General features: G+C 60.7%; 51 protein-coding genes and 2 pseudogenes (1 of these 53 running past the window's edge). 34 read left to right on the top strand and 19 right to left on the bottom strand.

The annotated features are described in order from the left end of the window. The 3 genes in view from B5V00_RS12105 to B5V00_RS12095 are tightly spaced (at most 20 nt apart) and all read left to right on the top strand, a layout consistent with a single transcriptional unit that may run on beyond the window. Positions 1-755 carry the 3' portion of an amino acid ABC transporter permease gene (locus tag B5V00_RS12105; protein WP_085011065.1) on the top strand. Its footprint begins 439 nt before the window's first position, so the window shows 755 of its 1,194 coding nt (coding positions 440-1,194); its start codon lies off the left edge, out of view; its stop codon occupies positions 753-755. A 4-nt stretch (positions 756-759) separates the two neighbouring features. Further along, positions 760-1,851, top strand: coding sequence for an amino acid ABC transporter permease (locus B5V00_RS12100; protein WP_085011064.1), 1,092 nt, complete (start codon positions 760-762; stop codon positions 1,849-1,851). 20 nt (positions 1,852-1,871) lie between these two features. Then, the gene (locus B5V00_RS12095) at positions 1,872-2,642 is read left to right on the top strand and encodes an amino acid ABC transporter ATP-binding protein (protein ID WP_085011063.1); all 771 of its coding nucleotides are present in this window, start codon (positions 1,872-1,874) and stop codon (positions 2,640-2,642) included. Positions 2,643-2,760: 118 nt separating this feature from the next. On the opposite strand, the gene B5V00_RS12090 is transcribed toward B5V00_RS12095, so the two are convergent. Next, positions 2,761-4,752, bottom strand: coding sequence for a molybdopterin-containing oxidoreductase family protein (locus tag B5V00_RS12090; protein ID WP_085011062.1), 1,992 nt, complete (start codon positions 4,750-4,752; stop codon positions 2,761-2,763). 2 nt (positions 4,753-4,754) lie between these two features. Then, complete coding sequence (locus tag B5V00_RS12085) at positions 4,755-5,102, bottom strand: translation initiation factor Sui1 (RefSeq protein ID WP_139800759.1); 348 nt, start codon at positions 5,100-5,102, stop codon at positions 4,755-4,757. Positions 5,103-5,231: 129 nt separating this feature from the next. Between B5V00_RS12085 and B5V00_RS12080 the strand changes: the two genes are divergently transcribed. The 4 genes from B5V00_RS12080 to B5V00_RS12065 all read left to right on the top strand — a co-directional run bounded on the left by B5V00_RS12080 (position 5,232) and on the right by B5V00_RS12065 (position 9,986). After that, positions 5,232-6,542, top strand: a complete 1,311-nt coding sequence (locus tag B5V00_RS12080; protein ID WP_085011060.1) for a TolC family protein — start codon at positions 5,232-5,234, stop codon at positions 6,540-6,542. Further along, positions 6,539-7,126, top strand: a complete 588-nt coding sequence (locus B5V00_RS12075) for a TetR/AcrR family transcriptional regulator (RefSeq protein ID WP_085011059.1) — start codon at positions 6,539-6,541, stop codon at positions 7,124-7,126. Before B5V00_RS12080 ends, B5V00_RS12075 begins: the two co-directional genes overlap by 4 nt. Further along, positions 7,123-8,277, top strand: a complete 1,155-nt coding sequence (locus B5V00_RS12070; RefSeq protein ID WP_085011058.1) for an HlyD family secretion protein — start codon at positions 7,123-7,125, stop codon at positions 8,275-8,277. Before B5V00_RS12075 ends, B5V00_RS12070 begins: the two co-directional genes overlap by 4 nt. A 131-nt stretch (positions 8,278-8,408) precedes the next feature. Further along, positions 8,409-9,986 carry a DHA2 family efflux MFS transporter permease subunit gene (locus B5V00_RS12065; protein WP_085011057.1) on the top strand — a complete coding sequence of 526 codons (1,578 nt, stop codon included), beginning with the start codon at positions 8,409-8,411 and terminating at the stop codon, positions 9,984-9,986. 7 nt (positions 9,987-9,993) lie between these two features. Here B5V00_RS12065 and B5V00_RS12060 read toward each other — a convergent pair whose 3' ends face one another. Both B5V00_RS12060 and B5V00_RS17605 read right to left on the bottom strand, forming a co-directional pair. Further along, complete coding sequence (locus tag B5V00_RS12060) at positions 9,994-10,632, bottom strand: LysE family translocator (RefSeq protein WP_085011056.1); 639 nt, start codon at positions 10,630-10,632, stop codon at positions 9,994-9,996. 277 nt (positions 10,633-10,909) lie between these two features. Continuing rightward, positions 10,910-11,157, bottom strand: a pseudogene (locus B5V00_RS17605) (EamA family transporter); the annotation flags it as partial. A gap of 215 nt (positions 11,158-11,372) precedes the next feature. Here B5V00_RS17605 and B5V00_RS12055 point away from each other — a divergent pair. Further along, positions 11,373-12,218: a methylated-DNA--[protein]-cysteine S-methyltransferase gene (locus B5V00_RS12055; RefSeq protein ID WP_085011055.1), complete on the top strand. Its 846-nt coding sequence runs from the start codon at positions 11,373-11,375 to the stop codon at positions 12,216-12,218. Between the two features lie 7 nt (positions 12,219-12,225). On the opposite strand, the gene B5V00_RS12050 is transcribed toward B5V00_RS12055, so the two are convergent. After that, positions 12,226-13,206: a nucleoside recognition domain-containing protein gene (locus B5V00_RS12050; protein ID WP_085011054.1), complete on the bottom strand. Its 981-nt coding sequence runs from the start codon at positions 13,204-13,206 to the stop codon at positions 12,226-12,228. Between the two features lie 363 nt (positions 13,207-13,569). Between B5V00_RS12050 and B5V00_RS12045 the strand changes: the two genes are divergently transcribed. From B5V00_RS12045 to B5V00_RS17215, 5 genes are all read left to right on the top strand, one after another. Next, entirely contained in the window at positions 13,570-14,841 is a 1,272-nt protein-coding gene (locus tag B5V00_RS12045) for a DEAD/DEAH box helicase (protein ID WP_085011053.1), read from the top strand. A 360-nt stretch (positions 14,842-15,201) separates the two neighbouring features. Continuing rightward, positions 15,202-15,606 (top strand): hypothetical protein, encoded by a 405-nt coding sequence (locus B5V00_RS12040; protein ID WP_085011052.1) that lies wholly within the window; start codon positions 15,202-15,204, stop codon positions 15,604-15,606. 28 nt (positions 15,607-15,634) lie between these two features. After that, on the top strand, positions 15,635-16,111 hold the full coding sequence (locus tag B5V00_RS12035) for a YaiI/YqxD family protein (protein ID WP_085011051.1): 477 nt from the start codon (positions 15,635-15,637) through the stop codon (positions 16,109-16,111). Positions 16,112-16,403: 292 nt separating this feature from the next. Further along, positions 16,404-16,604, top strand: a complete 201-nt coding sequence (locus B5V00_RS12030; RefSeq protein WP_085011050.1) for a cold-shock protein — start codon at positions 16,404-16,406, stop codon at positions 16,602-16,604. 127 nt (positions 16,605-16,731) lie between these two features. Further along, entirely contained in the window at positions 16,732-16,872 is a 141-nt protein-coding gene (locus B5V00_RS17215) for a hypothetical protein (protein ID WP_172399736.1), read from the top strand. A 174-nt stretch (positions 16,873-17,046) separates the two neighbouring features. Here B5V00_RS17215 and B5V00_RS12025 read toward each other — a convergent pair whose 3' ends face one another. The 3 genes from B5V00_RS12025 to mnmL all read right to left on the bottom strand — a co-directional run bounded on the left by B5V00_RS12025 (position 17,047) and on the right by mnmL (position 18,984). Then, positions 17,047-17,502, bottom strand: coding sequence for a phosphate-starvation-inducible PsiE family protein (locus tag B5V00_RS12025; RefSeq protein ID WP_085011049.1), 456 nt, complete (start codon positions 17,500-17,502; stop codon positions 17,047-17,049). A 61-nt stretch (positions 17,503-17,563) separates the two neighbouring features. Beyond that, positions 17,564-18,058 carry an asparaginase gene (locus B5V00_RS12020; protein WP_085011106.1) on the bottom strand — a complete coding sequence of 165 codons (495 nt, stop codon included), beginning with the start codon at positions 18,056-18,058 and terminating at the stop codon, positions 17,564-17,566. Then, positions 18,058-18,984, bottom strand: coding sequence for a tRNA modification radical SAM protein MnmL/YtqA (mnmL, locus tag B5V00_RS12015; protein ID WP_085011048.1), 927 nt, complete (start codon positions 18,982-18,984; stop codon positions 18,058-18,060). The genes B5V00_RS12020 and mnmL overlap by 1 nt, the downstream gene beginning before the upstream one ends. Before the next feature lie 191 nt (positions 18,985-19,175). Here mnmL and B5V00_RS12010 point away from each other — a divergent pair, with 191 nt between their 5' ends. The 9 genes from B5V00_RS12010 to B5V00_RS11970 all read left to right on the top strand — a co-directional run bounded on the left by B5V00_RS12010 (position 19,176) and on the right by B5V00_RS11970 (position 31,145). Further along, the gene (locus tag B5V00_RS12010; RefSeq protein WP_281249702.1) at positions 19,176-21,686 is read left to right on the top strand and encodes a mannose-1-phosphate guanyltransferase; all 2,511 of its coding nucleotides are present in this window, start codon (positions 19,176-19,178) and stop codon (positions 21,684-21,686) included. Positions 21,687-21,690: 4 nt separating this feature from the next. Continuing rightward, the gene (gene glgA / locus B5V00_RS12005) at positions 21,691-23,142 is read left to right on the top strand and encodes a glycogen synthase GlgA (RefSeq protein WP_085011046.1); all 1,452 of its coding nucleotides are present in this window, start codon (positions 21,691-21,693) and stop codon (positions 23,140-23,142) included. After that, entirely contained in the window at positions 23,135-23,341 is a 207-nt protein-coding gene (locus B5V00_RS12000; RefSeq protein WP_085011045.1) for a hypothetical protein, read from the top strand. The genes glgA and B5V00_RS12000 overlap by 8 nt, the downstream gene beginning before the upstream one ends. Positions 23,342-23,934: 593 nt before the next feature. Continuing rightward, positions 23,935-24,261: a c-type cytochrome gene (locus B5V00_RS11995; protein ID WP_085011044.1), complete on the top strand. Its 327-nt coding sequence runs from the start codon at positions 23,935-23,937 to the stop codon at positions 24,259-24,261. Between the two features lie 40 nt (positions 24,262-24,301). Then, a complete protein-coding gene (locus B5V00_RS11990) occupies positions 24,302-25,903 on the top strand; it encodes a DUF3373 family protein (RefSeq protein WP_085011043.1) in 1,602 nt (533 codons plus the stop codon). Positions 25,904-26,004: 101 nt separating this feature from the next. After that, entirely contained in the window at positions 26,005-28,203 is a 2,199-nt protein-coding gene (locus tag B5V00_RS11985) for a molybdopterin-containing oxidoreductase family protein (protein ID WP_245803960.1), read from the top strand. Positions 28,204-28,229: 26 nt separating this feature from the next. Next, positions 28,230-28,787 carry a 4Fe-4S dicluster domain-containing protein gene (locus B5V00_RS11980; protein WP_085011042.1) on the top strand — a complete coding sequence of 186 codons (558 nt, stop codon included), beginning with the start codon at positions 28,230-28,232 and terminating at the stop codon, positions 28,785-28,787. A 9-nt stretch (positions 28,788-28,796) separates the two neighbouring features. After that, a complete protein-coding gene (gene nrfD, locus B5V00_RS11975; RefSeq protein WP_085011041.1) occupies positions 28,797-29,948 on the top strand; it encodes an NrfD/PsrC family molybdoenzyme membrane anchor subunit in 1,152 nt (383 codons plus the stop codon). A 138-nt stretch (positions 29,949-30,086) separates the two neighbouring features. Further along, the gene (locus tag B5V00_RS11970; protein ID WP_172399735.1) at positions 30,087-31,145 is read left to right on the top strand and encodes a TlpA family protein disulfide reductase; all 1,059 of its coding nucleotides are present in this window, start codon (positions 30,087-30,089) and stop codon (positions 31,143-31,145) included. Between the two features lie 24 nt (positions 31,146-31,169). On the opposite strand, the gene B5V00_RS11965 is transcribed toward B5V00_RS11970, so the two are convergent. Next, positions 31,170-31,766, bottom strand: coding sequence for a TorD/DmsD family molecular chaperone (locus B5V00_RS11965; RefSeq protein WP_085011039.1), 597 nt, complete (start codon positions 31,764-31,766; stop codon positions 31,170-31,172). Between the two features lie 163 nt (positions 31,767-31,929). On the opposite strand from B5V00_RS11965, the gene tatA reads away from it, so the two are divergent. Next, positions 31,930-32,133 (top strand): twin-arginine translocase TatA/TatE family subunit, encoded by a 204-nt coding sequence (tatA, locus tag B5V00_RS11960; RefSeq protein ID WP_085011038.1) that lies wholly within the window; start codon positions 31,930-31,932, stop codon positions 32,131-32,133. 168 nt (positions 32,134-32,301) lie between these two features. Here the strand turns inward: tatA and B5V00_RS11955 are convergent, their stop codons facing one another. Beyond that, the gene (locus B5V00_RS11955) at positions 32,302-32,955 is read right to left on the bottom strand and encodes a YiaD family glycine zipper/OmpA-like lipoprotein (RefSeq protein ID WP_085011037.1); all 654 of its coding nucleotides are present in this window, start codon (positions 32,953-32,955) and stop codon (positions 32,302-32,304) included. A 398-nt stretch (positions 32,956-33,353) separates the two neighbouring features. On the opposite strand from B5V00_RS11955, the gene gatC reads away from it, so the two are divergent. The 6 genes from gatC to B5V00_RS11925 all read left to right on the top strand — a co-directional run bounded on the left by gatC (position 33,354) and on the right by B5V00_RS11925 (position 43,109). After that, entirely contained in the window at positions 33,354-33,641 is a 288-nt protein-coding gene (gatC, locus tag B5V00_RS11950) for an Asp-tRNA(Asn)/Glu-tRNA(Gln) amidotransferase subunit GatC (RefSeq protein WP_085011036.1), read from the top strand. 42 nt (positions 33,642-33,683) lie between these two features. Then, the gene (gene gatA / locus B5V00_RS11945) at positions 33,684-35,141 is read left to right on the top strand and encodes an Asp-tRNA(Asn)/Glu-tRNA(Gln) amidotransferase subunit GatA (protein WP_085011035.1); all 1,458 of its coding nucleotides are present in this window, start codon (positions 33,684-33,686) and stop codon (positions 35,139-35,141) included. Positions 35,142-35,358: 217 nt separating this feature from the next. Continuing rightward, positions 35,359-36,795: an Asp-tRNA(Asn)/Glu-tRNA(Gln) amidotransferase subunit GatB gene (gene gatB, locus B5V00_RS11940; protein WP_085011034.1), complete on the top strand. Its 1,437-nt coding sequence runs from the start codon at positions 35,359-35,361 to the stop codon at positions 36,793-36,795. A gap of 143 nt (positions 36,796-36,938) precedes the next feature. Next, entirely contained in the window at positions 36,939-38,027 is a 1,089-nt protein-coding gene (mtnA, locus tag B5V00_RS11935; RefSeq protein ID WP_085011033.1) for an S-methyl-5-thioribose-1-phosphate isomerase, read from the top strand. After that, a complete protein-coding gene (gene glnE, locus B5V00_RS11930; protein WP_085011032.1) occupies positions 38,028-41,192 on the top strand; it encodes a bifunctional [glutamate--ammonia ligase]-adenylyl-L-tyrosine phosphorylase/[glutamate--ammonia-ligase] adenylyltransferase in 3,165 nt (1,054 codons plus the stop codon). Positions 41,193-41,216: 24 nt separating this feature from the next. Next, positions 41,217-43,109 (top strand): response regulator, encoded by a 1,893-nt coding sequence (locus B5V00_RS11925; RefSeq protein ID WP_085011031.1) that lies wholly within the window; start codon positions 41,217-41,219, stop codon positions 43,107-43,109. Between the two features lie 49 nt (positions 43,110-43,158). Here B5V00_RS11925 and B5V00_RS11920 read toward each other — a convergent pair whose 3' ends face one another. From B5V00_RS11920 to B5V00_RS11890, 7 genes are all read right to left on the bottom strand, one after another. After that, entirely contained in the window at positions 43,159-43,878 is a 720-nt protein-coding gene (locus tag B5V00_RS11920; protein WP_172399734.1) for a PilZ domain-containing protein, read from the bottom strand. Then, entirely contained in the window at positions 43,868-44,677 is an 810-nt protein-coding gene (locus tag B5V00_RS11915; RefSeq protein ID WP_085011029.1) for a PP2C family protein-serine/threonine phosphatase, read from the bottom strand. Before B5V00_RS11915 ends, B5V00_RS11920 begins: the two co-directional genes overlap by 11 nt. A gap of 47 nt (positions 44,678-44,724) precedes the next feature. Then, entirely contained in the window at positions 44,725-45,486 is a 762-nt protein-coding gene (gene ttcA, locus B5V00_RS11910; RefSeq protein ID WP_085011028.1) for a tRNA 2-thiocytidine(32) synthetase TtcA, read from the bottom strand. Positions 45,487-45,564: 78 nt separating this feature from the next. Next, positions 45,565-48,741, bottom strand: a complete 3,177-nt coding sequence (locus B5V00_RS11905; protein ID WP_085011027.1) for an efflux RND transporter permease subunit — start codon at positions 48,739-48,741, stop codon at positions 45,565-45,567. Between the two features lies 1 nt (position 48,742). Beyond that, positions 48,743-49,903: an efflux RND transporter periplasmic adaptor subunit gene (locus B5V00_RS11900; RefSeq protein ID WP_085011026.1), complete on the bottom strand. Its 1,161-nt coding sequence runs from the start codon at positions 49,901-49,903 to the stop codon at positions 48,743-48,745. Further along, positions 49,896-51,320, bottom strand: a complete 1,425-nt coding sequence (locus B5V00_RS11895) for an efflux transporter outer membrane subunit (protein WP_085011025.1) — start codon at positions 51,318-51,320, stop codon at positions 49,896-49,898. Before B5V00_RS11895 ends, B5V00_RS11900 begins: the two co-directional genes overlap by 8 nt. Beyond that, positions 51,317-51,952 (bottom strand): TetR/AcrR family transcriptional regulator, encoded by a 636-nt coding sequence (locus B5V00_RS11890; protein ID WP_172399733.1) that lies wholly within the window; start codon positions 51,950-51,952, stop codon positions 51,317-51,319. Before B5V00_RS11890 ends, B5V00_RS11895 begins: the two co-directional genes overlap by 4 nt. Before the next feature lie 142 nt (positions 51,953-52,094). On the opposite strand from B5V00_RS11890, the gene B5V00_RS11885 reads away from it, so the two are divergent. The 3 genes and pseudogenes from B5V00_RS11885 to B5V00_RS17600 all read left to right on the top strand — a co-directional run. Further along, entirely contained in the window at positions 52,095-53,453 is a 1,359-nt protein-coding gene (locus tag B5V00_RS11885) for an MFS transporter (RefSeq protein WP_085011023.1), read from the top strand. Continuing rightward, entirely contained in the window at positions 53,443-53,922 is a 480-nt protein-coding gene (locus B5V00_RS11880; RefSeq protein WP_216355483.1) for a GIY-YIG nuclease family protein, read from the top strand. Before B5V00_RS11885 ends, B5V00_RS11880 begins: the two co-directional genes overlap by 11 nt. Before the next feature lie 66 nt (positions 53,923-53,988). Then, positions 53,989-54,170, top strand: a pseudogene (locus B5V00_RS17600) (type II toxin-antitoxin system RelE family toxin); the annotation flags it as partial. A gap of 84 nt (positions 54,171-54,254) precedes the next feature. On the opposite strand, the gene B5V00_RS11870 reads toward B5V00_RS17600, so the two are convergent. Both B5V00_RS11870 and B5V00_RS11865 read right to left on the bottom strand, forming a co-directional pair. Next, on the bottom strand, positions 54,255-54,809 hold the full coding sequence (locus B5V00_RS11870) for a hypothetical protein (protein ID WP_085011021.1): 555 nt from the start codon (positions 54,807-54,809) through the stop codon (positions 54,255-54,257). A 466-nt stretch (positions 54,810-55,275) separates the two neighbouring features. Then, on the bottom strand, positions 55,276-56,133 hold the full coding sequence (locus tag B5V00_RS11865; protein WP_085011020.1) for an REP-associated tyrosine transposase: 858 nt from the start codon (positions 56,131-56,133) through the stop codon (positions 55,276-55,278). A 177-nt stretch (positions 56,134-56,310) separates the two neighbouring features. Here B5V00_RS11865 and B5V00_RS11860 point away from each other — a divergent pair, with 177 nt between their 5' ends. Both B5V00_RS11860 and B5V00_RS11855 read left to right on the top strand, forming a co-directional pair. Beyond that, the gene (locus B5V00_RS11860; protein WP_172399732.1) at positions 56,311-57,045 is read left to right on the top strand and encodes an MFS transporter; all 735 of its coding nucleotides are present in this window, start codon (positions 56,311-56,313) and stop codon (positions 57,043-57,045) included. Further along, the gene (locus B5V00_RS11855; protein ID WP_216355482.1) at positions 57,035-57,451 is read left to right on the top strand and encodes a GIY-YIG nuclease family protein; all 417 of its coding nucleotides are present in this window, start codon (positions 57,035-57,037) and stop codon (positions 57,449-57,451) included. Before B5V00_RS11860 ends, B5V00_RS11855 begins: the two co-directional genes overlap by 11 nt. Positions 57,452-57,671 lie beyond the last annotated feature (220 nt).

Here is a 57,671-nt window from a genome sequence, read left to right as displayed (position 1 = left end):
TCTGGTACTCCATCTTCTACGAGGCATTTCCGGCGCCGCGCCAGGCACTCAACCCGCTGCCGGGAGTGTTTCTCTGCAACCGCGGCCTGATCTTTGCCGTCCCGGAAGCACACCCCGCCCATACCCCGATGCTGTGGGCTCTGGTGGCGGCCGTTATACTCTGGTGGCTGCTGGCCCGCTGGGCACGCAAACGACAGGATCTCACCGGCCAGATCTTTCCGGTGGTACGCAGTGGCCTCGGTCTCTGCCTGCTGCTGCCGGCACTGGTGTGGCTGGCCTACGGTGCGCCGACGGCAATGGATATTCCGGTCCTGCGCGGCTTCAATTTCCGCGGCGGGATGGCGGTCACCCCCGAATTCAGTGCCCTGCTGATCGGCCTGGTCCTGTACACCTCGGCCTTCGTCGCTGAAATCGTCCGCGCCGGTATTCAGTCGGTCAGCCGCGGCCAGATCGAGGCGGCGATGTCGATCGGCCTGCGCCCCGGCCAGGTTCTGCACCTGGTGGTGCTGCCGCAGGCGCTGCGGGTGATCATTCCGCCCCTGACCAGCCAGATGCTCAACCTGACCAAGAACAGTTCCCTGGCCATCGCCATCGGCTTCGCCGACTTCGTCTCCGTCGCCAACACCACCATCAACCAGACCGGGCAGGCAATCGAAGGGGTCGCCCTGATCATGGCTGTCTATCTCTTTTTCAGCCTGTCGACCTCATTTTTCATGAACTGGTACAACAAAAAAATGGCTATCGTGGAGAGGTGAGACGATGACTGACAACAACACCTCGACAAGCCGTGAATATCTCAAGCCGCCGGTCACCGAAGTGGGTGTCCTCGGCTGGCTGCGGGAAAACCTGTTCAACAACTGGTTCAACTCGCTGCTGACCATCCTGACCATCTACAGCCTCTACCTGGTGGTCCCGCCGTTGATCAAGTGGGCCTTCGTTGACAGCCTCTGGCTGAGCGATGCCGCAGCCTGCCGTGATATCGACGGCGCCTGCTGGTCGATTATCCCGGCCAACGCCCGCTTCATCTTCTTCGGCTTCTTCCCCGAAGACCAGCAGTGGCGCCCGCTGACAGCGATGATTCTGCTGCTGGCGCTGGTCCTCTATTCCCAGAACCGCCGCAGCTGGAACCGGCTGCTGTTCCCGATCTGGACCGCCGGCCTGTTTGTCATGGGCTGGCTGATGCACGGCGGGCTCGGCCTGCCGGTGGTTGAAACCGCCAAGTGGAGCGGTCTGCCGCTGACCCTGATGCTCTCCCTGTTCGGCATGGTCGGCGCCTACCCGCTCGGCGTTCTGCTCGCGCTGGGAAGACAATCGAGACTGCCGGCGATCAAGTCGCTGTGCGTGGTCTATATCGAGCTGATCCGCGGTGTGCCGCTGATCTCGATGCTGTTCATGTCCTCGATCATGTTTCCCCTGTTCCTTCCCGAGGGAATCTCCATCGACAAGGTGCTGCGCGCCCAGGTGGCGATCATCATCTTCACCGCCGCCTATATCGCCGAGGTGGTCCGCGGCGGCCTGCAGGCGATCACCAAGGGACAGTATGAGGCAGCCGACTCCCTCGGCCTCAACTACAGCCAGGCGATGCGCCTGATCATCCTGCCGCAGGCATTGAAGATCGTCATTCCGCCAAGTGTAGGCATCCTGATCTCCGCCTTCAAGGACACCTCGCTGGTCGTCATCATCGCCCTCTACGATGTGCTGAAAACCACCAAGGTCACCCTCTCCAATCCGAAATGGATGGGTTTTTCCAGCGAGGCCTATCTCTTCCTGGCGGTCCTCTATTTCATCTTCTGCTACGCCATGTCGAGCTACAGCCGTAAACTTGAAAAGGCCCTGCACACCGGCCGCTGACCCGAGCAACGAGATTTGCCATGACTGATACAACCGCACAAAAGACCGCCTCGACCATCGACCAGCCGATTATCGAACTGATCGGCATGCACAAATGGTACGGAGACTTTCATGTTCTTTCTGACATCAACCTGAAGGTTGCCCGCCGTGAACGGATCGTCATCTGCGGCCCGTCCGGGTCGGGAAAATCAACCATGATCCGCTGCATCAACCGCCTGGAGGAACATCAGCGCGGCCGGATCATCGTCGACGGCATCGAATTGACCAATGACATCAAGAATATTGAAAAGGTCCGCGCCGAGGTCGGCATGGTCTTCCAGCACTTCAACCTCTTCCCCCACCTGACCATCCTTGAAAACCTGACCCTGGGGCCGATCTGGGTGCGCAAGGAACCGAAGAAGGAGGCTGAGGAGACGGCGATGATGTTCCTGGAAAAAGTCAAGATCGCCGAACAGGCCAAGAAATACCCGGGGCAGCTCTCGGGCGGTCAGCAGCAGCGGGTCGCCATCGCCCGCAGTCTGTGCATGAAACCGAACGTGATGCTGTTCGACGAGCCGACCAGCGCCCTTGACCCGGAGATGGTCAAGGAGGTGCTCGACGTCATGATCGACCTCGCCGACGAGGGCATGACGATGCTGGTGGTCACCCATGAAATGGGTTTTGCCAAGAGCGTCGCCGACCGGGTGATGTTCATGGATGAGGGCCAGATTGTCGAGGAGAACACCCCGCACGAATTCTTCGACAACCCGCAGAACGAGCGCACCAAGCTGTTCCTGAGCCAGATCCTGTAACCCCGTCCGACCCGGGCGGGCCTAGCGGCAACTGAATCCCGATCAAAAACAACGCCCCCGGTCTTTTTCTCCGGGGGCGTTACTGTTTATGCGAAGCGGGGCAGGCGACAACCGCTCCTCAACAACGGCGGATGTCGACCCGATTATCGTAAAAGGTGCTGCCGCCGCCAAGATCGGTGAGTCGCTGGGACGTGAGGGCGTTGACAGTCCGTCCGCCGGGAGCGAACTCACGCCACCAGACCCCTTCGGCCACCGCCAGCCCCGACGGCACCTTCTCGTCAATCCGCAACACGAACTCAACCTCGCCCAGAGCATTGAACACGTGAACCGATCCGCCGTCTTCCAGCCCGCGCCGTTCGGCCTCTGCGGGATGCACCCGGATGGACATCTGCGGTTCGCGCAACTCATCCCGCTCGAAGAAGGTGGAATTGAGAGTCTTCAGCGCCGGAGCGGTGACCAGTTGCAGCGGCAGTTCATCACGATACGGTTCCAGGTAGCACGGCAGGGGATCCCGCAGTCGCGGATTGAGAATCTCTATTTTTCCCGACGGCGTATGAAAGCGGCCCGCTCGCGGCGGAGTAAGGACCACCGGCCGGCCTTCCTGAAACGCCTGTCGGTCGACCCCGGCCCACCAGTCGTTCGGTTCGGCCAGCAGCTCGGCGATCATCTCCTCGTCATCCCGGAAGAAGATATCCTCCCTGTAGTCCATGGCCGCAGCCAGCAGCCGAATTACCTCGCGATTCGACTTGCTCTTTCCGACCGGAGGAATCACGGAGCAGGTGCGCTGCACGCAGTAGCTGCCGTAGGAGCGAAACAGATCGCCGTATTCGAGGGAACTGGTCGCCGGCAGCAGGATGTCGGCATAACGGGCACTGTCGGTCATGAAACGCTCGTGGACCACGGTGAAGAGATCCTCGCGCGCGAGGCCCTGAAGGACCCGGTTCTGATCCGGGGCCACCACCGCCGGGTTGGAATGGCTGATGTAGAGGCTCCTGACCGGCGGATCATCCAGCCGCATCAGGGCATCGCCGAGCTGGCTCATGTTGATGCTGCGCGGAGAACCGCACAACAGATCGGGACGGGTTATTTTCGCCATCGGCAAGGCGGCCCCGGTGCTGGTACCGACGAAACAACCGCCGCCCCGTTCCCAGGCCCCGGTCAGGGTCGGGAGAGCGACAATACTGCGCACCGTCATGGCACTGTTGCTGTAGTGCGCCAGCCCGCCGCCGAGGCTGATGAAGGGAGCCTTTGCCACGGCAAAGGCATGGGCCATCTGTTCGAGCTGTTCGACGGTCAAACCGGTGAGAGCACTCACCCGCTCCGGCGGGTAGTCGGGAAGGACCTGCTCCTTCAACTCGATAAAACCCTGTACCTTTTCAGCAAGAAAGGCATCATCGCAGCGCCCGTTGCGCACCAGCAGATGCATCAGCCCCAGTGCCAGGGCGCCGTCGCTGCCCGGCCTGACGCAGAAAACCTCATCGGCCACCCCGCTGCCGGCGTTACGGTAGAGGTCGATCATCCAGACCCTGGCGCCCCGTTTTTTCGCCTGTTTCACCAGCTGCAGGAAATGCAGGTTGGTGGCCGCGGCGTTGCTGCTCCAGAGCATCACCAGATCACTGTCCAGAACCCGTTCCGGTGCCGGAGCGGGAGTCTCCCCCATCACCGCCCGCCAGCCTTCATCCTTGGCCGGGGTGCAGATGCCTCGCTCCAGCCTTGAGGCCCCCATGCGGTTGAAGAAAGGGATCAGGGCGTTGCGCTGCAGAACCCCCATGGTGCCGGCATAGGAATAGGGAAGAATCGCTTCGGGACCTGAATCGGCAATGATGCGCTGCCATTCTGTTGCGATCCGTTCAATCGCCGCCGCCCAGCTGATGGGCTTAAAGCTGCCCTTCCCCTTGGGGCCACAACGCTCCAACGGTTGCGACAGACGTCGTGGTGAATGAACAGTGCGCTCGTAATGCTGCATCTTGGCGCAGAGGATGCCGCGGGTAAAGGGATGTTCGGGATCGCCCTTGACGCTGACAACGCGGCCGTCTTCGACCTCGACCAGCAGGCCGCAGGCGTCGGGACAGTCGTAGGGACAGACGGAGCGATGGATGGTTCCGGCCATGGTCAGCCTCCCGCCTTTCCGGCCTGGTAGCCACGTTTCTTCAGTTCCTCCACCAGCAGATCGCGCTGGTCGGTCTGGAGTTCGATGATCCCCTCCCTGACTGTGCCGCCGCAGCCGCAACGCTGCTTCAACTCTTTAGCCAGCGCCTTCAACTCTTTTTCCGCCAGCGGCAGTCCGGCAATCAGACTGACGCCCTTCCCCTTGCGCCCTTTGGTCTGCCGCGCCACCCGCACCCGGCCGTCGCCGACCGGCTCTCCGCTCGCGCGGCAAATGCATTTCTGCAACGTTTTGCCGCATTTCGGACAGCGGCTGCCGATGTCATCAGAATAAACCAGACGGTGATTGTTCATGCCATCCTCCTCTGGGCGCATTCTATCTCGTCGGCCTTTTTGCCGGGAAAAAAAATTCCCCCTTGACGCCGTGGCTTCCGCGACTTATTTTATCGAACGTTCGTTTTAATTCATTGTCCGAGGTCAACCATGCGCCCATCAATTCTTGTCCTCCTGTTTCTCTGTTTTGTGACGGCAACGGCCCAGGCCCGTCCCCTTGACCTGACGACCGCCCGACAGCTGGCCCTGCAGAACCAGAGTGCCATCAAGCAGCGACAGGAAACCCTGCGCAGCCGGCAGTACCAGGCCCGCGCCGCAAGCGCCGACCGTCTGCCCCGGCTCGACTTCAAGGCCACCGGCAACTATTTGCGCGATCAGCCCATTGAACGGTTCGACGGTCTGGAGTTTCCAGTCAACGACCGCAGCATCTATCACTACGAGCTTGACCTGATCCAGCCGCTGTTCACCGGTTACGCCCTCAGCGCCCGACAGAACCTGGCCCGGCTTGAGGTCGACCTGGCTGATTTCGACCTGCGGCAGGCCCGCAGTGACCTGCTGCTGGAAACCAGCCTGCGCTATCTCGATCTGCTGGAGGCCGGTGACCGGCTGCGGCTGGCCGACGAGGAACATGACCAACTGCAGGAACATCTGCAGGATGCCCGCGCGCTGTTCGAGCAGGGGCTGATTCCGCGCAATGACCTGCTCAAGGCCGAAGTCGCCCTCGCCCAGGCGGAGTTGCGGCGTAAAAAGATGGCCGGAGAGCAGCGGTTGGCCAACAGTCGGCTGGCACTGCTGATCGGCCTCCCCCGCCGGGAATCTCTCCAGTTGAGCGCGCCGGATCTCCCGCCGCCTCCCTCCCTGGAGCTTGCAGAGCTTGAAGCCGGAGCGCTGCGGAAACGGCCGGAAATCAATGCGGCGCGACGCGCGATCGCCATGGCCGGGGAACGCCTCAGGCTGGAACAGAGTCGTTTCTATCCCCGCGTCAGCCTGGTCGGCAGCTATCAGCGCGACGGCACCGACATCGCGACCAACGACAACCCCTACCGCAACCGGGACAATGCCAGTATCGGCCTGCAACTGGACTGGAACCTGTTCGCTGCGGGCGCCGACCGCGCCCGCGCCATTGCCGCCCGTCACCAGATCAGCGCCGGCGAGCAGGCGCTCAGGACTCTGCAGGACCAGGTCCGGCTGGAAGTCGAAGCGGCTCTCGAGCAACTCGATGTCGCGCGACAGAACCAGACCACGGCCGAGGCGGCTCTCAGACAGGCGCGGGAGAATCACCGTCTCTCGACCCTGCAATTCCGTGAAAACCTGATCTCCACCAGCGACCTGCTCGACGCCCGCACTCTTCTGACCCGGGCCGAAACCGACCTGCAGTCGGCCCATTACGACTATCTGCGCGCCCTCGCCCTGTTGCGACATGCGCGGGGAGATGACGCCGTTTCGGGAGGAACATCATGAGCAGACGCGCCAACCTGAGCCGCGATGCCATTCTCGACCGCGCCATCCCCCTGTTTGCCGAATCCGGCTACAACGGGGTCAGCATGCGGGATATCGCCCGCAGTTGCGGGCAGAGCAGCGCCAGCCTCTACCATCATTTTCCGGACAAACAGGCCCTCTACCTGGCGGCGATGAAACAGGCCTTTGCTGACCGTACGGCCCAGCTGCTGACCCTGCTGAGGGAAGACGGTCCCGCCGACCGGCGGCTGCGGAACCTGGTCGAGACGTTGTGCCGGCAACTGACGGAGGATCGCACCTTTCAGCGACTGCTGCAGCGCGAGCTGCTCGACGGTGACCGGCAGCGACTGCAGTTGACCGCCGAATCGGTCTTCAGCGAAGTGACCCGCGAGCTGCAACGACTCTGTCGTGAGCTTGCACCGCAGTTCGATCCCTTTCTTTTGGCCGGCTCGATTATCGGCCTGGTGATGCAACATTTTCAAAATGCCGGACTCAGGCGTTTTCTCCCCGGATATCAACCGCAGCACGACAATCCGGTCGTCATTGCCGAACATATCGTTGCCCTGCTGCCTGGAGGAAATCAATGACCGAAAAAAAATCCCCGTTGAATCGGCGCCGCCTCTCGCAAATCGTGCTGCTGGCGATGGTGATCATCCTGCTCGTCGGGCTGGCCCGCTTCATCCATCATCGCCTTAATTTTGCCGTCACCAATGCCGTTTTCGTCGCCAGCGACAGCCTCACCGAGGTCGGCTTCGACCGCGTCGGCGGCACCCTGCTGGAACTGAAGAAAAAAGAGGGGGAAACGGTTCACAAGGGAGAACTGCTGGCCCGGGTCGACCCCGCCCCCTACAGGCTGGAAGTGGAGCGGCTGCAGGCCGAGTTGAACACCGCCGACCGGCAACGCGCCGCCCTGCTGCTCAAACGTCAGCGGCTCAGCAAAGCACTGAACCTGCAGGTGCGGATGGCGGCTGAAAACATCAAGCGGCTGCAGCATCAGCAACAGGCGCAACAGGCCCGCAGTGACAGCCTGAAAATGCTCATTGAGCAGTTGCAGCGCGATCGACAACGTTATCGCAATCTGCTCAAGCAGCAGGTCATCGCCCGCCATCGGCTCGAATCCCTGGAAACGGAACTCGACAGCAAGCAGGCCGAACTGCGCGCCCTTGAAAGCGGTAAACAGGCTCTCGACCCGGCCATAACCACCGCCCGGCTTAAACGTCAACTGGCCCGGGCGCAATTGAAGCAACTGGCCGAACTCGATCAGCAGCTGAAAGGCGCGGAGCAGAATGTCAAGCGGCTGCAGGCCGGGCTGGACAAGGCCCGGCGGGATCTGCGCAACACCAGCCTGTTCAGTCCCATCGAAGGACGGGTCGCCAAACGGCTGGTCACCCCCAGCAGCCAGGTCTCCCCCGGCCAACCGGTCTACGCCCTGGTCAATCCCGCCGATCTCTACCTCAATGCGCTGCTGGAGGAGAACAAGCTGGAAGGAGTTCACCCCGGCGCCGCAGTCAGCATCAGTATGGACGCCTACCCTGACCTGCACTGGCAGGGCGAGGTCGAACAGATCCTGCCGGCGTCGGCGGCGACCTTCGCCCTTGCCCCGCGGGATATTTCCGCCGGGGAATTCACCAAGGTCGCGCAGCGCATTCCGGTCCGCATCCGCATCACCGGGGGACCGCGGGAACTGCTGCGGGTGGGCCTGGGTGGCGAGATCGAAATCAGGCGCAGCAAGAGTTGAATTTAACGCAGAGGCGCAAAGAGGGAGAGAACGCAGAGAAAGACTTTTTGCTTTTGGGTTTAAACCTCAAAGCCTCTCTCCATCTCTGCTCCTCTGCGACTCTCCGTTGAGATTTCTTCAAGGATTTATAGATGAACGCCCCACCTGAAATTTACAAGGAGATATCCACCGGCTACCGGGTGGTGCTGACCCTGATCGTCATGGTCGGCTCCTTCATGGCAATCCTCGACACCACTGTGGTCGACGTGGTGGTGCCGAAAATGATGGGGCCGCTGGCAACCGACCTCTATGGCGTACAATGGGTGATCACCGCCTACATGACGGCGGCGGCGGTCGGCCTGCTGCTGACTCACAGCCTCGGTGCGGTACTGGGTCTCAAGCGCCTGTTCCTGATCGGACTGGTGGTCTTCACCGGCGCCAGTTTCTTCTGCGGTCTGGCGGGCACTCTGGGCGAGATGATCGGCGCCCGGGTGCTGCAGGGCCTCGGCGAGGCGTTGATCATGGCCTCGGCCCAGACCATCCTGTTCCTGATCTACCCTCCTGAAAAACGCGGACTGGCGATGGGTATCTACGCCATGGGCGTCAGCTTCGCCCCGTCCCTCGGGCCGACCGTCGGCGGCTGGATCACCGAACATCTGAACTGGCGCTGGGTCTTCTTCATCAATCTGCCGACCGGGGCCCTGAACCTGCTGGCCGGAGCGATGCTGCTGCCCAAGCTGCCCGGCCACACCAGACGACTCGAATTCAATTTCCTCAGTTACCTGCTTCTCGGCGGCTTCACTGTCAGCCTGCTGGTGCTGCTCTCCAAGGGACAGCAGCTCGGCTGGGGGCAGTCGACCCTGATCGGGGTTCTCGGCTACGCCAGCGCCATCCTGCTGCTGCTCTACCTGGCCAACGAACTGCGGGCGAAAAAGCCGCTGATCGACGTCGCCATCTTCCGCGACAAGGTCTATTCCCTGTCGATGGGCTTCTATTTCCTGGTCCTCGGCCTGTCGATCTACCAGATCTTCTACCTGCTGCCGCTTTACTACGAGAACCTGAAAGGGCTGAGCACCTTTGACACCGGGCTGCACATGCTCGCCTTCGCTATTTTCATCGCCATTTTCTCACCGCTGGCCGGCATCCTCAGCGACCGTTACGGACCGCAGAAAGTGCTGGCATGCAGCACCGCGCTCTACCTGGTTACCAGCTACTGGCTGCTTCCTTCTCTCAACTACTACACCCCATCCACCCGGGCGGCGCTGCTGACCATCCCGCTCGGCATCAGTCTCGGCGCCTTCTTCGCGCCGCTGTCAGCCCTGGCGCTTCGCAACCTCGGAGCGCGTACGGCCCAGGGAGTCAGCCTGATGCACTACCTGCGTTTCGTCGGCGGCTCCCTCGGCACCGCCATTGCCACCAACACCCTGGAGAGAAGCACTGCCGTTCATTACGACGGCATCCCCCCTATGCAGAACCTGCCGCACCTGCTGAGCCAGTTCTCCAGTTGGGGGCACCAGCTCAGCGCCAACCTCCCGGTCGATCCGCAGGTTGCCGCGCAACTGATATTGGGCAAGGTTCAGCAGCTGCAGGCAACCAGCTACGCCTTCCAGGACACCTTCCGCCACGGTTTCATCTTCGCCATTGCCGGGTCGAGTTTTCTGCTGTTGATTTTCTGGGTGCTGGCGCGCGAGAAACGCGCCGAGGTCGGGAGTCTGTCAGCCCGTCAATGACTTGCCGCTACTGATGCTTCACCGCCATGCGCAGGCCGAGGGCGACTAGCACCGTGCCGGTGAGGCCGTGGAACCACTGGCTGACCCGCGGACGCTGCAACCAACCCTTGACCTGCCGGACCATCAGCGCCAGCAGGCACTGCCAGAGCATGGCGATGGTAAAATGGCACCCGGCCAGGAAAAACGATTGCAGCAAGGCTGATCGGGCCGGGTCGATGAACTGCGGCAGGAAGGCCATGTAGAAAACCACCGCCTTGGGATTGAGCAGGTTGGAGAGGAAGCCCTCGCGCAAGGAACGTCCGGCCGCGAAACCTTCCAGAGTCGCCATCCGGCCTTGCTCCAGTTCGAAGATTTCGCGCCGCAGGCCCTTGCGCAGACTGGTCAGGCCCAGCCAGACCAGGTAGGCTCCGCCAGCCAATTTCAGCAGGCTGAAAGCCCAGACAACCTGCATCAGAATCACAGAGATCCCCACCGCCGAGATCCCGGCATGGAGAAAGAGCGACGAGCAGATGCCGAGGCTGCTGACCGCGCCGTCGCGCCAGCCGCCGCGGGCAGTGTTGCGGATGATCAGCATGGTATCGACCCCTGGAGTGAGGGTCAGGATGGTAATCGCGATCAGGGCGGCAGCGAGGCTGAGATGGTCCATCAGGGTTTTCCTTTCCACTTGCAGACAGCTTGACGAGAGATACTCTGCAGCAAGTCCTTCAGTTTAGCAACTCCTCCTGATGAAGCCCTGTCACCGCCGAACTTTTGAGGTAGACAGCGAGCTGCAAGGGAGCGGGCACCTGGAAACAAAAAAACGCAGATTCCCCTTGCCCCGCTTGCAGCTTCACACTTCAGGCTTCCTCCTCGCCCTCGGCATCAACGAGGAAGAGGTACAGCAGGTCCGCACAAAAAATCATTCGAACCAGTCCCCTGCCCCTTCAGGATGCGGTCGAACCGGATAACCGGATTCGCGCCGCCAGCCGCCCGTCAATCCCCAGCAGGCCCAGCCCGATCAGCACCATGCCGGCGAAATCCGTAGCCGCGAACTGTTCCTCGAGGAAGAGCGCGCCAAGGAGGATGGCGCTGACGGGATCAACAGGGTCACCAGTAGCAGGTTGGTGGCGCCGGCGGTAGCGAGCAGGCGGAAATAAATGATGTAGGCGAGCGCGGTCGAAACCCGCACCAGGGTGAAGGGCGGCAGCTCCTTCACCGCCACACCGACAAAGAAGAACGACCCTCCCCAGAGGATGGAGAGGATGATCGGCTACAGAATAATGCCAGGAGTAGCGGCCAGCCACCCGATTCTTGCGAAAGTCTGAAAAGCAAGAATCGGGTGGCCCATTTTCCTTCCCTTGTCTATCCTGACCGGACTCGGTTAAACTCCGACGAAGGAGAAGATCGATGGACCATCCTGATTATCAGCACATCGCGCAGGCCATCCGCTTCCTGGAAGATCATGTCTCCGAGCAACCCTCCCTCGAAACGGTGGCGGCCCATATCGGCTTCAGCCCCTTTCACTTTCAACGCCTGTTCAAGAGTTGGGCAGGGGTCAGCCCGAAACGGTTCCTGCAGTACCTGACCGTCGAGCATGCCAAGCAGATGCTGCGCGCCTCGGAGTCGGTGCTGGAGACGGCCTTCGAGGTCGGCCTGAGCGGGCCGGGGCGGCTGCACGACCTGTTCGTCAGCGTCGAAGCGGTCACTCCCGGCGAATACAAGAGCTTCGGCCGCGACCTGCAGCTGTTCTACGGCTTCCATTCCACCCCCTTCGGCGACTGCCTGCTCGCCGCCAGCACACGCGGCATCTGCGCCCTCTCCTTCGTCGAAGACGGCAGGCGGCAGGCAATCGAGGAACTGCGTTCAGAGTGGCGACAATCTGAACTCGCGGAGGATACGGAACGAACCGGGCTTCTGGTCGATAGGATTTTTGCAACACCCGACAGGGAGCAGGACGAGCCGCTGCGGCTGCTGCTCAAGGGAACCAATTTCCAGCTCAAGGTCTGGGAAGCGCTGCTGAAGATTCCGGAAGGACGTGTCGTGACCTACGGTGCCCTGGCCGAAGCGATCGGTCATCCCGGCGCCCAGCGCGCGGTCGGCACTGCCGTCGGCCATAACCCGATCGCCTGCCTGATCCCCTGCCACCGGGTGCTGCGAACGGACGGCGGCATCGGCGGCTACCGCTGGGGGATAACCCGTAAGCGGGCGATACTGGCGCGGGAAGCGGCGAACAACCTTCGCATACCGGATTAATCAGGGGTCAGGTCCGAACCGAACGTTGCCCCTTGCCGAACAGGAACCGCTCGACAGTCCCGCCGGACAGACGCCGCACCCCCTGCGCCAGCAGCATGGTCACCAGCAGGGCAAAGAGGAAGCGGCCGATCAGCAGGCCGGACCAGTGGCCGCCGAAGGCCATCACGAACAGGGTGTCCTCAATCAGGCTGTGGCAGAGACACATGAAACAGAGCGACAAAAAGACGTCTCTGGCGGCAAGTCGTCCGGAGCGGGCTTCCTGGATAATCAGCGCGCCACCGTAGGAAATTCCCAGCAGACTGCCGGTAACAGTCATCGAGGTAGCCATGGTGCCGATCCCCATCAGACGCAGCAGGGGCGATAAGGCCCGTGCCAGCAGAGGGGTCACACCGGTCCGTTCCAGCACCTTCAGTCCGGCCAGCAGAACGGTAATGATCCAGAAAATCGACCACAACGAGCTGAGACTGGCGAGGGCCCAGGTCCCCCAGTCTGCCGCGGGCGGGGTCAGATGCAGAAAGATCACCCGCGCCGGTTCCTGCATCCCGGCGAAGCCGGCATAGGCCAGGTTGAGCAGAGCCCCATAAACCAGGGCTGCGGCCAGACGCAGCACCAGGGTGAAGAGGAAACCGGCCCCGGCTTTCTGGGCGATACGCTGCTCGACGGGCAGCGAATGGGCGATCAGGATCATTGCGCCGAGGACCGTCGCCTGGGCTATGCTGAGGGGCACCGTGGGCAGCAGCGTCAGCAGCGCCGCGGCGGCGGCGTAGATATTGACCAGCATGGCGGTCACCCAGACAAAGCCCATCTCGCCCGGAAGTCCGACCAGGGACATGACCGGGGCGACAATTTTACCCACCAGATCAATGGCTCCGAGCTCGACGGCAAGCCGTACCAGAATCATCACCGGCACCATCACCTTGAGCAACTCAAGGTAAAGGGAGCCGCTCTCCTGCAGGAGGGTTTTCAGTGCTTCCACGAACTTTTTCATCTCACGCCTCACGGGTCTTCAAAAAACAACAGGATAATGGAAAAATCGCAAAAAGTGACCAGCTTTTGCGGACTCGATGGAACATTTCGTTCAAACAACAGATGGATGAAAAGGGCGGAACTGGCCAACCGGCAACGGGGCACGCTTGACTTTTCCCCACCATGACTGATACTGTCTATCAAGTTTCGCGTCCTCAGAAGAAAAGGGCGCAGACACCCATACCGCTGTTCCAGGATTGAAAAGACGTCTCTTCAGGCTCCGGAATCATCCGGGGCTTTTTTCGTTCCGGCCGTCATCGGCCGCGTCCCCTCTCCCGCAACAGTCCCCATCGGCCCCACGTATCGGACCGCAAAAAAGGATCCTATGAATTTCAGCAGTTTCAATCTCCACCCGAAAATCAACGCCGGCATCACGGCAGCCGGCTACTCAACTCCGACACCGATTCAGGCACAAGCCATTCCGAAAATCATGCGGCAGCGCGATGTCATGGGCCTGGCCCAGACCGGCACCGGGAAAACCGCGGCCTTCGGCCTGCCGATCCTGCATCGTCTGCTGACGGAACCACGAGGCGGGGTTCGCGCCCTGGTCATTGCCCCGACCCGCGAACTGGCCGAACAGATTCACGAATCACTCAGCCAGCTCGGCAACCGGAGCGGCCTGCGCAGCACCACCATCTACGGCGGTGTCGGCATCAACCCGCAGATCGCCCGACTGAAAAAAGGGGTCGATATTGTCGTCGCCTGCCCGGGCCGCCTGCTTGATCACATTCAACAGGGAACCATCGACCTGCGCCGGCTGCAGATGCTGGTCCTCGACGAGGCGGACCAGATGTTCGACATGGGCTTTCTGCCCGACATCCGGCGGATCATCAAAGCGCTGCCGGTCCAACGACAGACCCTGCTCTTCTCCGCCACCATGCCGAAAGAGATCCGCCACCTGGCTGAGGAAGTCCTCACCGACCCGGAACGGGTGCAGGTCGATATCGTCGCCCCGGCGGAAACAGTCAGTCACGCCCTCTACCCGGTACCGCAGCATCTCAAGACCAACCTGCTGCTCAAACTGCTGCAACAGACCAACACCGAATCAGTGCTGGTCTTCACCCGCACCAAGCATCGCGCCAAGCGCCTCGGCGAGAAACTCGGCAAAAGCGGCTACCGGGCCGCCTCGCTGCAGGGGAACCTTTCCCAGAACAAGCGTCAGGCGGCCCTCAACGGCTTTCGTGACGGCAGCGTCCAGATCCTGGTGGCCACCGACATCGCCGCCCGCGGTATTGACGTTTCACAGGTTTCACACGTCATCAACTTCGACATTCCCAACACCACTGAAGCCTATATCCACCGCATCGGCCGTACCGGCCGCGCCAGCCGCAGCGGCGACGCTTTCACGCTGATCACCGAGGAAGATCGGGCGATGGTGCGGGCGATCGAAAAGGTCCTCGGCCAACAGGTCGAACAACGCACCTTGGAAAATTTCGACTACCGGCTGCCCGCGCCTGCCCGCACCGGACAGAGTCCCCGATCGGCAAAACCCGTACAGGCAAGGAAAAACGGTATCCCGACCGGCAACGGATCTCTTCCCCAGCCGGCCCGCAGGCGCCCGCGGAGAAGAGCCGCCAACCGGGTCGGCACCCTGTAAATCGATCAGCAGGAGGTCGGTCGCGCCTTCAACCTGAACCCGCGAGTTCATGCCGGATCCGCTTTTTCGGCTCTCACGGTTTCCTTTACCGGCAACAGGGTGTATGCTTGTTTAATATGTATGTAGGGAAAGCTGACCAGCCGAGAAAAACGAAACGGGATCGACCATCCGCCTTCCTGAAACACCTTCACAATCTCGACAGCCCTCCAGTGCCATCCGGTGCTGAGGGCTGCGACAATCTGAAAAGCTGGCCCTGAAGCCCGGCAGTGTCGTCAGAAAATTGAATCGACGGGAGCCTTTCCGGCACCGCGAGTTCAGTCTTTGCCACCTGCCGCCTCCCCCAGACAAGGAAGGACGATCATGTCAGAAACGGCTCCATCAACAGGCGATCCGATTGAAGCCCGCTGCACCAAGTGCCGGAAAAACACCTCGCACACCATCATCATCATGGGCGAGGAAGGACCGGAAAAAGTCCAATGCGGCACCTGCGACAGGCAACACAAGTACCGCCCGCCCACGGCACCGAGAAAACCGGCGACACGAAAACCCGTTGACCCGAGGATTGCCGAACGCAAGGAATGGGAGGAGTTGCGTCCCAGCCTGGACAGTGCTGCGGCCAGGGACTACTCCATGGACGGCGAGTATCGGGTCAACAACCTGATCAACCACCCGCTCTTCGGCCTGGGCCTGGTCCAGCGAATCGCCGGCGCGCGCAAAGTCGATGTCCTGTTCGAGGATGGCCGAAAAACCATGCGCTGCAAATAAACCGCCACCAGGAATCCGGATTTCGAACATGCAGATATGGGTCGATGCCGACGCTTGTCCGAAAAGCGTCAAGGAGATCCTCTACCGCGCCGCGGCAAGAACCGGGATCAGGCTGACCCTGGTGGCCAACCAACCCCTGAAGGTACCCCCCTCTCCGCACATTACCACCATCCGGGTCGCGGCCGGGATGGACGTCGCGGACGCGCACATCGCTGCCGAAGCCGAAGCGGGAGACCTGGTGATTACCGCCGACATCCCGCTGGCGGCGCAGTTGGTCGACAATCGGGTCCACGTTCTCGGACCACGCGGTGACGTGATCGACCGGGACAACATCCACGAACGGCTGAGCATGCGTAACCTGCTCGACGAGCTGCGCGGCAGCGGCATCGAAACCGGAGGCCCGCCGCCATTGAAAAAATCCGACCGCCAGGCCTTTGCCAACCGCCTCGACCAGCTCCTGGCAAGGACGGTGTCACCGGCACCGGGAAACACCCATTCACCCTGACCTGAATCCGTGCGTTCCTGTTGGATGGCGAGTGCAAGTGCTTGGCCGGGCTCACTGATTCAGACCTGATCCTTGAATTTTCAACTTAACCCTTGCCTTTCATATCCGGTACGTGCTAGAGTCGATCCAACTAAGCAAGTTTGTGCAGGTTTTTTTCGACGCCCAACCGCTTGACAAGGTGTCAACATGGATCAAAACACGCAGACCCGTTTGGGATGCGTGTTTTTTTATTTTCCGGGCAACTGACCGGCACAACAAAAAGTTCCCAACAAGGGAAACGTGGAGAAAAAAGATGGCTGAAGGTACTGTGAAATGGTTTAACGACGCAAAAGGTTTCGGTTTTATCGAACAGGACAATGGACCCGATGTGTTCGTTCATTTTTCTGAAATTCAAGGGGACGGCTTCAAATCTCTCGCCGAGGGAGACCGTGTCAGCTTCGACGTCACCCAGGGGCAGAAAGGCCCGCAGTCGGCCGGCGTGCGCAAAATCTGAAATCCGCGGGACGTCGTCAGTAACGACTGTCTTCCGGTTTTTCGTATTTGTTCAAAAGGCCCCGCGATCTACGCGGGGCTTTTTACTGCCCGCAGTCAAAACAACGTCCCGGGGAGGGATGGAATCAATGGCCAGAAAACCAAATTACAACTATGAAAAACGCCAGAAAGAACTGGCGAAAAAAGCAAAAAAAGAAGAGAAGCTGAAACGCCGCCAGGAACAGAAGGGGCTGACGGACCAGGAGACCGAAACCACGGACTCAGAATAGATGGTCCGGAATTCGCCATCAGGCCGGCCGATGTATGGTTGCGTGAAAACACCCTGGCCTGAAAGCCGGCTTTCCAGCTGACCGCGTATTCAGGCCGACCGGGCAGGGTTGCTGCCGAACGGGGTGATCGCCGGTCCTTTTGCCGGGCTGACAAACTTCCGGACCCTCATCCACCTACAACCCTTCCACAAGCTCCCTCCGCTTCGGTGAAAATCGAATCGCCATAATGCGCACGAACATCAGACTCACCACCAGGGCGATCACCATCAGCATCCGATTCACGTCCATTTCCCGGTACCAGAAAGCGAGGACTTCAGTCAAAAGCGCCACCAGCACCGTGTCGATAATGTAGGTCACCTTGACCCGTCCTTCGACCAGGTAACTCATGGCGGTGCGAAAGACTTCGATCAGTGCCAGGACTGTCAGCACATCGACCAGGATATCCCGGAAAAAGTACTCGGTACCTCCCGGATCAACCAGAGTCGTCAGGCTGGAAAGCAGGTCGACAAAGGTGCGGGCAATGCCGGCGCCGATCGTCCCCAGCAGTGCCAGCAGCAGGAAGGAGAGCAGCACCTTGCAGGCCTGCTCAAAAAAGGGGCCGGGAAAGCTCAGTTCAACTCGTTTTTCCATAGTCTTTTCTCCTTTGGACGTGAACATGAGGGGAAAAGGTTGGAAAACGATTTGGGTACGGTCAGCTTTCGGTCAGAAGTTCAAACCGGTTCGCCGCCACATTCTTACGCGCCCGGCGCGGGTCTAAGATGCGGCCATTCATGGCGATGTAGACTCCGGCCGGAAGAATCTGGGACGCGGTCAGGGCGCTGGCAACATTGAACAGCGCATCGGTGGAGCGGAACCGGGCCGGCTGCATGGCACCGGTCAGAACTATTGTTTTGCCGGTTATGCCGGCCAGTGCCTTGCCGGTTTCAACCATGGTATCGGTGCCATGGGTGATGACAATCTTTTCGGCAGTCGCCTCTTCCACGGCCTGTCGAAGCAGAGCGCGATCGGCATCGGTCATCTCCAGGCTGTCCTTGCGCAGCACGGATCGCACCTCGACGTCGAGAGTCAGGTTCGCTTCCCTGAGCAACTCGCCGATCGGTGATTCGCCGACCTGAAAACTGCTTTTGGCGTCGAAATAGATCTTGTCGATGGTACCGCCGGCCGTCAGGATCAGAATATCCACGATTAAAACTCCTGTTTTCCTGCCCGGCTTCCCTGCCGGGTGCTGCGCTGTTCCAGCTCGGCGTCGATGGCGTTGAGGACTTCCCATTTCTTCAGTGACCAGAGCGGCGCCAGCAGGTAGTCTCGCGGGCCGTCACCGGTCAGGCGATGGATCAGGGTTGCCGGGTGCAGCCGTTCGAGGACATCGCAGACCAGCGTGACATACTCATCCCGCTCCAGCAGGCGGAATTCCCCGGCCCGGTAGCGCTCACCCAAAACCGTCCCCTTCATCACATGCAGCAGGTGCAGCTTGATGCCGTCAACCCGCAATCGAGCCATCTCGTCAGCCGTCTGCAGCACCTGCCGGCGCGATTCACCCGGCAAGCCGAGGATAACGTGGACACAGACCTTGAGTCCCCGTTCCTTCGCCCGCCGGTAGCTATCGAGGAAGCAGGCATAGTCGTGACCGCGGCGCAGCCACTCCAGGGTCGCATCATGGCTGCTCTGCAAACCGATCTCCAGCCAGAAACAGGTCCGGCGATGGTAGTCGGCAAGCAGGTCGAGAACCTCATCCGGTAGACAGTCGGGCCGGGTCCCGACCGAAAAACCGATGACATCGGCTACGGCGAGGGCTTCATCGTAGAGCGTCCGCAATCGTGCCACCGGGGCAAACGTGTTTGAAAATGGCTGAAAATAAGCCATGAAGTGTTTTGCCTTGTACTTGCGGGTCATGACCTCCTTACCCGCCTCGATCTGCCCGCGAACCGAGAGCCGACGTTCCAGGCCGAAGGAGCCCGATCCTCCCGGATCACAGAAAATACACCCACCCCCCCGGCGGCCGCCATCGCGATGGGGGCAACCGAAACCGGCATCGACGGAAATCTTGTGCACCCGACCGCCGAAGCGTTGCTTGAGGTCCTCGGAAAACAGATTGTAGCGCTTCGACCGCATGCGGTCTTTATGACATGCCCGACCAGATCCGGCAAGTCCCTTCCATTCTCAACCTGCCCGTCACAAACCGTTGCAGCCCCTGAAAGGATTGATATACTTGAAAAGTTCTACTGATCCAGAACCAGGAACTACCGCGCAACCGTGACAATCGCCCATTGAAATGACTTTCCCGGGAGGACTCTTTGAAAGCCGTGATCATGGCCGGGGGCTTCGGCACCCGCATCCAGCCGTTGAGTATCAACCTGCCGAAACCCATGATCCCCCTGGCCAACCGGCCGATCATGCTGCATGTCATCGAACGCCTCAAGGCTCACGGCATCGATGAGTTGATCCTGCTGCTCTACCACCAGCCGGAAATCATCAAGAATTATTTCCGCGACGGCAGCGAATTCGGCGTCCATATCACCTATGTCACGCCGCTGGAAGACCTGGGAACCGCCGGCGCGATAAAGGCCGCTGCCAAATTTCTCGATCAACGCTTCCTGGTGGTCTGCGGCGACCTGCTGACCGATATCGACTTTGACAGCGTTCTGCGGTTCCACCGGCAGCATCAGGCTATCGCCACCATCGCCCTGAAGCCGGTCCCCGATCCCTTCCAGTACGGGATGGTCATCACCGACCAGGAAGGACGCATCAGTCGTTTTCTGGAAAAACCGGGACCGGGCGAGGTTTTTTCCGACACTGTCAATACCGGCATCTACGTCGTCGAACCGCAGGTTCTCGACTTTATCCCCCACTCCGGCCCGAGTGACTGGTCAGGAGACATCTTTCCGGCCATGCTTGCCGCGGGAGTCGAACTGTTCGGCTGCCGGGTCGACGGTTACTGGGCCGACATCGGCAATACCGACGCCTATCTTGAAGCCTGCGCCGACATCTGCTCCGGGCGTATCAACGTCGGGCTGCCGGGCGAACCGGACGCCGCCCGACCGCAGTTCTTCGCGGCCGAAGACTCCCTGATCGACGATGACGCCAGGCGACAGCTGGAAGGGCTGGTGGTCCTCGGCAGCAACAGCCAGATCCGCGGCCGGGCCCGGGTCGGCAACTGCATCATCGGCCGCAACTGCATCATCGAGGACGGTGCCGAACTGCGCGACACTGTTCTCTGGGACAACGTCTTTGTCCGCAGGAAAGCCAGGATCACCGGGGCGGTCCTTGGACACCGGGTCCGTATCGGCGAGGATGTCGACATCGAACGGCAGGTGGTGATCGGAGACGAAACCACCATCGGTGATCGGGCCCTGTTGAAATCGGCCGTCAGGATCTGGCCGCGCAAACGGGTCGAAAGCGGCGCCACGGTCACCAGCAATCTGATCTGGGGTGAAAAATGGCGCAAGACACTGTTCGAAGGACCGCTGATCAGCGGACTGACCAACATCGAGCTGACCCCTGAATTCACCGCCCGGCTCGGTGCCGCCTTCGGTTCGACCCTGCCGCGCAACACCTCGGTCCTCGCCGGACGGGACACCATCCGTTCATCGCGGATGCTGAAACGCTCCTTCGTCGGCGGCCTGTTGTCAGCCGGAATCAACGTCCATGACATCAAGATGTCCTCCCTGCCGGTCATGCGTCGCCGGCTGGCGGCATCGGACGAGGTCGGCGGGGTCTATTTCAGACAGTCACCCCGCGACCAGGCCAGCACCGAAGTGATCTTCTATGATGCCGAGGGGCTTGAATTTTCCACTGCCATGGCGCGCAACGTCGAACGTATCTATTACCAGGAGAACTTCCGCCGGGTCCATCACAGTGAACCCGGCAGCATCCTGGAGTTGCCGCGCATCTACGATGACTACCGTAAACGCTTTCTCCAGGCCCTTAATCCGCACCTGCTGCGCCAGGAACGCCCCAAGGTCGTTATCGACCTCAACCACTCACCGGCCGGAGACCTGTTGCCGCAATTGCTGAGCGATCTCGGCTGCGACGTTGTCGAACTCAACTCTCATGTCGCCGAGCATGGCTCGGGAGCCACTCCGCACCAGATCGAAAAAGCGATGCGGCAATTATCGGACATTGTCGTCAGCCTCAAGGCCCGGGCCGGTTTCTGGATCGGTCCATCAGGTGAGACCCTGACCATCGTCGATGATCAGGGGAAGGTCCTGGAACATGCGGAGAGCCTGACCGCCATCACCGCCCTGGTCAGCCGTGAACGCCGCCCCGGCTGCCTGGTGATGCCGGTCGCCGCCCCGAGGATCGTCGACGATCTGGCACAACAGGGAAATCTCGATATCCGCCGCTGCAAGGCTGACGGCCGCGCCCTGATCGAAACAGCCCTTGATGAGGATGCCCAGCTGGCCGCCAGTCTTGACGGTCGTTATGCCTTCACTCACTTCCAGGCCAACTTCGACGCCCTGTTTGCCGTCGCCAGGATTCTCGAACTGCTGGTCTCCGGCAAACATCGCCTCAGCGAACTGCGACAGGCGGTTCACCGTCGCAGTTACCTGAACTGCCAGGTTCCCTGCAGCCAGAAATACAAGGGCGGGGTCATGCGGCGCATGAGCGAGGACTCGGCCGGGCGGAACGCTTCCTTCATTGACGGCGTAAAAATCGAGGAACCTGACGCCTGGGCGCTGGTACTCCCGGATGAATACCGTCCGGCGATCCATATCATTACGGAAGCCGATGATCCGGAACGGGCGCGGCAACTGCTGCACCACTATCAGAAAAAGACCACCGACTGGCGGGACGAACTCGCCGCAGAGTCCTGAAACTGTGAAAATTCTTCTGGTCGCTTCCGAAGTCGCCCCGTTCGCCAAAACCGGTGGGCTCGCCGATGTCGCCGGCGCCCTGCCGCGCGCCTTGACCCGGCTCGGTCACGAGGTGCGCGTCGTGCTGCCCTGTTATCCGGAGGTTGGCAGGCGAGGTTTTTCGCCACGGGACAGCGGCCTGAACTACACCATCGAACTGGGGACACGCCGTTGCCGGACCCGGGTGCTGGAACTCGACCGGGACGGAATAACGACCTGGTTCATTGAACAACCCGAACTCTTCGACCGCCCCGGGCTCTACGGTTATTCCAGCGGCGACTACCCCGACAATATCGAACGCTTCGGCTTTTTCTGCCGGGCGGTTCTCGCCCTGTTGAAACAGGGTGGTTTTCGCCCCGACATTCTGCATCTCAATGACTGGCAGACCGGACTGATCCCGCTGCTGCTGAAAACCGATCACGCCGAAGAGCCATTTTTTCGCGACCTGACAACCCTGTTCACCATCCACAATCTCGGCTACCAGGGCCTTTTCCCGGCTTACAATCTGTACCGGGCCGGCATCCGGCCGGACCCCGCCCATCGGCAGCAGATCACCCATCATGGCCAAATTTCCCTGCTCAAAAGCGGCATCCTCTTTGCCGATCGGATCAACACCGTGTCACCGAACTACGCCCGGGAAATCTGCACCCCGGAGTACGGAGCCGGCCTGGAGAACCTTCTGCAGAAGCGGCGCGAGCGACTGAGCGGCATTCTCAACGGTATAGACCCCGACGACTGGAATCCTCGCCGGGACACCGAACTGCCCGCGAACTACGATCCCGACGACCTCTCCGGCAAAGCCCGCTGCAAACAGCACCTGCAACAGGAACTCGGCCTGCAGGAGGATGAAAACCGGCTGCTTGTCGCCCTGGTCACCAGGCTGGTCCCGCAAAAAGGACTTGACCTGCTGGCGGAGATCTGGAACAAACTGCAGCAGCGACCGATTCAGCTGGTGCTGCTCGGCACCGGAGACGAGGACATACGCCGGCAACTGGAATCCCTGCGGCGCGATCATCACCAGGTCGCCCTGCACTTTAGTTTTGACGAACCCCTGGCGCGCCGCATCTATGCCGGGGCCGATCTGTTTATGATGCCGAGTCGTTACGAACCCTGCGGTCTGGGACAGCTGATTGCCCTGCGCTACGGTGCGGTTCCCCTGGTCCGGGCCACCGGAGGACTGGCTGATACCGTGATCGACATGGATGACGACCCTCAGCAGGGTACCGGATTCCGCTTCAACGCCCCCGAAGCCGATGCCCTGCTGCGGGCCATCGACCGGGCACTGGCCCGGTTTGCCGAAAAAGACGACTGGAAAAAGCTGATACGACGCGGCATGCGCCGGGATTTTTCCTGGCGACGCTCGGCCGCCGCTTATCTTGACCTGTACCGACAACTCCGGGAATACGAAGATGGCTGAAGAGAAAAACAAACTCTCCACGAACGACGCAGCACCGCCGGCAGAAACCGAACGCTACCCGGAACTGGCGGAACTGCAGCGCGAAATCGACCGCCGCATTCGCGACAACCAGAAGTTCCTCGATCACTTTCTCGACGAAGACTTTCCCGACGACGAAAACGATACTCCCGCCGAAGAAGAACCTTTCCCCGAACTCTGACCTGAGAAAAATTCGCTGACAACCTCTAGGAGGCTGTCGGACTATCCATGAACTGGCTGCAAATCCGCGCGTTCGGCCCATATCCCAGCTCCATTTTGCCCCATAGCCACTGCTATGAGGCTGCAATTGAGCCGAAATCTGTGCTCAAACGCCCGAATTTTCGCTTCAGCCTGTATAGTCCGACAGTCTCTAGAACAGCTTTATAAACAATTCCCCCTAAACCTTCCCGCGCCCTGCTCCGATACGCCTGCCTGACATGGCTGACGGCAACAGCGTCACCTCTGTTGCGCACAAAATGCGTCTATTCACCGGCGATTTACCGGAAATTAAAGATTAGAGCTGCCAAATGACTGCGCAATAATTTTTCTCATCTCAGGCGACCACCCCCAATACACATCAGATATCACGAACTTGGAATCAGTTAATTAATCATGGCACAAATTGGCACAAATCCTGAAAGTTGAATATGCAAAAGATCGACTATAGGAATTAATGGATTTTTGCGAACGGGGTTTTAGCGTCGCAAAAAAACGCCCGCCAGGCTCCTTGCCGCAACGGGTCCGACAACTCTCTTAAACCTGATGGAGGAAAAGATGAAACTGATCAGCAAAACAATCGCGATTCTGGCTGTTGCCGCCTTCCTCGCCACCCCGGTGCTGGGCGCCGAAGGAGGCAACCCGAAAAAGGGCAAATACCTCTACAAGAAGAACTGCAAAACCTGCCACGTCGCCGGGGCTGAAGGCGGCGCTCTCACACCGCTGTCAAAGACCCAGTCGCAGTGGGACCGTTTCTTCAAAAAGAACAAGCATAAAGCGAAACCGGAAATCTGGGGCAAGTACAGCGAGAAGGATCTGAAGGATATCAACCAGTTCCTCTTCGACCACGCCGCCGACTCCGACCAGCCGGAAACCTGCGGCTAGACGCGACCGGGACCTATCTATTGCAACAGGAGGCAAATCCATGAAGACGATTCTTGCGTTACTGCTTGCCGGAGTGCTGATGGTACCCGCCCTGGCGTTCGGCACATCGATGGATGACCTGGAAAAGAAAATCCAGGAACTCAATGAGCAGATCAACGACCTGCAGGACCAGATCGACAAGAACACCATGCACTCGGCCACCGACCGCATCAGCTTCTATGGTGACCTGCGTGCCAAGGGAGACTCACTACATTACAAGGACCTGACCAACGTCCAGCCGGCGTTTGTCAACGACCCCGGCACCGGCCTGCTGGTGCCCAACTTCAATCCCGACGGCACCCTGAAACGCAAGACCGACGACTTTGACAACAATCTGCTCTACACCACCCGGCTGCGGCTGGGCATGAAGGCCAAAGTGGCCAGGAATGTCAAATTCCACGGCCGCCTGCTGATGTACAAGAACTGGGGTGATTCGACCGGGGTCAAGGTGTTCGATTCCTGGAATTCCTTCACCATGGACGGCACCAACAGCGGCAACACCACCGGCGATTTCCTGCGGGTGGAACGCGCCTACTTCAGCTGGAGCGATATCGGTCACAGCAACTTCTATCTCTCCATCGGCCGTCGTCCCTCGACTTACGGACCACCGACCAATATCCGTGAAAATGAAATGCGCGGCGGCACCCCCTCAGGGCACCTGGTCAACTTCAACTTCGACGGCATTACCGTCGGCTACAAGCTCGGCAAAGTCACCGGCTGGGACGGCCAGGTGGTCCGTTTCTGCTACGGTCAGGGGTACGAGTCCGAATTCGGCAACGGCGAACTGTTCAATGAAATTGACCTTGAGGACACCCATCTCGGCGGGTTCAACATCGACCTGCTCAATGACGGCACCAACTTCATCCAGCTGACCCTGTTCGGCGCCAAGGACATCACCGACGGCTTCAAAGGCGTGCTGGCGGTTCCCAACAGCTTCCTGCCGGCCAGCTTCCAGGCCGCCATCTTCCCCGGCTTCAACATGCTGACCCGGGTGCAGGCGACCCACAACATCGGCGACGAGCTGCTCGGCGGTATCGGCTTCATGCGTGAAGAAGACAACGGCATCAAGTGGTTCACCAGCCTCGGCTGGACCCGCACCGACCCCAATGGTGAAGCCGGTCTGTTCGGCGGCCTGAACAAGGATGCCGAGATGATCCCGGTCGACGCCAACGGCAATCCGGCGACCATCGGCGTGGACGCGGTCGCCTTCGCCCCGACCGGCAGGACTCTCGACGACAACGCCGAGAACGGCTACTCGATCTATGCCGGCATCCAGATCCCGGCGCCGATGGGCAAGCTGGGTCTCGAATACAACTACGGGTCGAAATACTGGCTGCCCTTCACCCAGGCCCAGGACGACATCGTCGGCAGCAAGCTCTCCACCCGCGGCCATGTCGGTGAAGCCTATTACATCGTTGACGTCAATCCGCGCATGTTCATGAAGTTCGGCATCATCTACTACGACTACGAGTACACCGGCAGCGGTGCTCCGGTCGGCGAACCGAAGAAGATCGATGATGTCAAGGACGGCAAGGCGTATTCCATGCTGCCCGCCATTGACAAGGTCTATGACATCAATGCCTCGATAACCGTCAAGTTCTGACCCGAGCAGGTCAAGGGGGAGGGACATCCTCCCCCTTTGCCCGCCCAGATACATCCAAGTATCTGAATTAACCGAACAAACAAGGAGCAAAGGAGTCTGCCGTGTCCCTGATCAATAAAAAACTGAGCCGACGCCGGTTTCTCGGCATGTCGTCATGCACCCTCGCCACGGCGGTGGTCGGCTCACAGGTCAAGGTTCTGCACGCCCTGGCCAAAAACGGAGACGTCACCAGCCCGCAACGGGGCAAGGATGACGACGTTTTCACCAGCTGCGGCATGTGTGTCAACAAATGCGGCGTCATTGCCCGGGTCCGCAACGGCGTCATTGAAAAACTCGACCCGAACCCCAACTTCATCAAGAGCCGGTCGATGCTCTGTGCCCGCGGCAACGCCGGGGTCGGCGTGGTCTATGATCCCGATCGGCTCAAGTACCCGCTGATCCGCACCGGCAAGCGCGGCGAAGGCAAGTTCCGCCGCGCCAGCTGGGAAGAAGCTCTCGACCTGGTGGCGAAGAAGATGAACGAGGTGGCGGAAAAATACACCCGCGCCGGCGTCATGTTCGCCTCCACCGAGGGGACCTACCAGGATCATTTCTTCATGCAGCTGGCCGAATGCTTCGGTTCGCCGAACAATGTCCGCCACCCGACCCTGTGCCTCTCCTCCAACATCCAGGGGTTCATGGCGACCTTCGGCACCAATCCGACCCCGGACGTTCTCAACGCCGACTACATCATCATGAGCGGCGCCAACCGCAGCGAGGCCCTGATCACCCCCGACTCCATCGACATGCTGAAGGGCGACGGCGGCCGGCGCAAGCTGATCTACCTCGATCCCCGTTTCACCAGGACGGCGGCCAAGGCTGACCAGTGGTACCCGATCAAGGCCGGCACCGATCTCGCTTTCGTCCTGGCGATGATCAACGTCATCATCAACGAAGGGCTCTACAACCGCTCCTTCGTCAGGGAAAACTGCGTCGGCTTCGACAAGCTGGTGCCGCACGTCTGCAATTACACACCGGAATGGGCCGAACGTGAATGTGAAATCCCGGCCGCGGATATCCGCCGCATCGCCCGCGAGTTCGCGCTGGCGGCGCCAAGGGCCATCTACTACCACGGCCGCCGCTCCTCCTTTATGGCCAACGACACTCAGCTGCGCCGCGGCATTGCCATTCTCAACGCCATCATCGGCAACTGGGATGTCAAGGGCGGCATGGTTCCCAACAGCCGCATCAAGATCGGCAGGCACGATTACCTCGCGCCCTGGTACGACGATGTCCCGGATCGGCTCGATGCCGGCAGCGTCGCCTACCTTTCGGAAAATGACGGCGCCTGGGTTCCGTTCCGTGACCGGGTACTGGCCGGCAAGCCCTATCCGGTCAAGGGCATGATGGTCTACAAACAGAACATGCTGGCCTCGGTTCCCGACCGCGCCAGGAGTCTGAAAATGATGGACCAGATGGACTTCATCTGCACCATCGACATCACTATGAGCGATACCGCCTGGTATTCCGACGTGGTCCTGCCCGAAGCGACCTACCTCGAACGCCAGGACCCGCTTGAATCGATCGGCGGCATTCTGCCGGTGGTGGTCTGGCGCCAGCCCTGCATCAAGGCGATGTTCGAAAGCAAACCGAACATCTGGATCATGAAGGAAATTGCCAAACGCCTCGGCAGTGACGTCGCCGAACAGTTCCAGTTCACCATCGAAGAGGTGATCCAGACCCAGGTCAAGGGACAGCCGCAGATCCTCAAGGCCCTGCAGACCCGGGGCGTCTACTATGAAAAAACGGATCCGACCTACGGCAGGACCCTCGGCAAACGGCTCCGCACCAAGAGCGGCAAAGTCGAGATCTATTCGGAAAAATATGCCAAGAAAGGACTGGACCCGCTACCGGTCTATGAAGCACCGAAAACCACCCCGGCCGGGAAATACCGTCTGCTGGTCGGCCGTCACGCCTTCTTCACCCATGGCACGACATCAAACAACCCTTACCTGAACGCCATCATGCCGGAAAACACCCTCTGGCTGAATACCGAAGAGGCCAGACGCCGGGGATTGCGGAACGGCATGCGGGTCACCGTCCGCAGCGAGGTGGGCGCCCAGACCCTGAAGCTGGAGGTGACCGACAAAATCCGCCCCGACTGCGTTTACATGGCGCACGGTTTCGGTGTCCTGTCGAAAGGACTGCGAACGGTTTATGGCAAAGGAGGCTGTGATGCCGCCCTGATCGGCAGCAGTTACGACAAGATCAGCGGCAACGCCGCCCTGCATGAGACCTTCGTCCAGATCGAGCGTGCCTGAGACGCGAAACAAGGAGTAACGCCACCATGAAGAAAGATAAACGCTACGCCATCGTGCTCGATACCAGGCGCTGCATCGACTGCAAAGCCTGCACGGTGGCCTGCAAGACCGAAAACAACGTGCCCCTCCCGGAAGACACCTGTCGCAACTGGGTCACCGAGGAGCCCCTGCGGGGCAGCTACCCCAACCTGGGGCAGAGCTTCGCTCCCAGCCAGTGCAACCAGTGCGAAAACCCGCCCTGCAACAGCGTCTGCCCGACCAGCGCGACGGGGATTACCGAGGGCGGCATCGTCACCGTCAACCCGGACAAGTGCATCGGCTGCAAGTACTGCATGCTCGCCTGTCCCTATGACGCCCGCTACTACAACGAGGAAACCGGCGCCATTGACAAATGCACCTTCTGTATTCAACGCCTGGCAGTCGGACGGATTCCCGCCTGCGTTGAGACCTGTCCGACCAAGGTGCGGACCTTCGGCGACCTGAACGACCCCTGCAGCGAAGTTTCCATCCTGCTGGCCAAGAACCGGCACCGGGTCCTCAAGCCGGAGTTGGGGACCAAACCCTTCCTGTTCTATCTGATTTAGGAGAAGACTATGTCAACCATTGCCAAGAAACCCGGTCAGCTGCTCTGGTTCGCCCTGCTCAGCCTCTGCCTGATCGCGGCCGCCGGCGCAGCCGGCTACAGCTTCATGGTCGGCCATGAGCAGGCCTTCAACGTCAACCGCGGGGTGCCCTGGGGAATCCTGATCGCGACCTATGTGTTTCTCGCTATTTCCTGCTCCGGGCTGTGCCTGATTTCCAGTCTCGGCCATGTGTTCGGCTTCCACGAATTCACCCTGATCAGCAAGCGGGCCATCCTGCTGGCGATCCTCTGCCTGATGGGCGCCTTCGGGGCCATCGGCCTGGACCTGGAACATCCCTTCAACATGATCTACACCCTGCTGTCGCCCAACTTCAGCTCGGGGATCTGGTGGATGGGGACCATCTACGGCATTTACCTGGGCATCCTGGTGGTCGAGTTCTATGCCCTGATGACCGACAACCACAAACTGTCGATCGTCACCGGCTCTCTCGGTTTTCTGTTCGCCATCGCCGCCCCGTCGGTCCTCGGTTCGGTCTTCGGCCTGACCCTGGCGCGCCCCTTCTGGCACGGATCGTTCATGCCGGTCTACATCATCATCACCGCCCTGGTCTCCGGCACCGCGCTGATCATCATGGTCATGTACTTTCATCATTTCGTGCGCAACCTCGAGATGGATGAACAGGACCGGCGCCTGATCCGGCTGCTGGGCCGCATCCTGGCATTGATGATCTTCATCCTCATTTTCTCGGTCTTCTGGAACGTGGTGGTCGGCCTCTACGGCAAACAGCCCGGACACTACGAACCGGTCATGGCACTGTTGACCGGAAAACTGTCGCTGAACTTCTGGATGGGCGAAATTATCATCGGCCTGGTGGTGCCGCTGCTGCTGCTGATGCGCCATGACCGCACCCCGTTCAGCACCATGATGGCCAGCCTGCTGGCCCTGGTCGGCATGTTCTTCATGCGCTACGACATGACCATCGCCGGCCAGCTTTACCCGCTGCGGCTGCAGGAGTACGGACTGGAGGACGGGCTGTTCAGCTATTCACCGTCACTCAGCGAAGTGCTGATCGTGATCGGCTGCCTGGCCTTCAGCGCCTTCGCCTACACCCTGGCAGAAAAACTGCTCAAGCTGGACACCGACAGAGAACAGCATTCCTGATCCGACAGGCTGTCGCCTGAATCCGTGGGTTCCTGCCGGGCAAGAGCAAACGACTTGCGCTCTTCTCCGGCAGGGGCTCACCGATTCAGGCGGCGCTGTTCTCACGTGGAAACATGAACCGGCGACGGGGAGGAAATGATGCTGCAGATACTGCTCCTGATCCTGCTCATTCCTGTTAATCTGCTGGCCCAGCCGATCGACATCGGCGAGCCCTTTCCGGAACTGCCGCTAAAGGCCCCGGCGACCGATGCCCAACGATCCTACCTCGGCATCGGCGAACAGGATCATTTCCGTCTCAGCGACATTCCCTCCGAAGTGGTCCTGGTCGAGGTGCTCAACGTCCTCTGTCCCCACTGCCAGAAACAGACCGCGCCCTACAACCGGCTCTTCGAAATGATCGAAAAGGATCCGCAGACCCGCGGCCGGGTGAAAATGCTCGGCATCGCGGTCGCCAATTCACCGGCACAGATCGAAGACTTCGTCACCGTCTACGATGTCGCCTACCCGGTCATCGCCGACAGCGATTTCAGCCTGCACATGGCGATTCGCGGCGGTCCGACCCCGCTGTCGATCTATGTCCGCCAGGCCGGTCCCGGGCAACCGGGCATGGTCGCCGGCAGCCATCTCGGCGAAGACCGCGACCTCCCCCCGCTGTTCGCCTACCTCAAGGAACTGATCAGCATGCGGGCCGCCGACTTCAAGGGCCTGGCCGACCCGCCGCAACCGGTCTATCCACCACCACTGCGAATGTCCGAAAGCCGCCTGCGACAACGCATTCAGAAAGGATTCTCCCGACTGGGCCGGATGCGGGAACTGCACCAACTGCAACTGCCCTCGCGGGACCGGGTCTATGCCGCCATGGTCGACGGACGCCCCCTGTACGCCGCGGTCATCAGCCGCCGGGCGATATGCGACGTCTGTCACAACGTCCATTTCCTGGCGTTCTTCAATCTCGAAGGCAAACTGCTGGCTTTCGAAACGTTGCACCTGACCCGCTACGGCAATGAATTATGGGATGAACAGGAGGTGGAACAGATGCGTCGCCGGGTGGTCGGCGGGCAGCTGGGGAGGGGCTGGACATTCGATCCCGAGGTCGATGCGGTGAGCAGCGCGACCATGACCTCGGCGATCATTTTCGACAGCCTGCGACGGGGTTCAAAACTGCTGGAGGAGATCCGCCGGGCGGAAGCGCACTGACACTGCCCGTCATCTCCACCAGGCTCAGGTCAACTTGGCCAGCCAGGCCGACTCCTGCCGGACGAAGGCCAGCAGCACCCGCGCCGCCCAGGGATAGAGACCGTCACCGAAAGGCCGCAGCCGCTCACTGAAAGGCTCCAGCCAGGGCAGCAGCAGGGTGGTGAGAAAGTCCCGCTGCGCGGTCGTCATCTCCCGCACCTTGTCCAGCTGCCGCTCCGAGAGGCCATCAACTTCCCTGCCGACCAGGAAGTAGAGATACTCCAGTTCAGTGCTGAGAAAATCGGCGGGTTCGCCATCATCGTCGAGACTGAGCCCCCGGTCGCGATAGCAGTCGGCCACCCGGACTGTCGACGCCCCCATCAACCGGCCGTCATCATCAAGGTAAACGGAACCGTACAACGGCGCCGGAATTCCTCCCTGGCGGGCAATAAACAACCCGGTGTACTCCTCCTGCAGGTCGGCAACGTTCTGCGGAACATCAACCGGCCCGGGAAGCTGCAGCCAGGCGGCGATCTCGTCAGTCCTGCCGGCGGCGATCTCCTGCAGCAATCCGGCATCCGGGTAGCGGAACAACCGGGAAAAAAAACGATAAACCTGCAGCCTCTGGCGTACATGCAACATCGGGTGACTCCTTTCAATCGGGTAAATATATAGATATACGAATATAACTGGAAATGCAACCGGTTTCCGTCACCGGCTCACCGTAAACGCTGAAAAGATTTATTGTTTTTTGCCACATTTCAGTGTATAAAAGCAGCATTCCAGCGGAGGAGGCTAAACCATCATGTTCGGACTCGGCACACAGGAACTGGTCATTATTCTGGTCATCGTTCTGGTGATCTTCGGCGCGGGCAAACTGCCGCAGGTCGGTGGAGCCCTCGGCAAGGGCATCCGGAATTTCAAAAAAGGGATGAACGACGCTGACGAGGATCAGGAGCTTGAACGGCTCGACGACGAGAAAAAGGACGACGAAAAGAAAGACAGCTGAAACCACGAGAAACGGTTGCAGCCTGAAGAAATAAAAACAGCCCGCCCCTGTTCATCAGGTGGCGGGCTGTTTTGTGTAAACCCGAATCGGTGAACCCCTTGTCGGCGGACAGCACAAGCACTCTCCACCCAGCAGGAACTCACGGATTCAGGATTGATCGCACTGCCTTCAGCCGCGAATCGGTTCGATGGTGATCACCACCCGGCGGTTCAACTGCCGACCGGACTCACTGGCGTTGCTGGCAATCGGCTTGCCTTCGCCGTAACCGATGACGCGGATCCGGTCGGGATTGACCCCGTTGCCGACCAGGGCGTTCTTGACCACCTGCGCGCGGCGCTCGGAAAGCTGCTGATTGTACTGCTCACTGCCGGTGCTGTCGGTATGGCCGGCAACCAGCAGGGTGGTCTGCGGATACTGGTTGAGAACCTTGGCCACCCGGAATATCTCATCATGGGCCCCCGCTTTAAGGGTCGCCGAGTTGACATCGAACAGCACATCCGACTTAAAGGTCAGCGCCAGGGTGTCGGCGTTGCGCCGGATGTTGGCGCCTTCAACCGCCGCCAGTTCCTGGCGGAAGGCCGCCTCCTGGGCGTCCATGTAGGAACCGATCTGGTTGCCGGCGATACCGCCGACCAGGGCGCCGATGCCGGCCCCGATCAGGGTCGACTTGGTGTTGCCGCCGATCGCCTGGCCGAGCAGCGCGCCGCCGACGGCACCGACCCCGACCCCGACCCGGGTTCCCTGTTCGGCCTTGTTGGCCGGAGGCGCACAACCGGCAACAAAGAATGTCAGCACCATCAGAACAATCATCAGGTTACGCATTTGAACATCTCCTTTAGCTGTGGATAGGACGACACCGCATATATCGATCCTGCTGGTTTAAATCCTAACATAATCCCCGCGAGACGACTTTTCAATCATTCAATTCCCCCGGGTCATCCTGCTGTCGATGCCCCACCGTCCCCCCAAATCCACCGGCGGTTTTGTGGACCGAGGGTGGCGAAACGGGTGGAGATGCGAGGCGCCGCGCCGATTCGGGCGCAGACGTGGCCGAGCTACGTTGAGCACCGAAGCGGTGAAGGCAACGAAGCGGATTCATCCGTAACGACAGCCGAATCCCGAAATTGCCGGTGGATTTGGGGTCCCGGCCCGGCCTTGTCATAAACCTGCCAGACATGTTATTTTAACAGGCTTTGACAGACCCACTAAGGAGTGAAACCATGAGCATGACCCGTGAACAGGTCGCGCACGTCGCCCGCCTTGCCCGTCTCGATCTGGCCGACAATGAACTTGACCGCCTGGCCGCCGACATGGATGCGATCCTCAGTTACGTCGACAAGCTGAACGAACTCGATGTCGACGGCATCGAGCCGACCGCCCACGCGGTGCCGATGGAGAATGCCTTCCGCGAGGACCGGGTCCGCCCGTCCATCGGGACCGAAAAGGCGCTGATCAACGCGCCCGCGGGCGACGACAGCTGCTTCCTCGTTCCCAAGGTCATTGAATAATCCCGCGTTTCGCCAAACCTGAACCGACAAGGTTGACAAGCCATGCCCTTTATCGATCTGAACCTGCAGCAACTGCAGAGCAAACTGGCCGGCGGCGAATTCAGTTCCCGGGAACTGACCCGGGCCTACCTGGACCGCATCAACGCCACCGGCGGGAGCCTCAACAGCTTCATCACTATCTGCGAAGAATCGGCGCTGGCCGCCGCCGAAGCCGCCGACATCCGTCGGAAAAAAGGTGATGCCGCACCGCTGACCGGCATCCCGCTGGCGGTCAAGGATATCTTCAACACCGAGGGCATCCGCACCACTGCCGGGTCGCGCATTCTCGAAAACTATGTCGCGCCCTACGATGCCACTGCCATCGCCCGGCTCAAGGAACAGGGTGCGGTGCTGCTCGGCAAGCTCAATATGGACGAGTTCGCCATGGGCTCCTCCAACGAGAATTCGGCCGCCGGTCCCTGCCGCAACCCCTGGGATCCGAACCGGGTACCGGGCGGCTCCTCCGGCGGCAGTGCCGCCGCGGTCGCCGCCCGCCAGGCGGTGGCGACCCTCGGTACCGACACCGGCGGCTCGATCCGCCAGCCGGCTGGCCACTGCGGCGTGGTCGGACTCAAACCGACCTACGGCCGGGTGTCGCGCTACGGCGTCATCGCCTATGCCTCTTCCCTTGACCAGGTCGGCCCGCTGGCGCGCACGGTCGGGGATTGCGCCCTGCTGCTGCAGGCGGTGGCCGGTTTCGATCCGGCCGATTCGACCTCGGTCGACACCCCGGTCCCCGACTACAGCGCCGCCCTCGGCGAAGATGTCAGGGGCCTGAAAATCGGCCTGCCGAAAGAATATTTCATTGACGGGCTCGATGCCGATGTCAAGCAGGCGGTCGAAACGGCGGTCGCCGTCTACCGCGACCTCGGCGCGGAAATTGTCGAGGTCAGCCTGCCGCACACCGACTACGCCGTCGCCTGTTACTACCTGGTGGCCACCGCCGAAGCTTCCAGCAACCTGGCCCGTTACGACGGGGTGCGCTACGGCCGCCGGGTCGACAATGGTTCGGGCCTGATCGACATGTACTGCCGCAGCCGCGCCGAAGGCTTCGGCGACGAAGTCAAACGGCGCATCATGCTCGGCACCTACGCCCTGTCAAGCGGCTACTACGACGCCTACTATCTCAGGGCCCAGAAGGTCCGCACCCTGATCCGCGACGATTTCAACAAAGCCTTCGATCAGGTCGACCTGCTGCTGACGCCGGTCTCGCCGACCCCGGCCTTCAAACTCGGAGAAAAGGTCAACGACCCGTTGCAGATGTACCTCTCGGATATCTTCACCATCCCGGTCAACCTCGCCGGAACCTGCGCCATGAGCGTCCCCTGCGGTTTCTCCGGGCAGAATCTGCCGATCGGCCTGCAGTTGATCGGCCGGCCCTTCGGCGAAGAAACCCTGCTGCGCGCCGGTCACGCCTACCAGCAGGCAACCGAGTGGCATCTGAAAACGGCAGAAATTTGAAATCGATTCACCATAGAGGCACAAAAACCTTAAAATCCTTTAGCCACCAAGACGCCAAGGCACTAAGAAAAGCAAAGGCAATTCAGGGTTGGACCTAAAACCCGAGTACTGGGTTTCAGATTTTCTTGGCGCCTTGGTGCCTTGGTGCCTTGGCGGCAAATCGATTTTCTCCGTGCCTCCGTGGTAAAAAAAGCCTTTATCCCTGAAAGGTAGCACCATGTCCTCACTCTTCGAACCGGTCATCGGCCTGGAAGTTCACGTCCAGCTGACCACCGACACCAAGATCTTCTGCGGCTGTTCCACCGAATTCGGCCGGACGCCCAACAGCCAGACCTGCCCGGTCTGTCTCGGGCTGCCCGGCGCCCTGCCGGTCCTCAACCGCCAGGTGGTCGAGAACGCCATCAAGGCCGGGCTGGCGACCAACTGCCGGATCGCCCCGCGTTCAGTCTTCGCCCGCAAGAACTATTTCTACCCGGACCTGCCCAAGGGCTACCAGATCAGCCAGTTCGAACTGCCGATCTGCGAGCATGGCTGGCTTGACATCGAAACCGAAGGACGCGGCCCGCAACGGATCGGCATCACCCGCATCCACATGGAAGAAGATGCCGGCAAACTGCTGCACGCCGAAGGGGAAGGCAGCTCCCGGGTCGACCTCAACCGCGCCTGCACGCCGTTGCTGGAGATCGTTTCCGAACCGGACATGCGCAGCGCCGACGAGGCCATCGCCTACCTGAAGAAACTGCACCAGATCGTCGTCTACCTCGGCATCTGTGACGGCAACCTGGAAGAAGGCTCCTTCCGCTGCGACGCCAACGTCTCGGTCCGTCCGCGCGGCCGGGAGGAGTTCGGCACCCGCGCCGAGCTGAAAAACATCAACTCCTTCCGCTTCATCCGGGAGGCGATCGACTACGAGATCGAACGCCAGATCGAACTGATCGAGGACGGCGGCACGGTGATCCAGGAAACCCGGCTGTTCGACAGCGACAAGGGCACCACCCGCTCGATGCGCGGCAAGGAGGAGGCCCACGACTACCGCTACTTCCCCGACCCCGACCTGCTGCCGCTGACAGTCGACCCGGAATGGGTCGAACGGGTCCGCAAGGAACTGCCGGAACTGCCGGAAGCCAAGCTGGCGCGCTACCAGCAGGAACTCGGCCTCAAACCCTATGATGCCGAAGTCCTCACCGCCGACCGCAAAGTGGCCGAATACTTCGAGGCCTGTCTCGCCCGGCATGACAATCCGAAACTCTGCGCCAACTGGGTGCAGGGGGACATCCAGCGCAAACTGAACGAGACCGGCCTGGCGGTCGACGCCATCCCGGTCACCCCGGAGCTGCTCGCCGGCCTGCTGAAACGGATCGACGACAAAAGCATTTCCAGCAATATCGCCAAACAGGTCTTCGACCTGATCTGGGAGAGCGGCAGGGACGCCGACACCATCATCGAGGAGAAAGGGCTCAAACAGGTCACCGACAGCGGCGCCATCGAGGCCCTCGTCGACGAGGTGCTGGCGAACTGCGGAGCGCAGGTCGAACAGTACCGTTCCGGCCAGACCAAGGTCCTCGGCTTCATCGTCGGCCAGGTGATGAAGGCCAGCAAAGGCAGGGCCAACCCGCAGCTGGTGAATGAGCTGCTGCGGAAGAAGCTGGACTGACAGAAAAAAATCCGGCCACCAAGACACCAAGGGCGCCGAGGGAATTAAAATCGGCCAAGGGCCAAAGGCTAAAGGTTTTTGTCTCCCCCTTAGCCTTTATCCCTTTGCCTTTCAGCCGCCTTTGATAATAAAGGAATACTCCCATGCAGACCAACATCTCCAATCGATGTGCCACCGCCGGGGGGACCGGCATCAAGCCGCTGCGCTACGCCGGCGGCGTCCTGCAGATGCTCGACCAGCGCAAGCTGCCGACCGAGGAAATCTGGCTTGACTACCGCGACTACCGCGAGGTGGCCGAGGGCATTCAGACCATGGTGGTTCGGGGCGCCCCGGCCATCGGCTGCGCGGCGGCCTTCGGCGCCTGGTTCGGCGCGCGAGACATCGAGGCGGAAGAAACCGGAGATTTTCTCGATCGATTCGCCGCCGTCTGCGACCACCTCGCCGCCAGCCGGCCGACTGCGGTCAACCTCTCCTGGGCGCTGCAGCGGATGCAGGGTTTCGCTCGCAACCACGCCGACCGTCCGGTCGAACAGATCAAGATCGCGCTGGAATACGAGGCCCTGGCGATCCTCGAAGAGGATGAGCGCATCAACCGCGCCATGGGCCGGCACGGCCAGGAACTGATCCCCGACCCGGCGCGGATTCTCACCCACTGCAACGCCGGGGCACTGGCCACCGGCGGTTACGGCACCGCCCTCGGCGTAATCCGCGCGGCGGTGGCCGCCGGCAAGCAGGTCGCGGTGCTGGCCGACGAGACCCGCCCCTTCCTGCAGGGCGCGCGACTGACGGCCTGGGAACTGCAGCGGGACGGCATCGACACCACGCTGATCTGTGACAACATGGCCGGCTACCTGATGAGCCGGGGACTGATCGACTGCGTCATCGTCGGCGCCGACCGCATCGCCGCCAACGGCGACGTCGCCAACAAGATCGGCACCTATACGGTGGCGGTGCTGGCGCGCGAACACCGGATTCCCTTCTACGTCGCCGCGCCGGTGTCAACCATCGACCTGAGCCTCGCCGACGGCAGCCTGATCCCCATCGAGCAACGCGACCGGCGCGAAATCACCCATATCGGCGACATCCAGCTGGCACCGGACAACATCGGCGTCGTCAACCCCGCTTTCGATGTCACCCCGGCACGACTGGTCACCGCCATCATCACCGAACACGGGATCGCCACCGGAAACTATCCCGTCCGACTTGCCGAACTGGTCAACTGCGGGGGCTGAATGGACGATCGCGAACTCAGCGACCGACTGCAGCCGGCCTGCCGGAATCGGGACGATCCGGAACTGGCGGAGCTTTCCGAGCTGCTCGGATTTGCCGACGGCAAAAAGACCACCGTCAACCTGCTGCTGCTCAACGAGCTGACCGGCGACCCGCTCCTGCTGGCCGCCATCGCCAACGATGCCGCCGCGACCGCCGACCCCGACCAGGCCCTGAACAACCTCGAACGACTCAGCGGGTCGCTCCCCAAAGAAGAGCTGATGCCGGTTTTGCGACAACCTGACGAACGCCGGCAACTGCTGACCATCCTCGGAGCATCCGCTTTCCTCAGCTCGATCCTGTGCCGGAAAAACGAATATTTTCATGACCTGTTTGTCGGCGGCAGCCTCACCGCCGCCTGCGACCGGGAAGAGATGCTGGTACAACTGCGGCAGAAGATCCCTGTGGGGAGTGATTTCGCGGCTCTGCAGAAAGGGCTGCGGGAGTTCAAGTATCACCAGGTGCTGCGCATCGGCGGCCGCGACCTCTGCGGCCTGGCCGACTTTCAGCAGACCGGAGCCGAACTTTCCGACCTGGCCGCCGCCTGCCTGCAGCGCGCTTTTGAAATCTGCGACATGTTGCTGCGTGACGAATATGGCGCGCCGCTGCTTGAAACCGAAGACGAAACCTGTCCCCTGGAAGCCGAATTCACCATTCTCGGCATGGGCAAGCTCGGCGGCCGGGAATTGAACTTCTCCTCGGATATCGACCTGATCTACTTCTACAGCTCCGAACGGGGCCGAACCGCCGGCCATCCCGACCGGCCCGGTGGGGGCAGGCAGATCTCCCTGCACCAGTATTTCTGCAAGCTGAGCGAACAGATCGGCCGCGCCCTCGGCCAGGTGACCGGCGACGGCTTTGTCTTCCGCGTCGACCTCAACCTGCGCCCCGAGGGCAGCCGCGGCGAACTGGCGACACCACTGCGGGGCGCCGAAGCCTATTACGAAAGCTGGGGGCAGAGCTGGGAACGCACCGCGCTGCTCAAAGCCCGACCGGTAGCCGGTTCAATCTCTCTCGGAGAACGCCTGCTCAAATCCCTGGAACCCTTCATTTACCGCCGTTATCTCGATTACGGGATGGTCGAGGACATGCGGGGGATGAAACAGCGCATCGACCAGAGCCTGGCCCGCAGGCAGGAGGCCGACACCAATCTCAAGCTCGGGCGCGGCGGAATTCGTGAAATCGAATTCTTCATCCAGGCGCTGCAGGTCGTCCACGCCGGGAAGAATCCGCGACTGCGGGTCCGCAACTCACTCGACGCCCTCGACCAGCTGCTGGCCGAGGGGCTGATCCCCGAGCGGGACCACGTCGCCCTGCGCGAGGCCTACATCTTCCTGCGCAATACCGAGCATCGCATCCAGATGGTCCAGGAGGGGCAGACCCACAGCCTGCCGTCCAGGCCCGAGGAGCTGCGCGCCCTGGCGCGGCGCAGCGGCTTCGCCGACGCAGCGGCCTTCCTGACTGAACTGCAGCGGCACCGGGATGCCGTCGCCGAGTTGTTTCACAGCCTCTTCTACACCAGCGACGAAGAACTCGGCAGCGGCATCCGCCCCGAAATCGGCGTTCTGCTCGATGAAAACACCGATCCCGATTTCGTCAAGGACCTGCTTGAAGAGAACGGCTTCCGCAATCCCGACGGAGCCTTCGAATCCCTGCAGATCCTCCGTCACGGCCCGCCGCACAACCCGATGGCACCACGTTCCCGCCGCCAGCTGGAAAAGCTGGCGCCGCAACTGCTGCAGGCGGTGATCGATTCCCCCGAACCGGATATGGCCCTCGGCAACCTGGAAAACTTCGTCGTCGCCCTGCGCGCGCGGGCAACCTTCTTTTCGCTGCTGGCCCAGAATCCCGAGGTCATCACCCGGCTGGTCAACCTCTTCGCCACCAGCCAGTTCCTTTCCCGGATCTTCATCCAGAGCCCGCAGGTTCTCGACTCCCTGGTCAGCCACGACGCGGTACGGATCAAGGAGCTGGATGATTTCCGCCGTGACCTGCGGGTCCAGCTGGAGATGGTCGATCATTACGAAGACCAGCTCGATGCCCTGCGCCGCTTCCGCAAAGAGGAAATGCTGCGCATCGCCCTCAACGACATGCACGGTCTAGCCCTGCAGGGCCAGACCGCCCGCCAGCTTTCCGAACTGGCCGAAGCCTGCCTTGAAGCCGCCGTCGAACTGGCCCGGCAGGAGCTGCTGCCGCGTTTCGGTCTGCCCTTCACCGGTGACGGGGAGCCGGCCGGATTCGTCATCCTCGGCATGGGCAAACTCGGCGGCCGGGAACTGAACTACCATTCCGACCTCGACCTGATTTTCGTCTACCGGGGCGAGGGGGAAACCCGACCGGTGGAAGGAACCGACCCGGGACGTTTCCGCGTCCAGAGCAATCGGGAATACTTCTCCCGCCTGGCGCAACGGATTATTTCCGTCCTGACCCTGGTCACCCGCGAAGGCAAGGTCTACGAGATCGATGCCCGACTGCGACCATCGGGCAACCAGGGGCCACTGGTCACCAGCCTGGATGCCTTCGAACGCTATCACCAGGAATCGGCCCAACTCTGGGAGCGCCAGGCCCTGACCAAAGCCCGGGCGATGGCCGGACCGGAGGACCTGGTCACTGAACTCACCCGCCTGGTTGACAACATCCTCTATCAGCAGCCGCTGCCGGAGAACGCCGCGGAAGAAATCAGGCGCCTGCGGCAACGCATGGAAACCGAGATCGCCCGCGAGGATGACGCCCATTTCAACATCAAGACCGGTCGCGGCGGCATGGTCGACGTCGAGTTTCTTACCCAGTATCTGCAGCTCAAACATGGCGCCCGGCACCCCGAGCTGCGCAGCCAAAATACTCTGCAGACGCTGCAGTCCCTTGCCGATCTCGGCTTGCTGACCGAAACCGAGAACCAGTTGCTGAGCAGCGGCTACAAATTTCTGCGGCGTCTCGAAAACCGGCTGCGGCTGGTCCATGACCAGTCCATCAATGAACTCTCCGGCGACCCGGCCTACCTGCGCAAACTCGCCAGGAGACTCGGGTATCCTGAGAAACCGAAAAAACCCGAGGTGACGTTCCTCGAAGATTACCGGGCCGTCACCGGCAACATCAGGACCATCTTTGAACATTACCTGGCAGGTTGAACCGGGACAAAAAGGAGGGGCAGGATGGGAAAACATATCTGGATCATCGATGATGATGCCAACATCCGCAAGTTTCTCAGCGAATCGCTGAAACTGAAGGGCTATCGGGTTGCAACTTTCGGCACGGCCGAAACGGCTCTCGAGAAACTGGCCCCCGGCAGCTGTGACCTGGCCCTGGTCGACATTATGCTGCCCGGCATGTCGGGGATCGACTTCTGTCGGCAACTGCGTACCCAGCCCGCCCTGAGCGACCTGCCGGTGATGCTGATGACAGCCTTTTCCCGCGAGGCCGAGCAGGTGCAGCGACACCAGGGGCTGGGCATCGTCGACTGCCTGTTCAAGCCCTTCACCCTGCCCGTCCTGCATCGACAGATCGCCGCCATCCTCGGCGAGCGAATGGCCGAGGCAACCACAGATCCACTGCATATCGCCGGGGACCTGAGCGAGACCTCCTTCCCCCGACTGCTGCACAACCTCTACATCCTCAAAACAACAGGCTTGCTGCAATTGACCCGCGCCGGCATGAAAAAGGTTATCTACATCCGCAACGGCTACCCGATTTTCGCCCGTTCCAACCTGGTTCGGGAATGTCTCGGGCAGATGATGGTGGATGACGGCCTGATCAGCGCCGAACAGTGCGCCGAGTCCCTGCGGCAGGTCAAAAAAAGCGGTCGCCTGCAGGGAACGGTGCTGATTGATATGGGGCTGCTCACCCCGCATCAGTTGCGCGACGTGCTGCGGAATCAGATTGTCGAAAAACTGCTGGAAATCTTTTCCTGGCCCGAGGGGAAGTACCAGTTTGTCCAGGGGAAAAAATTCAAACAGGGGGTCACCAGCATCGACTGTTCACCGGCCGCTCTCATTTACCAGGGCATCAGCCGCCATTACAGTGCCGCCCGCATCGCCAAGCTGCTCCTGCCCCACCGCCACCGCTACCTGTCCCAGGCCGAAAGCCCCCATTACCGCTACCAGGAAATCGGCCTGACCCGCCGGGACGAAAGGGTCTTCGCGCTCTGCAACGGCCAACTGACGCTCGAAGAAATCAGCAACCGTTTCCCGCTGGCACGCACCGAAACTGATCAGCTGCTGGCAGCGCTGCTGCTTTCGGAGATGGTCGAAAGCCGTGAAGTCCCGTCCTTTTCAGGAGAACCCGGGGCAGAGGCGATCAGTGCCGAAGAGCATGAGATGCGCAAAACCTTTCTGGCCGAATACAGCGACCTGATCCAGCGCGACTACTTCAAGCTGTTCGCGGTGGGTGAGGATGCCAACAAGGCGGCCCTGCGCAAGGCCTATTTCTCCCTGGCGAAGAAATACCATCCTGACCGTTACCTGCAGATGAAACTGTCGGAGGACCTGCGCGGCAAGATCAACGAACTGTTCCAGCGCATCGGCGAGGCCTATGAAACCCTGTCCGACCCCGTGCGCTGCAAAAACTACCGGGAGACACTGAAGCAGGCCCGCGGCGGCGTCAAGACCAAGGTCGAAGATATCCTGCGGGCGGAAACCGCTTTCCAGAAAGGGCGGCACATGATCCGCTCGCGCAATTTCTCCGAGGCCCTCAAGCAACTGCAGATTTCTGTCGACAACAGCCCGGAAGAACCGGAGTATATCACCCTCTACGCCTGGGCCCTCTACCGGTCAAAAACCGATATCCCGGGAATCCGGGACAAGACGGTTGAACTGCTGCAACGTTCGGCGGTCCTCAACGGCGAACATGATCTGACCCACCTCTATCTCGGGCAGATCTTCAAGGATCAGGGACGCGAACGAGAGGCGGAAAAACAGTTCGAACTGGCTATCCAGTGCAATCCCGACTGTACCGAGGCACTGCGGGAATTGCGACTTTTCAATCTGCGGCGGGAAAAAGAGGATAAAGAAAAGAAAGGCGGTCTTTTCGGTCGCCTGAAAAAACGCTGAGCGAAGATCCCGTCGGTGACGGAAGGGGCGGATCAGGGTCGAAACGGGTTCAATTGTCCATCTGGCTGCCGCCGTAAAACTGCTGCAGAGCGGGCGGCAGGGTGAAGTAAGCCAGCCCGGCGCTGAAAACCTCCGGGGCAAGCCTTTCCCTGAGCTGGGCCAGGTAACGCCCGAGAATGAATTCGCGCAGCTGCTCGCACTCCTCCTGAACCTGTCGGGCAAACAGCACCCCGGTGTCATAGCCTTCCGTCGCCGCTCCCGGTCGTTGAAAACTGTAAATCACGGAAGCCGCCAGGCTCATCGGCTGACCGGCCAGGGAGAATTCCAGTTCCAGTTCCTCCTCCCGGGCCAGTTCCATGGGCAACCGCAACCGGCCGCCGCGGTCCGAAAGGCTGGTCAGGCTGGAGGCATAGTCCCCACCCCGGCAGCAGACCCGGGCCGACAGATCGATATCGAGCCGCATGTGGCGCCGCGGCGGACGGTGAAATCGATGTTCAAGACGGGTATAGAGTTCCTCAATCGGCAGCGGCAGCGGCAGCTTGTCGCGACTGCTGTAGCGGGAATGGCCGAGCCACAACACCGGCTGGTCAGGCGGCGCCTCGCAGCATCCCTCTTCGGCCAGCAGCAGGACGCCCGCAGCCATTTCCTGCTGCAATGAAAAGCGCCAGCCGACCAGCAGCCCGGCCAGCATCTGCCGCAGCGTCGGATCGCTGGTGCAAACACAGACTTTGCGCTCCATTCCGCGCGGAATCGGTCGTTCAACCAGCATTATGCCTCCCGAATGCCCCATGCATATCGATGACGATCGCCGTGCAGTCATCGGCCAGCGGGTCACTGACCCCGAAACGTTGCAACGAAGCGAAAACCTCGTCCAGAAAGTCGAGGTGGTCTTCATGATGATCCCGCACCAGCCGTTCCAACCGTCTCCGCCCGAACTGCTCTCCGTTGCGGCCTTCGGCCTCGGTAATGCCGTCGGTAAAGAGCAGCAGCCGGTCGCCGCGACGCAGACGGAACAGCTCCAGATCGAGCTCGGGCTGGTCGAAATAACCGAGCGGCTGACCGCTCGGCTCCAGACGGAAAAGCTCATCGCCACGCCGCACCACCGGTGCGACATGCCCGGCATTGACATACTCCATGCAGAGGCTGTCGGGGTTGATCACGCCGCAGAAGAGGGTACTGGAAAAGAAATAGTCATATTTTTCGGAACGTTTGGCAAACAACCGCAGGAAGGTGTTGATCTCACGCAGAACCCGCAACGGATCGCAATCCTGGGCGGCGCTGCGATGAATAAAACCATACAGCAACCCCATGACCAGCGAGGCCTGCAGACCGTGTCCGGTGACATCGCCCAGAAAGATCAGCTGACAACCGTCACCGAGGGTGATGAAATCGAAATAATCACCGCCGACCCCCTGGGCCATGCGGTTCTTGATCCCGATGCAGCTCCAGTTGCAGACCGGTGAACTTTTCGGGAACAGCAACTGCTGGACACCGCTGGCCAGGTCCAGGTCGAGATCGAAAGAACAGTTGCAACTCTCCGCTGTGCCGTTTTTTTCCCCATTGGTCATGCGCCTAGTATAACGGACTCCCCGCCATTGCCAAATACGGATCGGAATTAATCCTGCGGGAACCTGCGGTCGAGCAGATGGCGCGGCTGGAGATTGCCGAGAGCGCCGATCAGGCTCTTCTTGATCTGCGGGATTTCACCCTTCAGCTCGCGAATCAATCCCTTCATCCGCTGCCGTTTCTGATCGACCTCGCCGCAGACCGGACAGGCGCAGCAGATCACCGGCAGCTTCTGCTGCCGCATGAAACGGATGATCTCTCCCTCCTCGACGTAAACCAGCGGGCGAATGACGGTATGGCGACCGTTGTCGGCCCGCAGCCTGGGGCTCATCGCCTTGAGACTGCCGACATAGAACTGGTTGAGCAGCAGGGTTTCGATGAAATCGTCGAGGTGATGGCCGAGGGCGATCTTGTTGCAGCCCAGCTCATCGGCCAGCGAGTAGAGGATACCGCGCCGCAGGCGGGCGCAGAAGGAGCAGTAGGAGGAACCGGGCCGCCGCCTGCTCTCGATGATCTCGTAGGCATTGGTCGACTCCATCCGGTACTCGAACCCATGTTCAACCAGGTGGCGCTCGATGACCTCCTTGCGAAAACCGGGAAAACCGGAATCAACGGTGCCGGCCACCAGTTCATACCTGACCGGTGAACGCCGCCGCAGGGAATCGAGGATATGCAGCAGGGTGTAGGAATCCTTGCCGCCGGAAACACCGACCAGGATGCGGTCACCCTCCTCGATCAATCCGAAATCGCCGACCGCCCGACCGACCCGGCGGCGGATTTTTCTGAACAGGTTGTCTTCTTCAAGTGCCACGGGTGCCTCCGCTGGTGAGCTGAAGAGCCTTTTTAATCCATTTCGCCCTCCGGAGGCAAGTCCCGGGGTCCTCTTTCCTCAACATTCTCCCTCACCGCCGACCCGGTGGTCACCATGGCTGCGGCTTAAACCGAACAGCCCGCGCACATCTTCAAGAATCATGTAGAAACTGGGGATCAGCAGCAGGGTGATAAAGGTGGCGAACATGATGCCGAAACCGAGGCTGATCGCCATCGGAATCAGGAACTGGGCCTGTACGCTGGTTTCGAGGATCATCGGCATCAGACCGCAGAACGTGGTCAGCGAGGTCAGCAGAATCGGCCGGAAACGCCGCTGCCCGGCCTGCAGCAGGGTCAGCTGCAGATCCTCGCCGCCGCGGCGGAGGGTGTTGGCATAATCGATCAGCAGCAGCGAATCATTGACCACCACCCCGGACAGGGCGACGATACCGAACATGGAGAGAATCGAGAGATTGAAGCCCATCAGCAGGTGCCCGAACAGGGCGCCGACGATGCCGAACGGGATCGCCGCCATGATCAGCAGCGGCTGACTGTAGCTGCGCAGCGGAATGGCCAACAGGGCAAAAATGGCGAACATGGCGAGAGCGAAACCGCGCTTCATGCTGTCGAGAGATTCGGCCTGCTCCTTCTGCTCGCCCTCCATATCGAAACTGAGTCCCGGATAATCGTTACTCAACTGAGCCAGCAGCCCGCGTTTCAGATCCCGCAGGATTTCATCGGCATTGCCCCGTTTGCTGTCAACCCGGGCGGTGACGTTGATGACCCGCTTGCGGTCGGTGCGATTGATCTGCGAGTAGCCGCGGCCGGGGATGATCTCGGCGGCCCGCAACAACGGGATTTCGCCCCCGCCGGGTGTCCGAATCCGCAGCTGTTCAAGATTCCACAGATGCTTCCGTTCCGACTCGGGATAGCGCACCAGCACCTTGACCTCGTTGCGGCCGCGCTGCAGACGCAGCGCCTCGACCCCGTAAAACGCGTTGCGCAACTGGCGGCCGAGGTCCTGCTCAGTCACCCCGAGAGTCCGCGCCTCGGGCGTCAGCCGTACTTTCAGTTCCCGCTTGCCGAGAGCGTAATTGTCGGCAATATCTCCCACGCCCGGATAGTCGGCGAGGGCGGACTTGATCTTTTCGGCCACCTGATCGAGGACGGCAAAATCCTCGTGGGCGATCTGGATATCGATATTCGCCCCGAGGCGCACCAGGTTGGAGGAAAAGCTCAAGGTTTCCGCCCCCGGCACCTCGCCGGTCAATTCCCGCCAGCGGTCACCGATATCAGCCGCCGCCACGCCGCGCTTCTCGCTCTGGGTCAGCAGCATGGCGATATTGGCGATATTGCTGGCGGTGGTGGTGTCATCGCCGCCCGGCCCCTGGGTCCCGGAAATCCTGCCGCCGACCACCGCGTAAATGTGACGCAGCACGCTGCGGCCATCCGTGCGCTCGGCATTGAATTCGGCCACGGTCTGCTGCCCGGCGGCCATGATGCGCTGCACCACGCGGTCAGTTGCGTCAATCGGCGTTCCCGGCGGCAGCTCCAGGTCGACCGTCACCAGGTCGCCGTCGACTTCGGGCATGAAATGGAATTTCAACAGCCCGCCGCGCACCGTACCGACCGCCAGCAGCAGCAGCGCCAGGCCGAAGGCCAGCGTGGCATAACGATAGCGCAGGCAGAAATCGAGGGTGCGCCGATAGGGACCGGCAATGAAACGATCGAGCTGTCCACCGAACCAGCGACGTACCCGGTCAATGCGGCCGAGCAGGCCCGTATCGAGGGGCCGCCGTTTCCCCAGTGAAAGATGGGCCGGCAGCACGAACAGGCTTTCCACCAGCGAGACCAGCAGAATAATGATGACGATCTTCGGAATGACGCCGATGAACTTGCCGATCATGCCACCGGTGAAGAGCAGGGGGGAAAAAGCGGCCACCGTGGTCAGCACCGAAAAAATCACCGCCCGGCCGACCTGAATCGTCCCCTCCTCCGCCGCCTGGGGGTAGGGTTTGCCCAGTTGCCGTTGGTCATAGACATTTTCGCCGACGACGATGGCGTCATCGACCACAATCCCCAGGGCCATGATGAACGCGAACATGGTAATCATGTTGATCGAAACATCGACCGCCGGCATGAAAAAGAGCGCCCCGCAGAATGAGATCGGGATCCCCAGCATCACCCACAGGGCGAGCCGCAGCTCAAGAAACAGACCGAGGATGATGAACACCAGCACCAGGCCTATCTTCGCGTTGCGCTGCAGCAGATCGCGACGGCTCTGGAACATTTCCGAGGTATCGTTCCATTCGGCGATATGGACCGAATCGGGCAGTTCCAGGCGCCGCTGCTTGATATAGTCAAGGACGATCTTTGAGATCTCGGTCGGCTTCTGGTTGCCGACCCGACTGACCTTGACCATCGCCGCCGGCTTGCCGTCGAAGCGGGCCGAGAGATCGGTTTCGGCAAAACCATCCCTGACCGTGGCGATATCACCGAGCCGCACCTCGGTTCCATCCGGCTGGTTGAGAATAACGATGTCGCGATACCCCGGCCCGTAGTAGCGCCGCTCCTTGGTGCGGATCAGGATATCCCCGCCGGCGGTCTTCACTGTCCCCCCCGGCAGGTCAAGTGAGGCGGAACGAATACGGGCGGCAATCTGGTCAAGCGTCAGGCCGTAGCGGCGCAGGTTCCGTTCCGGAACCTCCACCGAAATCTGGTAGGGCCGCACCCCGCTGAGATCAACCTGGGTGATTTGCGGGAATTCCAGCAGATCATCCCGCACCCGTTCGGCCTGCTCCCGCAGACTGCGCTCGGAGAGGTCGCCGTAGACCACCACCGAAATCACCTCGTGGCGATTGAGCAGCTTGCTGATCACCGGCTCTTCGGCATCCGCCGGGAAGGTGGTGATCCGGTCGACCTCGCTCTTGATGTCGGCCAGCACCTGGTTGGCGTCGGCATCCGGGTAGATCTCCGCGGTCACCGTGCCGAACCCTTCGGCGGCCCGGGCCTTGACCTGCTTGATGCCGTCAACCCCGGTCAGGTTCTCCTCGATCTTGAGAATCACCCCTTCCTCGACCTCTTCCGGACCGGCACCGGGATAGGCGACCGTAACCTGGACCATATCAAGGGAGACTTCGGGAAAGACTTCCTGTTTGACGGTGAAGCCGAGGATGATGCCGCCGACGACGAAGACCATCATCAGCAGATTGGCGGCCACGTGGTTACGGGCCATCCAGCGGATCGCAGCATTCATGTCAGTTCTCCGCCGTGCGCAGCAACAGTCCGTCGGCGGCACCCGAAATCGGTGTCAGGACCACCTGCTCACCGCCCTGCAGCCCCGAGCTGATCAGCACCGTATTTTTTTCCCGTCGCGCCACCTTGACCGGCACGATGCGCAACTTGCGGTCTTCCATGATCCAGACCCTGTCGCCCTCGTGCATCGCCCGGCGCGGCACTTCGACCACGCCGGACAGAGTTGCCCCCTGCAGCTGCACGCTGACGAAACTGCCGAGCGCCAGCTCGGGCTGATTATCAACCTGTGGATTGCGACCATAGGGATCGGCGACACTGACCGCCAGACGCGCCATGCGACCGCGCGGGTCAACCTCCCCGAGGGAACGGACGATATGCCCCGACCACTGCCAGCTCTGTCCGTCACTGCGCAGGGACACGATCGCCGGCGAGCCCTGCTCACCGGGCGATCGCGGCACCTGCAGCCAGTGCAGGTCCCCGAGCGGCAGCGGCACAATGATCTCCGCCTCATCGGTGCCGACCAGGGTCGCAACCCTGGTGCCGGAACGGACATATTGCCCCAGGTCGACATTCTCACTGCGAACCAGACAATTGTACGGCGCCGTCACCCGGGTACGCTGCAGATCGAGTTCCGCCTGACGCAGGGCGGCGCGGGCGGCAAGCAGGGCAGCCTCGGCACTTTTCAACTGCGGTGCGTAAACCACCAGCGGATTCGGTTCCTCGTCGGGATGCAGCCGCTGCCATTCCTCGCGACCGATATCGGCCCGGGCCTTGACCGTCTGCAGATCCAGTTCGCTGCGGCTCAGGTTGGCCCGAGCCCGTTCGACCGCCAGTTCGAAGTCGATCGCCTCGATGGCGAACAACTCTTCACCCTGCCGGAAAAAGCCCCCCGTCACCAGGTTCGGAGCGACACTGACCACCTTGCCGCTGACCTGGGGGACGATATCGGTCTGTCGCCGTGCCTGCACCGTGCCGGTCGCCTCGATCCGCAAACGGTAATCGCCGCGCGTGACGCGGGCCGTTTCAACCAGTACACCACGAAACGGGGTGACCTTTTTCACCGGAACCTTGCGTTTCTTGACCATCACCGTCATCCCGCCGATGCCGATCGCCAGGATCAGCAGAGGCAATCCGATTTTCATCATCAGGCCCTTGTTACTCATGACTCGCAGACTCCTTGTGACCGGCAAATCTCTGACTGATTTCTTTCTCCATCCACGTCCCTCCAAGAGCCCTCGCAAGGCTGATGCGATCACTGATCAACTGCCGCCGGGCGGCAAGCAATTCACTGCGGGCCTGAAAATCATTCCGCTGGGCCGTCAGTACCGGCAGGTAATCGGTCAATCCGTACAGGTAGTTCTGCAGGGCGAGTCGCAAGCTTGCCGAGGTGGCATCAACAGTGCGCTGCAGAGTTGCAAGCCGTTGTTCGTCGGTCTGATTGGCCACCAGGGAATCCTCAACCTCGCGGTAGGCATCCAGCACCGCCTGCCGATAGCCCGCCAACCGTTCCCGCACCACGGCGCGATTACGCTCGACCTCGGCCCGACGGCGGCCGCCGTCAAGGAGCGTCACGGCCGGCTGAGCAATCAACTGCCAGAAATTCCCGGTAATCGCACCGATACCGAAATCGGTCTGCAGATAACCGTAATTCGCCGCCAGGTTTAAAGTCGGCAGGCGATCGGCGATGGCGGCGGCAACCTCATCATCAGCCGAACGTAATTGATGGAAACGTGCCGCGACATCGGGACGACGTTGAAGAAGACTGGCCGGCAGACCGGTCGGAAATTGATCCGCAAAGGAGGGAAGTTGATCCAGGGTACCGGCCGCACCACCCGCGGGATAAGACCCCAGCAGGGTCGCGATGCCGTGCTCGGCCGTCGCCAGCGCCTTGGCAAACCGGGGGCGGCTGGACTCGGCTGCCGCCAGTGTCTGTCGTGCCTGGTAGACATCAACCGCCGGCACCAGACCGCGTTGATAACGGTCTTCGACGCGCTGCAGCGTTTCCCGGTAGGAAACAATGGTCTGGTCTGTCAGGGCCAGCTGGGCCCGCTGTTCAACGGCCAGAAAATACAGATCGGCCAGTTGCGCGCTGAGACTTATATAAAGACTTCGCAACTGATTTTCGCCGGACTGCAGCAACTCGGCCGCAGCCTGCTTGCGGCTCCTCAACTTACCCCACAAATCAAGCTCGTAGCCGCTCTGGACCGAAAACCGGTAATTGAAGACGCGCGCGTCCTGGATAAAACCGGGAACCAGCTCATGGCTCCCCTGGCCGCCCAGTCCCAGGCTCGGCCAGAGCGTGCTGCCGGCAACCGTCAAGGCCGCCCGGGCCTGCTCTACGCGGGCAAATCCCTCCTCCAGCTGGAGATTCTGCTCAAACAGCCGGGTCATGAGCCGGTTCAGATCTTCATCACCGAACGCCAGCCACCAGCGATCCGGCGGACGTCCGGCCTCAGTCTCCGGCGTTGCCGCCAGGTACGTCCGGGGAAGATCGGGGGGAGGTGAAACGGCGGTCGGCTGATACAGGCTGCAGCCGGACAACAGCAGAACACCTGCAAACAACGGCAGGAAAATTCTCATTCCGGCGCCTCCATCCCGGCCAGGGTATAGTCAAGCAGGAGGTCAGCCAGCCGGACTGTCTTCATTCCCGGGAGGAGACCGGGGGGGAGGTCCTGGCAGCGATCATGACAGCGCATCACGTGACTCAGCGAACCGACAGCGAAATGCATCCGCCAGGAAAGAGTGGACATGGACAGGTGCGGCAGGGCCTGATGCATGGTTTCGAAGAGACGCAGGATGAACGGTTCCATGCGGCGCAGGAAGATATCGCGACCGACCCCCCGCGGATCGGCAAGGATGCGGCCGACCAGGGTGATGAAATGTTCGGGGCCTTCCCCCTGCTCGCGCAGTTCGATGGTCGGTTCAACCAGGGCGCGCAGCACCTGGCGCGGATCAGGACGCCGACCCTCTGCCGCCGCCGCGGCCAATTCCGCATCGAGCATCTCTGCCCGGCGACGGTTTAGCGGCGTCAGGCGGCGCTCAATGACCGCTTCCAGCAGTTCCTCCTTGGAACCGAAATGGTAGTTGACCGCCGCCAGATTGACCCCGGCGTTACTGGTGATGGCACGCAGCGAGGTCGCGTGAAAGCCATCCGCGGCAAAAAGTTTTTCCGCCGCATCGAGAATTTTCACCTTGGTATCGGGTTGACTCATGGACACTCCTCGGGAACAATGACCTGGCCGCCCGGCGGATCTAATCCGCCAGTCGCGGGAATGCGTCATCGGCGCAATTTGCAGGTATAATTCAAACGAACGTTTGAGTCAACACCAAAAGCAGGGGACACTCCCGATCCTGATGCCTTCATCCGCCTCGACAACCTCCCGCCTGAAGCGCCTGGTCCCCCTGCTCTGCTGGTGCGTCTTCTGCTCGGTCCTCAACGGCACCATGTTCAATATCGCGGTGCCCGACATCGCCCGCGACTTCGATCTTTCCGCTGCAAATGTCAGCTGGGTGATCACCGGCTACATCGTCATCTTCGCCATCGGTTCGATCAGCTACGGCAAACTCGCCGACGCCTATTCGGTGCGCCGCCTGCTGACCATCGGCCTGCTGCTGTTCAATACCGGCGCCCTGCTCAGCCTGCTGGCCGGCAGCTATCCGCTGCTGGTCGCCGGGCGCCTGGTCCAGGCCGGCGGCGGTGCCGCCATCCCGGCGCTGGTGATGATCATCGCCACCCGCTTCGCCCCGGTCGAGCTGCGCGGCCGGGTGCTGGGCGCGGTCAGCGCCACGGTTGCCCTGGCGATGGGACTCGGACCCCTGATCGGCGGGCTGCTGGCCGGAGCCATTCACTGGCGCTGGCTGTTCATCCTCTCCTTCGCCACCCTGCCGGCGATCCCGCTGCTCGGCCTGGTCCTGCCCCGCGAACCACGTCGACCGCTGCGCTACGACCTTGCCGGGGCCTGCTGGCTGACCCTGCTGGTGGCTGTCCTGCTGATCGCCCTGACCACCCGGCAACCGTGGTTTCTGGCCCCGGTCCTGCCGCTCGGCCTGCTCCTGGCGCGGCAGATAAGACGTTCGCCCTGGCCTTTCATCCCCCGCAATCTCCTGCGCGACCGCCTCTATCGCCGCGGACTGCTGGTCACCTTCCTGGGCATGGGCACCGTCTTCGGGCTGCTGTTCACCATCCCTCTGCTGCTGCGCCAGGTGCATGACGTCTCCACCACCGATATCGGTCTGATCATTTTTCCCGGGGCCCTCTGCGGTTCACTGGCCGGACTGCTCGGCGGACGGCTCACCGACCGCTGGGGCGCGCCGCCGGTCGCCCTGTGCGGGTTGATGATCCTCAGCTGCGGTTACCTGCTGCTGGCGGCCCTGGGAGGCATCGGTACGCTGCTGATTCTTCTGCTGCTGATCCTCTGCTACAGCGGCTTCGCCCTGCTGCAGCCGGCGTTGGGGAAAATCGTCTCCCTGCAGCTGCCGATTGAGCAGAGCGGCATCGGCATGGGCTTCTACAATCTGATCTATTTCCTCTCCGGAGCCTTCGGCACCGCCCTGGTTGGGGGCATGCTCGAAACCCTGGACCGGCCGCCGGCCTGGCTCGGCGATCCGCTCATGGCCCGCTACCGCGGCGTCATGCTGCTGCTCGCCCTGGCCGCAGGCGCGGCGGCGCTGATTTTCCGACTCAGCTTCAGGGGGGATGGAGATGCGCAATGATAATGTCGAACACCCCGTAGCGCGATTTCCCGCCACACCCGGCACCTACCTGCTGCAGCTGTTCTGCCCGCAGCCCCGCACCCTGGCGATCGGTCACCTCGGGGAACTGGAACTGGTTCCCGGCTGCTATCTCTACCTCGGCAGCGCCCATGGCCCCGGCGGACTGGCAGCCCGACTCAGCCACCGCCTGCACCCGGTGCGCAGGCCGCACTGGCACCTCGACTACCTGCGCCAGGGCGCCGAAATCCACCAGGTCTGGTACAGTACCGACAACCACGCCGATGAATGCCTCTGGGCCGCCGCCCTGGCCCGGATCCGCGGCTGCATTCCCATCTTCGGCTTCGGCGCCAGCGACTGCCGCTGTCCGAGCCATCTCTTCCGGCGCACCGCACCGCCAACCCTGAGCAGCTTCCGCCGCCGGTTAAGGCAACTCTGTCCCGAGCACGGTCGGATCATCTGCAAAAAATAAAAGCCGCCCAGGCGGCTGCTAAAAGGCTATTATTTTCAACAAATCGTGCTGAGAGGAAGGGGCTATCGCCAGGAAACTCCGCACGTAGCGAGCAGCCAGCTTTCAGGTTTTAATAATCACTACAAAATCAAACTGAGAGTCAGTGGTTACCGTTTGGTATACGAAGTTGTTGACGAAGAGTGTATATTTTAGTTATCGCTGTGGGCAGACGGGACAAAGATGCAGCCTATAAAGAAGCAAAGAAATAACAAAAAAACAACCAAAGAAGCTGCGTAACCCGTCATCACGCCAGTGGCGGATATATCAGGTGATAACTATTTCTGCATACGTTCTTATTGATAAACTGCATACCCTATACACGATCCCCATGCGTCTAACTTAGCTTGTGATGAAGTTTTATTTTCATTGTAAACAATATCAATCACCTCTTTAACTGTTTTTGATTTATAATTTGAGAAAAAACGATATGCTGTTTCTTTATTGTCTCCATTCGTTTTGAACTGATGTGCGACCCCGGCAATCATCTGATTTTGCAAGCAAAAATCGGCATAATCTATTCTTTCCAAAGGAACATTCCCTACTTCTTCAGCACACAGTTCGAAAAATGTTATTGCGAACTCCCATGGAGATGAAAAATCACTTTTATATACTTTATCTATTGATGCAAGCGCCAATTTTGAGTTTAAATAATTTTGTTTTACACTATTGATCGGTATTCCATTTAATTTTTGAGTTGCAGCAAACAAAGCAACATCAGTAGCTCCTACACATAGAGTCATGGCCCTATATTCATCTTTGTCGTATTTTTTGGCCAGTCCTTGCTGCTTTGGCGCGCAACCAACAAGCAGGACGAGAACAGCGATGAGGGAGATACAAATTCTCTTCATTTTTATTCCTTTCGACCTAATAGGCCTGTAGAAAAACTAAAAGATAATTTTTTCATAAAAATGGCTTCGCGATGCAGCCCGTATTAAACGATTTCGTACATTGTCTGATTGGCATCTCTTGTACCGCAATTATTCCACAATTTTCAATATATCTTGAGCTTTTTTACAATCCCACCGATCAGCAGTCCATGGTGAACTCGGTCTTTTCATGACTCAGGGGCACGGCTGGTCGCTAGTCTTTACCATATGGCGGACTTTCATCGACTGATCCATACCGACTTTTACCGGCGCTTTCAGCCTGATCCCTTAGGTTAAGTGGATCTACCAACTAAACTTGTCCTTCGCTTACCATTCCTCCACAGCAGCCTTTTCAGCAAAAAGCATGATCGTCCGCACCCCCTATAATTACATCCTTGACAGTCCTGCCAGCCCGATACATATCCTGCCAGGGTTAGGTCTTGGACTATCAGTTTTCGACATTAACGATCTTGCTGATGGTGGTGTAATGCAACCCGCTGGCCCGGGCAATCTCGGCCAGTCGATAACCATGCGCAAGGTGGGCCTCGCGGATCAGGCGATTGCGTTCCTGTTTTGAAAGGGATTTGTTCCGAGGCAGCAGAGCCTCCAGTGCCGGACGGCCGATGTGTCGCTGATGTCGCGGGATTTCAGCGACGAGATCCTGATCTTCCAGCAGATCGCGAATTCTTTGCAGAAAAGCGTCCCCTCCCAGCACAATCTGCCCACGCAGCTGGGTCCAGGGTGAGCGAAACGGCGTCGCCAATCCATCTTCGATGAATTTTCGGTAGGCGATCCGCGCCTTGCCCCGACTCCGGAAAAAGTTTCCAAGCACCCAGTCGGTGGTTAAGAAGGACGGACAAGACTGCTTGCCAAGCGTCGCCAGGTAGCTGTTCCAGGGATGATGCGACGGGTGCTCGGAAGCGCCCGCCCGGACCGGGTTGAGGACAACATAGCGACACAGTTCGAGCAGATGACTTTGCTTCTCGATCAGGATGGACTTGAAGCGCCCCTGGAAGACATGGCCGACACGACCATGCTTCCTGTTGAAGGTCTGGGTATAGACACCGTTGAGTTGCCGCATCCCGGCGGAGAGATTCCCTTCCGGCGTTTCGATCAGCAGGTGGTAATGGTTGTCCATCAGGCAGTAAGCGTGGCAGAGCCAGTTGAAACGTTTCACCACCTGGGTCAGAACCTTGAGAAACAGCTGCCGATCGTCGTCTTCGCGAAAGATATCCGCCTTGGCGTTGCCGCGGGATGTGACGTGGTAGACGGCACCGGGAAATTCAATGCGCAGTGGTCTGGACATGGGGGGAGGATAGCATGAAAAACTGATATTTCAAGACCTGACCCCGAAGCGCGAAGCGAATTCATCCTCTCCTTCGCCACCCTGCCGGCGATCCCGCTGCTCGGCCTGGTCCTGCCCCGCGAACCACGCCGGCCGCTGCGCTACGACCTTGCCGGGGCCTGCTGGCTGACCCTGCTGGTGGCTGTCCTGCTGATCGCCCTGACCACCCGGCAACCGTGGTTTCTGGCCCCGGTCCTGCCGCTCGGCCTGCTCCTGGCGCGGCAGATAAGACGTTCGCCCTGGCCTTTCATCCCCCGCAATCTCCTGCGCGACCGCCTCTATCGCCGCGGACTGCTGGTCACCTTCCTGGGCATGGGCACCGTCTTCGGGCTGCTGTTCACCATCCCTCTGCTGCTGCGCCAGGTGCATGACGTCTCCACCACCGATATCGGTCTGATCATTTTTCCTGGAGCCCTCTGCGGTTCACTGGCCGGACTGCTCGGCGGACGGCTCACCGACCGCTGGGGCGCGCCGCCGGTCGCCCTGTGCGGGTTGATGATCCTCAGCTGCGGTTACCTGCTGCTGGCGGCCCTGGGAGGCATCGGTACGCTGCTGATTCTTCTGCTGCTGATCCTCTGCTACAGCGGCTTCGCCCTGCTGCAGCCGGCGCTGGGAAAAATCGTTTCCCTGCAGCTGCCGATTGAGCAGAGCGGCATCGGCATGGGCTTCTACAATCTGATCTATTTCCTCTCCGGAGCCTTCGGCACCGCCCTGGTTGGGGGCATGCTCGAAACCCTGGACCGGCCGCCGGCCTGGCTCGGCGATCCGCTCATGGCCCGCTACCGCGGCGTCATGCTGCTGCTCGCCCTGGCCGCAGGCGCGGCGGCGCTGATTTTCCGACTCAGCTTCAGGGGGGATGGAGATGTGCAATGATAATGTCGAACACCCCGTAGCGCGATTTCCCGCCGCGCCCGGCACCTACCTGCTGCAGCTGTTCTGCCCGCAGCCCCGCACCCTGGCGATCGGTCACCTCGGGGAACTGGAACTGGTTCCCGGCTGCTATCTCTACCTCGGCAGCGTCCATGGCCCCGGCGGACTGGCAGCCCGACTCAGCCACCACCTGCACCCGGTGCGCAGGCCGCACTGGCACCTCGACTACCTGCGCCAGGGCGCCGAAATCCACCAGGTCTGGTACAGCACCGACAACCACGCCGACGAATGCCTCTGGGCCGCCGCCCTGGCCCGGGTCCGCGGCTGCGTTCCCGTCCCCCCGGCTTCGGCGCCAGCGACTGCCGCTGTCCGAGCCATCTCTTCCGGCGCCCCGCACCGCCAACCCTGAGCAGCTTCCGCCGTCGGTTAAGACAACTCTGTCCCGAGCACGGCCGGATCATCTGCAAAAAATAAAAGCCGCCTCCGCAGAATCTGCGGAGGAGGCCAACAATGTTGGCTAAGCAAAAAGCATCAGCAACAAAACGTAAATTTTCGCTTCAGCACGTATAGTTCATATATGGTCTCCCCCCTTTTTGCAAGGGCTTTGTGTCGTTAATGACAGGGACAGG

It is taken from the genome of Geothermobacter hydrogeniphilus, from assembly GCF_002093115.1.
Lineage (GTDB): Bacteria > Desulfobacterota > Desulfuromonadia > Desulfuromonadales > Geothermobacteraceae > Geothermobacter_A > Geothermobacter_A hydrogeniphilus.
The sequence above is the reverse complement of the archived record's forward strand: the minus strand, read 5'-3'. Positions and strand labels throughout refer to the sequence as shown.

Coding starts and splice junctions, on each gene's coding strand:
- B5V00_RS12100 (WP_085011064.1), top strand. CDS start 760: ATGACTGACAACAACACCTCGACAAGCCGTGAATATCTCAAGCCGCCG.
- B5V00_RS12095 (WP_085011063.1), top strand. CDS start 1,872: ATGACTGATACAACCGCACAAAAGACCGCCTCGACCATCGACCAGCCG.
- B5V00_RS12090 (WP_085011062.1), bottom strand. CDS start 4,752: ATGGCCGGAACCATCCATCGCTCCGTCTGTCCCTACGACTGTCCCGAC.
- B5V00_RS12085 (WP_139800759.1), bottom strand. CDS start 5,102: ATGAACAATCACCGTCTGGTTTATTCTGATGACATCGGCAGCCGCTGT.
- B5V00_RS12080 (WP_085011060.1), top strand. CDS start 5,232: ATGCGCCCATCAATTCTTGTCCTCCTGTTTCTCTGTTTTGTGACGGCA.
- B5V00_RS12075 (WP_085011059.1), top strand. CDS start 6,539: ATGAGCAGACGCGCCAACCTGAGCCGCGATGCCATTCTCGACCGCGCC.
- B5V00_RS12070 (WP_085011058.1), top strand. CDS start 7,123: ATGACCGAAAAAAAATCCCCGTTGAATCGGCGCCGCCTCTCGCAAATC.
- B5V00_RS12065 (WP_085011057.1), top strand. CDS start 8,409: ATGAACGCCCCACCTGAAATTTACAAGGAGATATCCACCGGCTACCGG.
- B5V00_RS12060 (WP_085011056.1), bottom strand. CDS start 10,632: ATGGACCATCTCAGCCTCGCTGCCGCCCTGATCGCGATTACCATCCTG.
- B5V00_RS12055 (WP_085011055.1), top strand. CDS start 11,373: ATGGACCATCCTGATTATCAGCACATCGCGCAGGCCATCCGCTTCCTG.
- B5V00_RS12050 (WP_085011054.1), bottom strand. CDS start 13,206: ATGAAAAAGTTCGTGGAAGCACTGAAAACCCTCCTGCAGGAGAGCGGC.
- B5V00_RS12045 (WP_085011053.1), top strand. CDS start 13,570: ATGAATTTCAGCAGTTTCAATCTCCACCCGAAAATCAACGCCGGCATC.
- B5V00_RS12040 (WP_085011052.1), top strand. CDS start 15,202: ATGTCAGAAACGGCTCCATCAACAGGCGATCCGATTGAAGCCCGCTGC.
- B5V00_RS12035 (WP_085011051.1), top strand. CDS start 15,635: ATGCAGATATGGGTCGATGCCGACGCTTGTCCGAAAAGCGTCAAGGAG.
- B5V00_RS12030 (WP_085011050.1), top strand. CDS start 16,404: ATGGCTGAAGGTACTGTGAAATGGTTTAACGACGCAAAAGGTTTCGGT.
- B5V00_RS17215 (WP_172399736.1), top strand. CDS start 16,732: ATGGCCAGAAAACCAAATTACAACTATGAAAAACGCCAGAAAGAACTG.
- B5V00_RS12025 (WP_085011049.1), bottom strand. CDS start 17,502: ATGGAAAAACGAGTTGAACTGAGCTTTCCCGGCCCCTTTTTTGAGCAG.
- mnmL (WP_085011048.1), bottom strand. CDS start 18,984: ATGCGGTCGAAGCGCTACAATCTGTTTTCCGAGGACCTCAAGCAACGC.
- B5V00_RS12000 (WP_085011045.1), top strand. CDS start 23,135: ATGGCTGAAGAGAAAAACAAACTCTCCACGAACGACGCAGCACCGCCG.
- B5V00_RS11995 (WP_085011044.1), top strand. CDS start 23,935: ATGAAACTGATCAGCAAAACAATCGCGATTCTGGCTGTTGCCGCCTTC.
- B5V00_RS11990 (WP_085011043.1), top strand. CDS start 24,302: ATGAAGACGATTCTTGCGTTACTGCTTGCCGGAGTGCTGATGGTACCC.
- B5V00_RS11980 (WP_085011042.1), top strand. CDS start 28,230: ATGAAGAAAGATAAACGCTACGCCATCGTGCTCGATACCAGGCGCTGC.
- nrfD (WP_085011041.1), top strand. CDS start 28,797: ATGTCAACCATTGCCAAGAAACCCGGTCAGCTGCTCTGGTTCGCCCTG.
- B5V00_RS11970 (WP_172399735.1), top strand. CDS start 30,087: ATGCTGCAGATACTGCTCCTGATCCTGCTCATTCCTGTTAATCTGCTG.
- B5V00_RS11965 (WP_085011039.1), bottom strand. CDS start 31,766: ATGTTGCATGTACGCCAGAGGCTGCAGGTTTATCGTTTTTTTTCCCGG.
- tatA (WP_085011038.1), top strand. CDS start 31,930: ATGTTCGGACTCGGCACACAGGAACTGGTCATTATTCTGGTCATCGTT.
- B5V00_RS11955 (WP_085011037.1), bottom strand. CDS start 32,955: ATGCGTAACCTGATGATTGTTCTGATGGTGCTGACATTCTTTGTTGCC.
- gatC (WP_085011036.1), top strand. CDS start 33,354: ATGAGCATGACCCGTGAACAGGTCGCGCACGTCGCCCGCCTTGCCCGT.
- gatA (WP_085011035.1), top strand. CDS start 33,684: ATGCCCTTTATCGATCTGAACCTGCAGCAACTGCAGAGCAAACTGGCC.
- gatB (WP_085011034.1), top strand. CDS start 35,359: ATGTCCTCACTCTTCGAACCGGTCATCGGCCTGGAAGTTCACGTCCAG.
- mtnA (WP_085011033.1), top strand. CDS start 36,939: ATGCAGACCAACATCTCCAATCGATGTGCCACCGCCGGGGGGACCGGC.
- glnE (WP_085011032.1), top strand. CDS start 38,028: ATGGACGATCGCGAACTCAGCGACCGACTGCAGCCGGCCTGCCGGAAT.
- B5V00_RS11925 (WP_085011031.1), top strand. CDS start 41,217: ATGGGAAAACATATCTGGATCATCGATGATGATGCCAACATCCGCAAG.
- B5V00_RS11920 (WP_172399734.1), bottom strand. CDS start 43,878: ATGCTGGTTGAACGACCGATTCCGCGCGGAATGGAGCGCAAAGTCTGT.
- B5V00_RS11915 (WP_085011029.1), bottom strand. CDS start 44,677: ATGACCAATGGGGAAAAAAACGGCACAGCGGAGAGTTGCAACTGTTCT.
- B5V00_RS11905 (WP_085011027.1), bottom strand. CDS start 48,741: ATGAATGCTGCGATCCGCTGGATGGCCCGTAACCACGTGGCCGCCAAT.
- B5V00_RS11900 (WP_085011026.1), bottom strand. CDS start 49,903: ATGAGTAACAAGGGCCTGATGATGAAAATCGGATTGCCTCTGCTGATC.
- B5V00_RS11895 (WP_085011025.1), bottom strand. CDS start 51,320: ATGAGAATTTTCCTGCCGTTGTTTGCAGGTGTTCTGCTGTTGTCCGGC.
- B5V00_RS11890 (WP_172399733.1), bottom strand. CDS start 51,952: ATGAGTCAACCCGATACCAAGGTGAAAATTCTCGATGCGGCGGAAAAA.
- B5V00_RS11885 (WP_085011023.1), top strand. CDS start 52,095: ATGCCTTCATCCGCCTCGACAACCTCCCGCCTGAAGCGCCTGGTCCCC.
- B5V00_RS11880 (WP_216355483.1), top strand. CDS start 53,443: ATGCGCAATGATAATGTCGAACACCCCGTAGCGCGATTTCCCGCCACA.
- B5V00_RS11870 (WP_085011021.1), bottom strand. CDS start 54,809: ATGAAGAGAATTTGTATCTCCCTCATCGCTGTTCTCGTCCTGCTTGTT.
- B5V00_RS11865 (WP_085011020.1), bottom strand. CDS start 56,133: ATGTCCAGACCACTGCGCATTGAATTTCCCGGTGCCGTCTACCACGTC.
- B5V00_RS11855 (WP_216355482.1), top strand. CDS start 57,035: ATGTGCAATGATAATGTCGAACACCCCGTAGCGCGATTTCCCGCCGCG.